At 70.5% G+C, this 57,671-nt stretch carries 47 protein-coding genes and 1 tRNA gene (2 of these 48 cut by a window edge); 32 read left to right on the top strand and 16 right to left on the bottom strand.

What is annotated here, in order from left to right; translation table 11 throughout:
- A protein-coding gene (locus tag SLV14N_RS06450) for a trans-acting enoyl reductase family protein (RefSeq protein WP_208680148.1) crosses the window boundary here: on the bottom strand, window positions 1-526 show its 5' portion. 662 nt of this gene lie to the left of the window's left edge; the window shows 526 of its 1,188 coding nt (coding positions 1-526); the start codon lies at window positions 524-526; its stop codon lies off the left edge, out of view.
- 387 nt (window positions 527-913) lie between these two features.
- On the opposite strand from SLV14N_RS06450, the gene SLV14N_RS06445 reads away from it, so the two are divergent.
- From SLV14N_RS06445 to SLV14N_RS06420, 6 genes are all read left to right on the top strand, one after another.
- Window positions 914-2,428: a sialate:H+ symport family MFS transporter gene (locus SLV14N_RS06445; RefSeq protein WP_208687739.1), complete on the top strand. Its 1,515-nt coding sequence runs from the start codon at window positions 914-916 to the stop codon at window positions 2,426-2,428.
- Between the two features lie 433 nt (window positions 2,429-2,861).
- Window positions 2,862-3,254, top strand: coding sequence for an MmcQ/YjbR family DNA-binding protein (locus tag SLV14N_RS06440; protein WP_018090584.1), 393 nt, complete (start codon window positions 2,862-2,864; stop codon window positions 3,252-3,254).
- A gap of 179 nt (window positions 3,255-3,433) precedes the next feature.
- Entirely contained in the window at window positions 3,434-4,636 is a 1,203-nt protein-coding gene (locus SLV14N_RS06435) for a CaiB/BaiF CoA-transferase family protein (RefSeq protein WP_259670154.1), read from the top strand.
- A 296-nt stretch (window positions 4,637-4,932) separates the two neighbouring features.
- On the top strand, window positions 4,933-6,075 hold the full coding sequence (locus tag SLV14N_RS06430; protein ID WP_208687737.1) for an acyl-CoA dehydrogenase family protein: 1,143 nt from the start codon (window positions 4,933-4,935) through the stop codon (window positions 6,073-6,075).
- A gap of 66 nt (window positions 6,076-6,141) precedes the next feature.
- Window positions 6,142-7,356 carry an acetyl-CoA C-acetyltransferase gene (locus SLV14N_RS06425; protein ID WP_208680147.1) on the top strand — a complete coding sequence of 405 codons (1,215 nt, stop codon included), beginning with the start codon at window positions 6,142-6,144 and terminating at the stop codon, window positions 7,354-7,356.
- Between the two features lie 34 nt (window positions 7,357-7,390).
- Window positions 7,391-9,595 carry a 3-hydroxyacyl-CoA dehydrogenase NAD-binding domain-containing protein gene (locus SLV14N_RS06420; RefSeq protein ID WP_208680146.1) on the top strand — a complete coding sequence of 735 codons (2,205 nt, stop codon included), beginning with the start codon at window positions 7,391-7,393 and terminating at the stop codon, window positions 9,593-9,595.
- 37 nt (window positions 9,596-9,632) lie between these two features.
- Here SLV14N_RS06420 and SLV14N_RS06415 read toward each other — a convergent pair whose 3' ends face one another.
- A complete protein-coding gene (locus SLV14N_RS06415; RefSeq protein WP_208680145.1) occupies window positions 9,633-10,391 on the bottom strand; it encodes a MerR family transcriptional regulator in 759 nt (252 codons plus the stop codon).
- A 463-nt stretch (window positions 10,392-10,854) separates the two neighbouring features.
- Here SLV14N_RS06415 and SLV14N_RS06410 point away from each other — a divergent pair, with 463 nt between their 5' ends.
- The 3 genes from SLV14N_RS06410 to SLV14N_RS06400 all read left to right on the top strand — a co-directional run bounded on the left by SLV14N_RS06410 (window position 10,855) and on the right by SLV14N_RS06400 (window position 14,606).
- A complete protein-coding gene (locus SLV14N_RS06410; RefSeq protein WP_208680143.1) occupies window positions 10,855-12,315 on the top strand; it encodes an amino acid permease in 1,461 nt (486 codons plus the stop codon).
- A gap of 456 nt (window positions 12,316-12,771) precedes the next feature.
- A complete protein-coding gene (locus tag SLV14N_RS06405) occupies window positions 12,772-13,992 on the top strand; it encodes a sensor histidine kinase (RefSeq protein ID WP_263268529.1) in 1,221 nt (406 codons plus the stop codon).
- Window positions 13,956-14,606 (top strand): response regulator transcription factor, encoded by a 651-nt coding sequence (locus tag SLV14N_RS06400; protein WP_208680142.1) that lies wholly within the window; start codon window positions 13,956-13,958, stop codon window positions 14,604-14,606. The genes SLV14N_RS06405 and SLV14N_RS06400 overlap by 37 nt, the downstream gene beginning before the upstream one ends.
- 186 nt (window positions 14,607-14,792) lie before the next feature.
- Here the strand turns inward: SLV14N_RS06400 and SLV14N_RS06395 are convergent, their stop codons facing one another.
- Window positions 14,793-15,758, bottom strand: coding sequence for a YafY family protein (locus tag SLV14N_RS06395; RefSeq protein ID WP_123101865.1), 966 nt, complete (start codon window positions 15,756-15,758; stop codon window positions 14,793-14,795).
- A gap of 96 nt (window positions 15,759-15,854) precedes the next feature.
- Here SLV14N_RS06395 and SLV14N_RS06390 point away from each other — a divergent pair, with 96 nt between their 5' ends.
- The 3 genes from SLV14N_RS06390 (at window position 15,855) to SLV14N_RS06380 (ending at window position 18,734) form a co-directional block, all read left to right on the top strand.
- Entirely contained in the window at window positions 15,855-16,220 is a 366-nt protein-coding gene (locus SLV14N_RS06390; protein WP_046929261.1) for a VOC family protein, read from the top strand.
- 287 nt (window positions 16,221-16,507) lie between these two features.
- Window positions 16,508-17,704, top strand: coding sequence for an IS110 family transposase (locus SLV14N_RS06385; RefSeq protein ID WP_263268522.1), 1,197 nt, complete (start codon window positions 16,508-16,510; stop codon window positions 17,702-17,704).
- Between the two features lie 43 nt (window positions 17,705-17,747).
- Window positions 17,748-18,734, top strand: a complete 987-nt coding sequence (locus SLV14N_RS06380; RefSeq protein WP_208680141.1) for an IS481 family transposase — start codon at window positions 17,748-17,750, stop codon at window positions 18,732-18,734.
- Here the strand turns inward: SLV14N_RS06380 and sph are convergent.
- The 3 genes from sph to SLV14N_RS06365 all read right to left on the bottom strand — a co-directional run bounded on the left by sph (window position 18,731) and on the right by SLV14N_RS06365 (window position 21,779).
- A complete protein-coding gene (gene sph, locus SLV14N_RS06375; protein ID WP_263268521.1) occupies window positions 18,731-19,711 on the bottom strand; it encodes a sphingomyelin phosphodiesterase in 981 nt (326 codons plus the stop codon). The two genes, SLV14N_RS06380 and sph, sit on opposite strands and share 4 nt — an antisense overlap.
- A 126-nt stretch (window positions 19,712-19,837) precedes the next feature.
- Window positions 19,838-21,526, bottom strand: coding sequence for a hypothetical protein (locus SLV14N_RS06370; RefSeq protein ID WP_263268520.1), 1,689 nt, complete (start codon window positions 21,524-21,526; stop codon window positions 19,838-19,840).
- A 34-nt stretch (window positions 21,527-21,560) separates the two neighbouring features.
- The gene (locus tag SLV14N_RS06365) at window positions 21,561-21,779 is read right to left on the bottom strand and encodes a hypothetical protein (protein ID WP_208680139.1); all 219 of its coding nucleotides are present in this window, start codon (window positions 21,777-21,779) and stop codon (window positions 21,561-21,563) included.
- A 535-nt stretch (window positions 21,780-22,314) separates the two neighbouring features.
- On the opposite strand from SLV14N_RS06365, the gene SLV14N_RS06360 reads away from it, so the two are divergent.
- Window positions 22,315-23,166: an oxygenase MpaB family protein gene (locus SLV14N_RS06360; protein WP_208680138.1), complete on the top strand. Its 852-nt coding sequence runs from the start codon at window positions 22,315-22,317 to the stop codon at window positions 23,164-23,166.
- A gap of 66 nt (window positions 23,167-23,232) precedes the next feature.
- Here SLV14N_RS06360 and SLV14N_RS06355 read toward each other — a convergent pair whose 3' ends face one another.
- A complete protein-coding gene (locus SLV14N_RS06355) occupies window positions 23,233-24,720 on the bottom strand; it encodes a M1 family metallopeptidase (protein WP_263268518.1) in 1,488 nt (495 codons plus the stop codon).
- A gap of 369 nt (window positions 24,721-25,089) precedes the next feature.
- Between SLV14N_RS06355 and SLV14N_RS06350 the strand changes: the two genes are divergently transcribed.
- The 3 genes from SLV14N_RS06350 (at window position 25,090) to SLV14N_RS06340 (ending at window position 30,211) form a co-directional block, all read left to right on the top strand.
- On the top strand, window positions 25,090-27,006 hold the full coding sequence (locus tag SLV14N_RS06350) for a Xaa-Pro dipeptidyl-peptidase (RefSeq protein ID WP_263273039.1): 1,917 nt from the start codon (window positions 25,090-25,092) through the stop codon (window positions 27,004-27,006).
- 91 nt (window positions 27,007-27,097) lie between these two features.
- The gene (locus tag SLV14N_RS06345; protein WP_263268517.1) at window positions 27,098-28,441 is read left to right on the top strand and encodes a M14 family metallocarboxypeptidase; all 1,344 of its coding nucleotides are present in this window, start codon (window positions 27,098-27,100) and stop codon (window positions 28,439-28,441) included.
- A 78-nt stretch (window positions 28,442-28,519) separates the two neighbouring features.
- A complete protein-coding gene (locus SLV14N_RS06340; RefSeq protein ID WP_263268516.1) occupies window positions 28,520-30,211 on the top strand; it encodes a BCCT family transporter in 1,692 nt (563 codons plus the stop codon).
- A 122-nt stretch (window positions 30,212-30,333) separates the two neighbouring features.
- Here the strand turns inward: SLV14N_RS06340 and SLV14N_RS06335 are convergent, their stop codons facing one another.
- Together SLV14N_RS06335 and SLV14N_RS06330 are read right to left on the bottom strand one after the other, a co-directional pair.
- Entirely contained in the window at window positions 30,334-31,227 is an 894-nt protein-coding gene (locus SLV14N_RS06335) for a D-alanyl-D-alanine carboxypeptidase family protein (RefSeq protein ID WP_263268515.1), read from the bottom strand.
- Window positions 31,228-31,511: 284 nt separating this feature from the next.
- On the bottom strand, window positions 31,512-32,552 hold the full coding sequence (locus SLV14N_RS06330; protein ID WP_263268513.1) for an FAD-dependent oxidoreductase: 1,041 nt from the start codon (window positions 32,550-32,552) through the stop codon (window positions 31,512-31,514).
- A gap of 234 nt (window positions 32,553-32,786) precedes the next feature.
- Between SLV14N_RS06330 and SLV14N_RS06325 the strand changes: the two genes are divergently transcribed.
- Together SLV14N_RS06325 and SLV14N_RS06320 are read left to right on the top strand one after the other, a co-directional pair.
- Window positions 32,787-33,350, top strand: a complete 564-nt coding sequence (locus SLV14N_RS06325; RefSeq protein WP_263268511.1) for a TrmH family RNA methyltransferase — start codon at window positions 32,787-32,789, stop codon at window positions 33,348-33,350.
- A 244-nt stretch (window positions 33,351-33,594) separates the two neighbouring features.
- Window positions 33,595-35,598 (top strand): FUSC family protein, encoded by a 2,004-nt coding sequence (locus tag SLV14N_RS06320; RefSeq protein ID WP_208680131.1) that lies wholly within the window; start codon window positions 33,595-33,597, stop codon window positions 35,596-35,598.
- A 100-nt stretch (window positions 35,599-35,698) separates the two neighbouring features.
- Here the strand turns inward: SLV14N_RS06320 and SLV14N_RS06315 are convergent, their stop codons facing one another.
- Window positions 35,699-36,367 (bottom strand): type III effector protein, encoded by a 669-nt coding sequence (locus tag SLV14N_RS06315; RefSeq protein WP_208680130.1) that lies wholly within the window; start codon window positions 36,365-36,367, stop codon window positions 35,699-35,701.
- Window positions 36,368-36,539: 172 nt separating this feature from the next.
- On the opposite strand from SLV14N_RS06315, the gene SLV14N_RS06310 reads away from it, so the two are divergent.
- On the top strand, window positions 36,540-36,974 hold the full coding sequence (locus SLV14N_RS06310) for an Hsp20/alpha crystallin family protein (protein ID WP_208680129.1): 435 nt from the start codon (window positions 36,540-36,542) through the stop codon (window positions 36,972-36,974).
- A 97-nt stretch (window positions 36,975-37,071) separates the two neighbouring features.
- Complete coding sequence (locus SLV14N_RS06305; protein ID WP_208687733.1) at window positions 37,072-37,461, top strand: DUF2267 domain-containing protein; 390 nt, start codon at window positions 37,072-37,074, stop codon at window positions 37,459-37,461.
- A gap of 201 nt (window positions 37,462-37,662) precedes the next feature.
- Here the strand turns inward: SLV14N_RS06305 and SLV14N_RS06300 are convergent, their stop codons facing one another.
- The 4 genes from SLV14N_RS06300 to SLV14N_RS06285 all read right to left on the bottom strand — a co-directional run bounded on the left by SLV14N_RS06300 (window position 37,663) and on the right by SLV14N_RS06285 (window position 44,681).
- Window positions 37,663-39,561, bottom strand: a complete 1,899-nt coding sequence (locus tag SLV14N_RS06300) for an AAA family ATPase (RefSeq protein ID WP_263268508.1) — start codon at window positions 39,559-39,561, stop codon at window positions 37,663-37,665.
- Window positions 39,558-40,964, bottom strand: a complete 1,407-nt coding sequence (locus tag SLV14N_RS06295; protein WP_263268506.1) for a hypothetical protein — start codon at window positions 40,962-40,964, stop codon at window positions 39,558-39,560. The genes SLV14N_RS06300 and SLV14N_RS06295 overlap by 4 nt, the downstream gene beginning before the upstream one ends.
- 144 nt (window positions 40,965-41,108) lie before the next feature.
- Entirely contained in the window at window positions 41,109-43,568 is a 2,460-nt protein-coding gene (locus SLV14N_RS06290) for a Tex family protein (protein ID WP_263268504.1), read from the bottom strand.
- Window positions 43,569-43,811: 243 nt separating this feature from the next.
- Window positions 43,812-44,681: a hypothetical protein gene (locus SLV14N_RS06285; RefSeq protein WP_208680125.1), complete on the bottom strand. Its 870-nt coding sequence runs from the start codon at window positions 44,679-44,681 to the stop codon at window positions 43,812-43,814.
- A gap of 144 nt (window positions 44,682-44,825) precedes the next feature.
- Here SLV14N_RS06285 and SLV14N_RS06280 point away from each other — a divergent pair, with 144 nt between their 5' ends.
- Both SLV14N_RS06280 and SLV14N_RS06275 read left to right on the top strand, forming a co-directional pair.
- A complete protein-coding gene (locus tag SLV14N_RS06280; RefSeq protein ID WP_263268501.1) occupies window positions 44,826-45,797 on the top strand; it encodes a GlxA family transcriptional regulator in 972 nt (323 codons plus the stop codon).
- Window positions 45,798-45,858: 61 nt separating this feature from the next.
- The gene (locus SLV14N_RS06275) at window positions 45,859-46,503 is read left to right on the top strand and encodes a DJ-1/PfpI family protein (protein WP_263268499.1); all 645 of its coding nucleotides are present in this window, start codon (window positions 45,859-45,861) and stop codon (window positions 46,501-46,503) included.
- Between the two features lie 36 nt (window positions 46,504-46,539).
- On the opposite strand, the gene SLV14N_RS06270 is transcribed toward SLV14N_RS06275, so the two are convergent.
- Window positions 46,540-47,310 (bottom strand): enoyl-CoA hydratase/isomerase family protein, encoded by a 771-nt coding sequence (locus SLV14N_RS06270; protein ID WP_208680122.1) that lies wholly within the window; start codon window positions 47,308-47,310, stop codon window positions 46,540-46,542.
- A 54-nt stretch (window positions 47,311-47,364) separates the two neighbouring features.
- Between SLV14N_RS06270 and SLV14N_RS06265 the strand changes: the two genes are divergently transcribed.
- The 3 genes from SLV14N_RS06265 (at window position 47,365) to SLV14N_RS06255 (ending at window position 49,892) form a co-directional block, all read left to right on the top strand.
- Window positions 47,365-49,008, top strand: a complete 1,644-nt coding sequence (locus tag SLV14N_RS06265) for an ABC-F family ATP-binding cassette domain-containing protein (RefSeq protein ID WP_263268497.1) — start codon at window positions 47,365-47,367, stop codon at window positions 49,006-49,008.
- 86 nt (window positions 49,009-49,094) lie between these two features.
- Window positions 49,095-49,168: transfer RNA gene (locus SLV14N_RS06260), tRNA-Met, on the top strand.
- A 232-nt stretch (window positions 49,169-49,400) separates the two neighbouring features.
- Complete coding sequence (locus SLV14N_RS06255) at window positions 49,401-49,892, top strand: ATP-binding protein (RefSeq protein ID WP_208680120.1); 492 nt, start codon at window positions 49,401-49,403, stop codon at window positions 49,890-49,892.
- On the opposite strand, the gene idi is transcribed toward SLV14N_RS06255, so the two are convergent.
- Window positions 49,867-50,478, bottom strand: a complete 612-nt coding sequence (gene idi / locus SLV14N_RS06250; RefSeq protein WP_093645504.1) for an isopentenyl-diphosphate Delta-isomerase — start codon at window positions 50,476-50,478, stop codon at window positions 49,867-49,869. The two genes, SLV14N_RS06255 and idi, sit on opposite strands and share 26 nt — an antisense overlap.
- Window positions 50,479-51,025: 547 nt before the next feature.
- Between idi and SLV14N_RS06245 the strand changes: the two genes are divergently transcribed.
- The 7 genes from SLV14N_RS06245 to SLV14N_RS06215 all read left to right on the top strand — a co-directional run.
- Window positions 51,026-52,840 carry a CDP-alcohol phosphatidyltransferase family protein gene (locus SLV14N_RS06245; protein WP_263273037.1) on the top strand — a complete coding sequence of 605 codons (1,815 nt, stop codon included), beginning with the start codon at window positions 51,026-51,028 and terminating at the stop codon, window positions 52,838-52,840.
- Window positions 52,837-53,574, top strand: coding sequence for a sugar phosphate nucleotidyltransferase (locus SLV14N_RS06240; protein WP_208680119.1), 738 nt, complete (start codon window positions 52,837-52,839; stop codon window positions 53,572-53,574). Before SLV14N_RS06245 ends, SLV14N_RS06240 begins: the two co-directional genes overlap by 4 nt.
- A complete protein-coding gene (locus tag SLV14N_RS06235; RefSeq protein WP_018090623.1) occupies window positions 53,562-54,623 on the top strand; it encodes an iron-containing alcohol dehydrogenase family protein in 1,062 nt (353 codons plus the stop codon). Before SLV14N_RS06240 ends, SLV14N_RS06235 begins: the two co-directional genes overlap by 13 nt.
- Window positions 54,601-55,380: a CDP-alcohol phosphatidyltransferase family protein gene (locus tag SLV14N_RS06230; RefSeq protein WP_051104169.1), complete on the top strand. Its 780-nt coding sequence runs from the start codon at window positions 54,601-54,603 to the stop codon at window positions 55,378-55,380. Before SLV14N_RS06235 ends, SLV14N_RS06230 begins: the two co-directional genes overlap by 23 nt.
- 14 nt (window positions 55,381-55,394) lie before the next feature.
- Complete coding sequence (locus tag SLV14N_RS06225; RefSeq protein ID WP_018090625.1) at window positions 55,395-56,267, top strand: glycosyltransferase family 2 protein; 873 nt, start codon at window positions 55,395-55,397, stop codon at window positions 56,265-56,267.
- Between the two features lie 78 nt (window positions 56,268-56,345).
- Complete coding sequence (locus SLV14N_RS06220; RefSeq protein WP_263268491.1) at window positions 56,346-57,275, top strand: ABC transporter permease; 930 nt, start codon at window positions 56,346-56,348, stop codon at window positions 57,273-57,275.
- Window positions 57,268-57,671, top strand: partial view of an ABC transporter ATP-binding protein gene (locus SLV14N_RS06215; RefSeq protein WP_263268489.1) — the 5' portion only. It continues 400 nt past the right edge of the window; the window shows 404 of its 804 coding nt (coding positions 1-404); its start codon is at window positions 57,268-57,270; its stop codon lies beyond the right edge, outside the window. Before SLV14N_RS06220 ends, SLV14N_RS06215 begins: the two co-directional genes overlap by 8 nt.

The raw sequence follows: 57,671 nt of genomic DNA, 5'->3' as shown, positions 1-57,671 counted from the left end.
AGCCATCGATGCGTACGGGGACGTCTTCGGGGAGGAGCCCCACCGTGTAGCGGACCCCCAGGTCGTACGGGACGGAGTCGAACCCGCAGGCGTGCACGAGGCGTGCGCCGGAGGCGCGGGCCGTCGCATCGTGCCGCACGTACATCCGGTCGATGAACTCCGTCTCACCGCTCAGATCGACATAGTCGGTGCCCGCCGCGGCGCAGGCCGCCACCAGGGGCTCGCCGTGGAGCAGATACGGGCCGACGGTCGTCACCAGTACCCGGGTCTCGGCGGCGAGGTCGCGCAGTGAGCCCGGATCGCTGCTGTCGGCCCGCAGCAGCGGCAGGTCGGCACAGGCCGGGTCGGACTTCGCCAGCCGGTCGCGCAGCTGCTCCAGTTTGGCGGTGCTGCGCCCGGCCAGTGCCCAACGGCAGCCCTTGGGGACATGTGCGGCCAGGTAGGCGGCGGTGAGGGCGCCGGTGAAACCGGTCGCGCCGTAGAGGACGAGGTCATAGGCCCGTCCGGAGGTGTCCTGCCGTGGCATCGCGCATCCTCTCGATCGCTCACTGGCCCTGGAGTCCGGACCCTGGGGAGTCGTCGTTGCCCCGTCAATGTCCGCTCCTGGCGGCCCTCTTGGCCGCACGGTGGGTGCTACGGAGTCTGGCATGCAGTCTTGACAGGTTGTCGAAGCGGGGCCAGATTCACGGATGGCACGATGACGTAGGACGTCCAATGTCTGGCTCTGCCGGTCGTCGCTCGTCCCGGCGCTCTCCCGGACCGGACCGTACGGCAGAAAGCCGGACGCCATGCCCCTTGGTCTGCCCGTTCCCGCACCACTCACCGATGCCGGCGACCAGGCGGCGACGAGCCGCCGCTCACTCCCGGACCGAACCGTCCGCCGACTGCCGGAGGAGGCCGGGTTGCTGTGACGATGTCCCCCACGCACACCGCTGACCGGGCGCGGAGATGGTGGCAGGAGGTCACGCCGCCGCAGTGGAAGGCGATGTTCGCCGCCTGGATCGGCTACCTCCTCGACGGTTTCGACTTTGTCCTGATCACCCTGGTGCTGACCGAAATCGCCGAGGACTTCCGGCTGAGTACCGCCACCGCCGCCTCGCTGATTTCCGGCGCCTTCATCACCCGATGGCTGGGCGGCGCCGTCCTGGGCGCGCTGGGCGACCGCTACGGCCGCAAGGCCGCCATGATCAGCAGCATCCTGCTCTACTCGCTCGGCACCTTCGCCTGCGGATTCGCCTGGGACTACACCAGCCTGTTCGTCGCGCGGCTGGTGATCGGCCTGGGGATGGCGGGGGAGTACAGCGCCGGCGTGACGTATGTGCTGGAGAGCTGGCCCACCCGGTGGCGCAACCGTGCCTCCGGATTCCTGATCTCCGGCTATGCGGGCGGCACGGTCCTCGCGGCCGAGCTCTACAAGTGGGTGGTGCCCCATTGGGGCTGGCGCTGGATGTTCTGGATCGGTGTGCTGCCCGTTCTGGTCGCCCTCTGGATGCGCAGGGCGCTGCCGGAGGCCGGGGACTGGCAGAAGGAGATCGGCGCCGCCACCGCCCGTTCGGCAGCGGCGCGTCCGAACCCCTTCCGGCCGTTGTTCACCGGCCGGATCCGCTCCGGGGTCAACACGGCCCTCGCGGTGGCCGCCTCGGTGGCGCTGTTCTGCGTCTTCACACCCGTCGGGTCGGGATATGTGACCTGGCTGTCCGTCGTCGCGGCGCTGTGCCTGACCGCCTTCGCCGCCCAGCTCGGTGGCCGTCGCGGCTGGCTGCTGTACGTGTCCCTGATGGCGACGGTGTTCTGCGCCTTCCTCTACAGCTGGCCGATTCAGGCCCTGCTGCCCACCTACCTCAAGACCGACCTCGGATACACGCCCGGCCAGGTCACCGACGTGATGTTCTACGCGGGCTTCGGCACCATGGCGGGCTGCTGGCTGGCGGGCTTCGTCGGCGACCGGCTCGGTACCCGTCGCGCCTACGCCTGCACGCTGCTCGCGTCGCTCGTCTTCGTCTTCCCGGTCTTCGCGGTGCAGGACAGCCTGCCGGCGCTCGGTGTGCTGGTCTTCGTGCTCCTCGCGCTCAGCCAGGGCATCTCCGGCATCCTGCCGAAGTACCTCGCCGGTCACTTCCCGACCGCCACCCGGGCCGCCTCTGTGGGCTTCATCTACAACGTCGGGGCCCTGGGCGGGGCCGTGGCGCCCGTCCTCGGTGCCCATCTGGCCGAAGGCATGTCCCTGGGCCGGTCACTCGCCGTGCTCACCTTCGGGCTGACGCTCGTCGTCATGCTCCTGGTGGGCGGCAATGTCCCCCAGCGGCTGGGGCGTCTGGTGGACCGTCAGGCACCCGACGATCACCTGGTGCCGGCGGCCGGGGGCGCGGGGGCCCCGCCCGCCACGTCCGGCTCCGCTTCCGGGACGGCGACGCCCGACTCGGCATAGCGGCGCCCCGGGCGGCCGGGAGCCGGGCCGTTGCCCGCCCTGCGCCGTCCGCCGTGCGCCGTCCGCCGTGCGCCGTCCGCCGTGCGCCGTCCGCCCTGCGCCGTCCGCGGTGCGCTGCGGGCTGCGGGCTGCGGGCAGTGAGGACACCAGCGGTGCTGTCGCCTGTCGCCTGTCGCCTGTCGCCTGTCGTCGGCGCGGCGCAACGGCGCAGCCCCTGGCCGCCGCGGAACTTGAACAGGGTCGCGGCGAGTTGCCGTCGTCCAGGCCCGGACAGGGCCGGACAGGGCGTCAGGTGTCCCTCGGGCGGCCCGCCGTCCGGCGCTCCGCGGGCCGTTGTCAGTGGTCGCCGTTAGCGTGGAATGCGTGGGTCGGCCCGCGCGGGACGAGGGTGCGGCCGGGCGGCATCGCAGGCGGTGCCGGAGGGGGAACGGACATGGAGGAGCGCATGGCGAAGGCGGCCGGGCCGGCGGCGGTGCGGGAGCGGGTGCGGGCGTTCGCGCTCGGGCTTCCCGGGGCCGTGGAGGAGTTTCCCTGGGGCGAGAGCGTCATCAAGGTCAACAAGAAGGTCTTCGTCTTCCTCGGCGTCGACGACGGCAGCCATCCGTTCGGGGTCACGCTGAAACTCAAGGACCCGGAGGCGCATGCCCATGCGCTGACCTCGCCCGGCGCCCGGCCGGCGGGCTACGGCCTGGGCAAGTCCGGATGGGTGCAGGTTCCCCTGGAGGAGCCGGACGCTCCGCCGGCCGAGCTGCTCTGCGACTGGGCGGAAGAGTCCTATCGCGTCATAGCCCCCAAGAAGCTCATCGCCGAGCTTGACGGGGCATAGCGGCGCAGCGGCGGCAGGCGCGCGAAGGGCCCGTGACGGCGAGGGCGGTTGAGCCTCGTCGGCGCGGGCCTTTTCCGTGGTGGCCACTTGGTACGGGGGTCTTGTGGAAAGTGGAACACGTTCTTAACATCACGAGTGTTACATCAGAAGTGTCACAGTGCGGAAAGGCATGGGGCGCGATGGCAGAGCCAGGCAACGGCCCACTGAGCGGGGTGCGGGTGGTCGAACTCGCGGGCATCGGCCCCGGCCCCTTCGCGGCCATGCTCCTGGCCGACCTCGGCGCCGATGTCGTCCGTGTCGACCGGCCCGGAGGTGCGGGACTGGGCATCGATCCGGCCTACGACATCACCAACCGCAACAAGCGCTCCGTGCTGGTGGACCTGAAGAGCCCCGACGGGGTGGCGCAGGTGCTTGAGCTGGTCGAGCGCGCCGATGTGCTGGTGGAGGGGTACCGCCCCGGTGTGGCCGAGCGGCTGGGGGTGGGCCCCGAGGAGTGCCTGGCGCGCAACCCCCGGCTGGTTTACGGGCGGATGACGGGCTGGGGGCAGGAGGGCCCGCTCGCCGACACCGCCGGACACGACATCGGCTACATCGCCATCACGGGCGCGCTCGGCATGATCGGCCCGCCCGACGGCCCGCCCGCCGTCCCCGCCAACCTCGTCGGTGACTACGCCGGCGGCTCCCTCTACCTCGTCATCGGTGTCCTCGCCGCCCTCCAGCACGCCCGCACCGAGGGCGGAAAGGGCCAGGTCGTGGACGCCGCCATCGTCGACGGCACGGCTCATCTGACGGCGATGATCCACGGCATGCTGGCGGCCGGCGGCTGGCAGGACCGGCGCGGCGCCAATCTGCTCGACGGCGGGACGCCGTTCTACGGGGCCTACGAAACCGCCGACGGCGGCCATATGGCGGTCGGTGCGCTGGAGAAGCGGTTCTACGGCGAGTTCATCCGCCTGCTGGGCATCGAAGAGGAGGCCCCCAGCCGCGACGACCTCGCCGCGTGGGGTGAGCTGCGTACCGTCATCGCCGCCCGCTTCAAGACCCGTACCCGCGAGGAGTGGACGGCCGTTTTCCAGGAGTCCGACGCCTGTGTGGCGCCCGTGCTCTCCCTGCGCGAGGCCCCGGGGCATCCGCATCTCGCCGCCCGCGGCACCTTCGTCGAGCACGGCGGGATCACCCAGCCCGCGCCCGCGCCACGCTTCTCGCACACCCCCGGCGCGGTGCGCAGACCACCGGCGCGGCCTGGCGCGGACACCGAAGAGATCGCCCGCGACTGGCAGGCCCCGGGCCTCCTCGCCCCGTCGCCGGCCACCGCGTCGTCGGCCGCGCCCGCCCGGCCCGCCGGCCCGAGCCGCACCGAGCAGAAGGACACCGCCGGCTGATGGAAGGCGCCCCCACGCTCCGGTACGCGGCCGGCCCGGGCCAGGCCGCAGACGGGGCTGCCGCCCTCGCAGCGGCCGGCCTCGGCGGACTCCGGGCCCGCAGCGGCCGGGCGGGACGCATTCCGCGACCGGAAGCCGCTCTGCGGGCGCGCGGGTATGTCCGCGACCGGATCGGGGGCTTCCGGGAGGCGGACGGGACGAGGCTGCACAACCGCCCCGTAGGGCCGGAGCCCGCCGAGTTCACCGAGACCGTCAAGCACTGGCTCCGAGGAGGGCCCGCAGACATGACCGCGCAGATGAAGCGCCAGATCTTCACCGAGGACCACGAGGCCTTCCGAGGGGTCGTGCGGACCTTCCTCGCCAAGGAAGTGACACCCCATTACGAGCAGTGGGAGAAGGACGGCATCGTCAGCCGGGACGCCTGGCGGGCGGCCGGCAAGCAGGGGCTGCTGGGGCCGGCGGTGCCGGAGGAGTACGGCGGGGGCGGGCAGCAGGACTTCCGCTACAGCGCGGTGCTGGCCGAGGAGTTCACCCGGGCCGGCGCCGCCGGGCTCGCCGTGGGCCTGCACAACGACATCATCGGCCCCTATCTGACGACCCTCGGCACCGAGGAGCAGAAGCGCCGCTGGCTGCCCGGCTTCTGCAGTGGCGAGATCATCACCGCCATCGCCATGACGGAGCCCGGCGCCGGCTCCGACCTGCAGGGCATCCGTACCCACGCCGAGGAGGCCGGCGACCACTGGATCCTCAACGGTTCCAAGACCTTCATCTCCAACGGCATCCTCGCCGACCTGGTCATCGTCGTGGCGAAGACGACACCGGAGGGCGGGGCGCACGGGCTGAGCCTGCTGGTCGTCGAGCGCGGTATGGAGGGCTTCGAGCGGGGCCGCAACCTCGACAAGATCGGCCAGAAGTCCCAGGACACCGCCGAGCTGTTCTTCCACGACGTACGCGTCCCCAAGGAGAACCTGCTCGGCGAGCTGAACGGCGCCTTCGGCCATCTGATGACCCACCTCGCCCAGGAGCGGATGGGCATCGCCGTCGCCGGTATCGCCGGCGCCGAACATTTGCTGGAGATCACCAGCCAGTACGTCAAGGAGCGCGAGGCGTTCGGCCGGCCGCTGGCCAAGCTCCAGCACATCCGCTTCGAGATAGCCGAGATGGCCACCGAATGTGCCGTCACCCGCGCGTTCCTCGACCGCTGTATCGCCGACCACTCCGCCGGCGAACTGGACGCGGTGCATGCCTCGATGGCCAAGTGGTGGGCCACCGAGCTGCACAAGCGGGTCGCCGACCGCTGTCTGCAACTCCACGGCGGCTACGGCTATATGGCGGAATACCGCGTGGCCAGGGCCTTTACCGACGGCCGTATCCAGACGATCTACGGAGGGACCACCGAGATCATGAAGGAGATCATCGGCCGCTCCCTGCTCGGCTGACCCCGGACCGCCCCCGGTCCCCACCCGCTGCCCCTGCCTCCACCCTCATGCGAAAGGCTTGTTGACTTGAGTACCGAAGCGTACGTATACGACGCGATCCGCACCCCGCGCGGCCGCGGCAAGGCCAATGGCGCACTGCACGGCACCAAGCCGATCGACCTGGTCGTCGGCCTGATCCACGAGGTACGCCGCCGCTTCCCCGGCCTCGACCCGGCCGCTGTCGACGACATCGTGCTCGGCGTCGTCGGCCCGGTCGGCGACCAGGGCTCCGACATCGCCCGGATCGCGGCGATCGCCGCCGGGCTGCCCGACACCGTCGCCGGCGTACAGGAGAACCGCTTCTGTGCCTCGGGCCTGGAGGCCGTCAACATGGCTGCCGCCAAGGTGCGTTCGGGCTGGGAGGACCTGGTCCTGGCGGGCGGTGTGGAATCCATGTCGCGGGTCCCGATGGCCTCGGACGGCGGCGCCTGGTTCGCCGACCCGATGACCAACTTCGACACCGGCTTCGTCCCGCAGGGCATCGGCGCCGACCTGATCGCCACCATCGAGGGCTACACCCGGCGCGATGTCGACGAATTCGCCGCGCTCTCCCAGGAGCGCGCCGCCGAGGCATGGAAGGACGGCCGCTTCGAGCGCTCCGTCGTCCCGGTACGGGACCGCAACGGCCTCGTCGTCCTCGACCACGACGAGCACATGCGGCCCGGCACCACCGCCGACTCCCTGGGCGGCCTCAAGCCGTCCTTCGCCACCATCGGCGACGCGGGCGGCTTCGACGCGGTCGCCCTGCAGAAGTACCACTGGGTCGAGAAGATCGACCATGTCCACCACGCCGGCAACTCCTCCGGCATCGTGGACGGTGCGGCGCTCGTCGCCATCGGCTCCAAGGAGGTCGGTGAGCGCTACGGCCTGACCCCGCGGGCCCGCATCCTCTCCGCCGCGGTCTCCGGCTCCGAGCCCACGATCATGCTCACCGGCCCCGCCCCCGCCAGCCGTAAGGCCCTCGCCAAGGCCGGGCTGACCATCGACGACATCGACCTCGTCGAGATCAACGAAGCCTTCGCGGCCGTCGTGCTGCGCTTCGTCAAGGACATGGGCCTGAGCCTGGACAAGGTCAATGTCAACGGCGGCGCCATCGCGCTGGGACACCCTCTCGGCGCCACCGGCGCGATGATCCTCGGCACCCTGATCGACGAGCTGGAGCGGCAGGACAAGCGCTACGGCCTGGCCACCCTCTGCGTCGGCGGCGGTATGGGCATCGCCACCGTCGTCGAGCGCCTCTGACCGCCCGTCCCATCCCCCTTACGGAGAAGCCACAGTGAGCGAGTCCCCTGCGTCGTCGACCATCCGCTGGGAACAGGACGAGACCGGCATCGTCACCCTGGTCCTGGACGACCCCGACCAGTCCGCCAACACCATGAACAACGCCTTCAAGGCCTCCCTGACCGCGGTCGCCGACCGTCTGGAGGCCGAGAAGGACGACGTCCGCGGCATCATCTTCACCTCCGCCAAGAAGACCTTCTTCGCCGGCGGCGACCTTCGCGATCTGATCGCCGTCACCCCTGAGAACGCCCAGCAGGCCTTCGAGTCGGGCAACGGCATCAAGCGCGATCTGCGCCGTATCGAGACCCTCGGCAAGCCAGTCGTCGCCGCGATCAACGGCGCGGCGCTGGGCGGCGGTTACGAGATCGCGCTGGCCTGCCACCACCGCATCGCCCTCGACACCCCCGGCACCAAGATCGGCCTGCCCGAGGTCACCCTCGGCCTGCTGCCCGCCGCCGGCGGCGTCACCCGTACGGTCCGGCTGCTCGGCATCGCCGACGCGCTGCTGAAGGTGCTGCTCCAGGGCACCCAGTACAACGCCACCCGCGCCAAGGACGCCGGGCTGATCCACGAGATCGCGGCCACCCCCGAGGAACTGCTCGCCAAGGCCCGCACCTTCATCGAGGAGCACCCCGAGTCCCAGCAGCCCTGGGACGTCAAGGGCTACCGCATCCCGGGCGGCACCCCGGCCCAGCCGAAGTTCGCGGCCAACCTCCCGGCGTTCCCCGCCAACCTCAAGAAGCAGCTCAACGGTGCGCCCTACCCCGCCCCGCGCAACATTCTCGCCGCCGCGGTGGAGGGCTCCCAGGTCGACTTCGAGACCGCGCAGACCATCGAGGCGCGCTACTTCGTCGAGCTGGTGACCGGCCAGATCTCCAAGAACATGATCCAGGCGTTCTTCTTCGATCTGCAGGCCGTCAACTCCGGCGCCAACCGCCCCAAGGGCATCGAGCCCCGCACGGTGAAGAAGGTCGCGGTCCTCGGCGCCGGCATGATGGGCGCGGGCATCGCCTACTCCTGTGCCAGGGCGGGAATGCAGGTCGTCCTCAAGGACGTCTCCCTGGAGGCGGCGCAGAAGGGCAAGGCGTATTCGGAGGGCCTGCTCGACAAGGCGCTCTCCCGTGGCCGTACGACCGAGCAGCAGCGCGATGAGCTGCTGGCGCGCATCACGCCCACGGCCGAGCCGACGGACCTCGCGGGCTGCGACGCCGTCATCGAGGCGGTCTTCGAGGACGTGGGCCTCAAGCACAAGGTCTTCAAGGAGATCCAGCACATCGTCGAGCCCGACGCGCTGCTGTGCTCCAACACCTCCACGCTGCCCATCACCCTGCTGGCCGAAGGCGTCGAGCGGGACCAGGACTTCATCGGGCTGCACTTCTTCTCGCCGGTCGACAAGATGCCGCTGGTGGAGATCATCAAGGGCGAGCGGACCGGTGACGAGGCTCTGGCCCGCGCCTTCGACCTGGTGCGCCAGATCAAGAAGACCCCGATCGTCGTCAATGACTCCCGTGGCTTCTTCACCTCCCGCGTCATCGGCCACTTCATCAACGAAGGTGTGGCGATGATCGGCGAGGGCCTCGACCCGGTCTCGGTCGAGCAGGCCGCCGCCCAGGCCGGCTACCCGGCCAAGGTGCTGTCCCTGATGGACGAGCTGACCCTCACCCTTCCGCGCAAGATCCGCGAGGAGACCAAGCGGGCGGTCGAGGAGGCCGGCGGCAGCTGGCAGCCGCACCCGGCCGACGCGGTCATCGACCGGATGGTCGACGAGTTCGGCCGGCCCGGCCGCAGTGGTGGCGGGGGCTTCTACGAGTACGGGGAGGACGGTAAGCGCACCGGTCTGTGGCCGGGGCTGCGCGAGCACTTCACCACGAAGGACGCCGTCGTTCCGTTCATCGACATGCAGGAGCGGATGCTCTTCTCCGAGGCGCTGGACACCGTCCGCTGCTTCGAGGAGGGCGTGCTCACCTCCGTCGCGGACGCCAACATCGGCTCCATCCTGGGCATCGGCTTCCCGGGCTGGACCGGCGGCGTGATCCAGTACATCAACGGCTACCAGGGTGGGCCGGGGCGGGAGGAGTTCGTCGGGCTGCCCGGCTTCGTGGCCCGCGCCCGTGAGCTGCAGGAAGCCTACGGAGACCGGTTCGCGCCGTCCGCGCTGCTGGTCGAAAAGGCCGAGAAGGGCGAGAAGTTCAGCGACTGACCGGTCATGGGGGGCGGGCTCCGGCGGCCCGCCCCCGTCACCCCTCGGGGGTGCGGCTCTCCTGGCTCCGGTCGCCCTCCATGCCGAACGACTCCCGCAGCTCCTGCTTCATCGACCGCTGGAAGGCGGTCACCAGTGCCTGCACCACCATCGGCTGCATATGGGCCGAGAGCGACTTCATCCGCGCCATCTCGTCCTCGTCCGGCCCGCCACCCCGGTTCGGCTCCCACACCTCGTCCTTGAAGAGCCGGCTCAGCTCCCGCGCCGCCGAGCGGGTGTGCTCGATGACCACGCTGCGCGCCGCGAGGATGGTCTCCAGCGAGATCGGGACGTCCAGCAGCCGGGTGCCCAGGTGCAGCAGTCCCGGGTCGACGCGGAAGACCCGGGGATCCTCGGTCCGTACGAGCACACTCATGGCCGCCAGCCGGTCCAGATCCTCGTCGGTCAGCGCCCTGCCGACCCGCCGCTCCAGCTGGTCCCGGGTGGCGTCCTCGGCCTTGTCCGGGATCCAACTCGCCACCAGCGCCCGGTGGATGGCCAGATCCTGAGCGCTCAGATCGGGCGGCAGCTGCTCCAGATAGCGTTCGATCGCGGACAGCGTCAGGCCCTGGTGCTGGAGCTCCTCGATGAGGGCGAGCCGCGAGAGGTGGTCCGGTCCGTAGCGGCCGACCCGGCGGGGACCGATCTCCGGCGGCGGCAGCAGACCGCGTGTGCTGTAGAAGCGGATCGTGCGGACCGTGACGCCGGCGCGGGCGGCCAGTTCGTCGACCGTCAGGTCAGTGGCGGGCTCCATCATGTTCAACAGTATTGCTGTCTCACCACTCGTGTGAAACCTCCTGGGCCGAGGTCCGTCACCGGGGCGCCGAGCTGTACGACCCCGCCGCGTTCGAGGAACGCCTGGCGGCTGGTGCCGGGCCGGGCATCGCGGGAGCCGGCGCATATCCCAATGTGCGGGCCGAGGCGGAGGGGGTGTCACGGAAGCAAAGAAACGTCTCTACCGATCCGAACAGGTCAAGAAATCCTCCTTGCCAGGCGAGGAGTGGAGTCCGGAATCGGGTGAACTGACGCCCTCCTTGAAATTGCAGTGCCGGGAAATTCACCAGAAATACGGACAAATCTTGGATGGCCTGTACACGCTGTGATCTTGCCCACAGACGAGGGAGCGCTCTTCAGGGAAGGTGTGCCGTCGGCCGTCCGCGCGATCCGCGGACTTCTAGGCCATGGCTTCAGCGCCTGCCCGAAAGCGAGATGCACCACCAGTGAGCACAGAGACCGTCACCGAGACAGCCCATGGGTCACCTGACGGGGGGCGCGGCACGCAACAGGATGCGGGCGACGCGGGCTATAGCAAGGGCCTCAAGGGCCGGCATGTGAACATGATCGCCATCGGTGGAGCGATCGGTACCGGCCTCTTCCTGGGCGCCGGTGGCCGACTGCACTCCGCCGGACCCGCGCTGGCCATCGCCTACGCGGTCTGCGGTCTCTTCGCCTTCTTCGTCGTCCGTGCCCTGGGCGAGCTGGTGCTGCACCGTCCGTCGTCCGGATCCTTCGTCTCCTACGCCCGTGAGTTCCTGGGGGAGAAGGGCGCCTACATCGCCGGCTGGATGTATGTCGTCAACTGGTCGACGACCGGTATCGCCGACATCACCGCGATCGCCCTCTACACCCACTACTGGAGCCTGTTCACCGATATCCCGCAGTGGGTTATGGCGCTCATCGCGCTCGCGGTCGTGCTGACCGTGAACCTGATCTCGGTGAAGATCTTCGGTGAGCTGGAGTTCTGGTTCGCGATCATCAAGGTCGCGGCGCTGGTGATCTTCATGTTCATCGGCATCTTCCTGCTGGCCACCCAGCACCCGGTCGGCGGCCACACACCAGGGCTGGATCTGCTCACCGACCACGGCGGGCTCTTCCCGACCGGTCTGCTGCCCGTGGTGATCGTGCTCCAGGGCGTGGTCTTCGCCTACTCCGCGGTCGAGCTGGTCGGTGTGACCGCTGGTGAGACCGACCAGCCGGAGAAGGTCGTGCCGAAGGCCGTCAACTCCATCATGTGGCGAGTGGGCGTCTTCTACGTCGGCTCGGTGATCCTGCTCGCGATGCTGCTGCCGTGGAACAAGTACGTCGGCGGCGAGAGCCCCTTCGTCACGGTGCTGTCCAACGTCGGTGTGCCGGCGGCGGGCGATGTGATGAACCTCGTGGTGCTGACCGCGGCGATGTCCAGCCTGAACTCCGGGCTCTACTCGACCGGCCGCATTCTGCGCTCCATGTCGATGGCGGGCTCCGCGCCCAAGTTCGCCGGCCTGATGAACCGCAACCAGGTGCCGTACGGCGGCATCATGCTCACCTCCGCGGTGTGTGTGCTGGGTGTCGGGCTCAACTACGTCATGCCGGGCGAGGCATTCGAGATCGTGCTGAACATCGCGGCGCTGGGCATCATCAGCACCTGGTGCACGATCATGGTCTGCCACATGGTGTTCGTGCGCCGGTCGAAGGAAGGCCTGGTCGAGCGCCCGCGCTTCCGGCTCCCCGGCACGCCGGTCACGGACATCGCCACCATCGCCTTCCTGCTCGGTGTCATCGTCCTGATGTGGTTCGACGACGGTGTCGGCCGCCAGACCGTGATGCTGATCCCGGTCCTCGCCATCGCGCTGGTCGGCGGCTGGTTCGCGGTGCGCGGCCGGGTCAGCCGGATCGCCGCGGAACGCGAGCTGTCCAAGTAGTCACGCACCAGCGACGCCTGCGTCATCAAGGGCGGTCGCGGAGGCCGGAAGGCCTTCGCGACCGCCCTTTCGCGTCGGCGGTTCCGGGCGCGGGCGGCGGGCCCCGGGCCGCCCGCACCGGTGCGGCATACCGGTGACGGTCTACGACCGCTGAAACCGCCGTCCGCCGTCCGCCCACCGCTCAGCCGCCGCTCAGCGGGGCGGTGACCGGATGGCCACCACCGAAGCCCGCCAGGGGTGTATCTGGGTACACCCCTGCACGGCATCCAGACGCAATGGCGACGGACCCGCCGGACGGCATCGTCGGTGCCATGCGAAGGAAAACTGTCGACATCAGGGCGATGGCCTTGTTCCTCACCGCTGCCTCTCTGGCGGCCGGGGCGCTGGGTGCGCTCCAGCCCGCGACCCGGATACCCGGTGAGGTCATTCAGCTGACACAGTTCGGACCCGCGCTCGGTGTCGGGCTGGCCGCGCTGCTGTGGCCGGGGCGGGTACGGGAAGTCGCTGGTGGTACTCGCCCTGCTGCTGGTGCCCATGGGCGTGGGCTTCCGGCTGCTGCCGCCCGCCGCACGGGCCCTGCGCGTACTGTCCGATCGCTCCCGTTCACGCGCCGACCGGTGGACCGGCGTCCGTATCGGCCCACCGGATCCGCTGCCCGTGGACCGCGCCCTCAACGCCCGCAAGAGATCGGGCGCGATCATCGCTGACGAGGGGTTCTGGCGCGACCTGGCGTGGGCCTGGCTGGGTCCGGTGGTCGGCGGGCTCCTTGTCGCCGTACCCCTCGCCCTGGTCGAGTACGGGGCGTTCGGCGCGCTGGTGCAGCCGTTCATCTGGCGGCTCATCGACGACGGCAACTGGTACGCGTTCGTCCCCGTGCACAGCACCGCGACGATGTGTGCCGCGCTGGTGCTGGGCCTCGTCTTCATGGCCGTCGGGCTGCTGGCCGCCCCCGCCATGCTCCGGCTGCATGCCCGGGTGAGCCGGCCGCTGCTTTCCGCGCCGCGCAGCAGCCGGCTCGCCCAACGGGTCGAGCGGCTCACCGACACCCGTGCCAGGGCCCTGGATGCTCAGGCCGCCGAACTGCGGCGCATCGAGCGGAACCTGCACGACGGGGCACAGGCTCGGCTGGTCGCCCTGGGGATGACGCTGGACCGTGCCACCCGCCTCATGGAGACGGACCCGGCGGCGGCGCGCGAGCTCCTGCTGGACGTCCGGCGCACGTCCGAAGGGGCCTTGCAGGACCTGCGCGAACTGGTGCACGGCATCCATCCGCCGGTCCTCGCCGACCGGGGCCTGGGCGACGCCGTCCGGTCGCTGGCGCTCGACAGCTTCCTCGACGTCCACGTCGAGACCCGGCTGCCGGGCAAGCTCCCGGCACCGGTCGAGTCCGCCGCCTACTTCGCGGTGAGCGAGGCGCTGGCGAACGCGGCGAAGCACTCCGGGGCCCGAGAGGTCGGCGTCGCCCTGACCTACGAGAACGGCTCGCTGCGTGCCACCGTCACCGACGACGGTCACGGCGGCGCCGACCCCTCACGGGGCACCGGACTGGCCGGTGTGCGACAGCGGTTGGATACCTTCGACGGCACCCTCGACCTGCACAGTCCGCAGGGCGGACCGACCACCGTGACAATGGAGATTCCGTGCGCGTTGTCCTCGCCGAAGACCTCTTCCTCCTGAGAGACGGGCTGATACGCACCCTCCAGGAACACGACTGCGAGGTGATCGCGGTCGACAACGGCCCGTCTCTGCTGCGCGCGCTCCTCGCAGAGGGGGACTCGGCACCGGATGCCGCCGTGGTCGATGTGCGGCTGCCGCCGACCTTCACCGACGAGGGCCTGCAGGCCGCACTCGAAGCCCGTCGCCGGCGGCCCGGCCTGCCCGTCCTCATCCTCTCCCAGTACGTCGAGCAGCTGTACGCGCACGAGCTGCTGGCCGGCGGCGAGGGCGCCGTCGGATATCTGCTCAAGGACCGGGTCACCCACACCGAGCAGTTCATCGACGCGGTCCGCCGGGTGGCTGCCGGAGGCACAGTGATGGATCCTCAGGTCATCTCCAAGCTGCTGTTGCGCAGCGACGCCCGGGGCCAGATCGGCACCCTGACACAGCGCGAACGGGACGTCCTGGAGCTGATGGCCGAGGGCAGGTCCAACGCCGCCATCGCCGGCGGCCTGCACATCAGCGAGAGCGCCGTCGCCAAGCACACCGCGAGCATTTTCACCAAGCTCCGGATCGACCCGTCGGCGGACGACAACCGCAGGGTGCTGGCCGTTCTGGCCTATCTCAAGCGCTGAGGCGCTCCGGCGCGGAGCCTGGCGCCCTCGCCGGGGCACCCGCACCGGACAGCGCGCCGAGCCGCAGAAGGAACTCGACGCGCTGCCGGACGACGAACGGCCCGGCGCCTGCCCCCGTGCGGCCGCAAGGTCAACTAGCTGTACTGACCGGGCACGTTGATTGAGGACAGGGGACCTGATCGGCAATCACGATGCGGGGGTTGAGTGACTGTCAGCCAGGTCCCTGGCGAGCTGACTGATGCGTGCGCGGGCCGTCTCAGGGGCGAGCACCTCGATGTGGTCGCCGAACTGAAGAAGCTGACGCACCGACTCGATGTCGGGGTAGCGCACGACGACGACGCACGAGCCTTTTTCCGCGTCGGAGACATGGTGGATGCGGGTGCCGAGGATGCGCCGCGCCAGGTCGAGACCCTTTTCCGGCAGGCGGATGGTCACGCTCACGCGATCTTGCTCCTCAGTGCGTTTCTTCAACACGGCCCATCTGGTGCGGAGGGTTTCGCCTGGTTGGAGCACGGCTGGTGCGTCTAGCTGTTCGAAGGCCGACAGTCGTTCCAGAGCGAGCAGCCGGCTGTCGCCCTGGTCATCGGCGACGAGATACCAGCGACCTGATTTCGCCACGATCCCGTACGGGTCGACCACCCGTGTCGAGGCCTGGCTCTCGGCGCTGCGCCGGTACAGAATTCGAAGGCGTCGCCGGTGTCGCAGGGTCGAGGCCAGATCCGATACTTCGACCGCTGCCTCGGGGGCAGCAAACCACGCGGTGCTGTCGACAAGCACAAGGTCAGCCAGCCGCAGCGGGCTCGGCGACTCAGGTGCTGCAGCCTGGCGGGCGGCGATCTTGCGCTCGGCCGACTCCCACACCGCAGTTAGGCCCATTCGCTCACGTAGTGCGCTGTCCAAGCCGGCCACGGATAGGGCCTCCAGTTCTGGTGGTTCCAGATGGGATGCGCTGAGCCGTGCACTGGGGAGCAGGACGATCCCGCCGTTCCGCCCACGTTCGGCATAGACGGGCACGCCCGCTGTCGATAGCGCCTCGACGTCCCGCAGCACAGTCCGCCGGGACACCTCAAGACGCGCGGCGAGCTCCGTGGTAGTGAGCCGCTGACGGGTCTGCAGGAGCAGCAGGAGATGCAGGAGTCTTGAAGCCTTCATGCTTACCCATGTTCCCAGAAAAGGTGACAGGTTCCGTCGCGATTGGGTGATCCACTGGGTGCTGGACCGAGAAATCAACGAGTTGAGGAGCACTCCATGCCCGCACCGAACCTGTTCCTGATCGGCGTCCGCGACGCCGAGGCCGCCACCGCCTTCTACAGCGACCTGTTCGAGATCGAACCGACCTTCACCAGTCCCCACTACGTAGCCTTCGAAGCTGCCCCCGGTGTCCTGTTCGCACTGTGGACGGGCTACAGCGAGCACGCGGTCCCGAGCCTCCCTCGTACGACAGAGATCGGACTCATGGTGCCGGGGCCATCGCAGGCAATTGACGAGATCTTCACGAGGTGGGCCTCGAAGGGGGTCCACGTTGTGCAGGAGCCGCATGATGCTGTCTTCGGCCGCACGTTCGTGATTACGGACCCTGACGGCAACCTCATCCGAGTCTCCCCGGTCGACTGACCTGCACTATCCCTCCCCGCATATCTCCAAGCTGAAGGGCCGGCCACACACCATGGCCGGCCCTACTTTCTTGTCTTGGGTTCGAACTGGTCACTCGTAAGATCAGCGGGACCCGGGGGCTCTGGGTATGGCTGGCATGGCGGCGCCGTGAGATGGCCGGAAAGGCTTGGCCGCCCGGAGCCCTGCGACGACTCGACCGCCAATTGGGAGATGCGACTCGATCGCTGTGTAGGGCAACGTCGGCGAGGTCGTCTGCTGGGCTGTGAACGTGCGATGAGTTGGCGGAGGTGACTGTGCCCCGAATATGGGCCGGAATGGACATCGGCAAGGAACACCACCACTGCGTGGTGCTCAACGCGAACGGTGAACGTCTGCTGTCCCGCCGGGTCCTGAACGACGAGACGGCCTTGCTGGAACTGATCGGCGACGTCCTGGCCCTCGACACCGATGTGCTGTGGGCCGTCGACCTCAACCACGGCGGAGCGGCCCTGCTGATCGGGCTGTTGCTCAGCCACGACCAGCCGATGGCCTACCTCACCGGCCTGGCCGTGCACCGCGCCTCGGCTTCCTACCGGGGCGAGGGCAAGACCGACGCCAAGGACGCCTTCGTCATCGCCGACCAGGCCCGCATGCGCCGCGACCTGGGCCTGCTGCGCCCCGGTGACGAGATTGCCGTGGACCTGCACACACTCACCACCCGCCGCACCGACCTGATGTGCGACCGCACTCGCCAGATCAACCGGCTGCGGGCCCAACTGCTGGAAATCTTCCCGGCGTTGGAACGCAATCTGGAGCTGACCAACAAGGGGCCCGTCGTTCTGCTGACGGGCTACCAGACCCCGGCGGCAATCCGCCGGGCAGGCGCGAAGCGCATCGAGACGTGGCTGCGCAACCGCAAGGTCCGCAGTGCCGCCGCACTCGCCAGGACAGCGGTGGAGGCCGCCGAGTGCCAGCACACGTCCCTGCCCGGCGAGAAGCTGGCCGCCGCCATGGTGGTCCGCCTCGCGAAGGGGGTGATGGCCCTCGATGAGGAGATCGCGGAAGTCGATGCGCTGATCGAGGCCCGGTTTCGCGAGCACCCGCACGCCGAGGTGATCCTCAGCCTGCCCGGCATGGGCAAGCAGATGGGGGCGGTGTTCATCGCCGCCACCGGCGGCGACATGGACGCGTTCGGCAGTGCCGACCGGCTTGCCGGCTACGCCGGCCTGGCACCGGCCCCGCGTGACTCCGGCCGCGTCAGCGGGAACCTCCGCAGACCCCGCCGTTTCCACCGCGGACTGCTCAACGCGATGTATCTCTCCGCGCTGTCGAGCCTGAAGAGTTGTCCGGCCTCGAAGGCGTACTACGCGCGCAAACGGGCTGAAGGGAAAGGGCACAAGCAGGCGCTGCTGGCACTCGCGCGCCGTCGCGTCAATGTTCTGTGGGCCATGATCCGTGACGGAGCGTGCTACCAAGCCGCACCACCTGTTACAGCAGCGGCTTGACATCAGCATTGGGAAGCCTTTCAGCCTGTCTAGGAGCTCAGAAATGTCGCATTCGAACGCGGCCCTCACCCCGCGCCACCGGCTGAAAGTCGCTCGACTCGTCGCTGACGACGGCTGGCCAATCAGCGAAGTCGCGGCCCGCTTCCAGGTGTCCTGGCCGACCGTGAAGCGCTGGGTCGATCGCTACCTCGCAGGCGAGTCCATGCAGGACCGATCCTCACGACCGCGGAGCTCTCCGGCCAAGACACCCAAGACCGTGACGAAGAGGTGCGTCAGCCTGCGACTACGTCTGCGGGAAGGGCCGGTCCAGCTCGCTGCGAGACTCAATATCGCCCCGTCGACAGTGCATCGAATCCTGCGATCGGCCCGCCTGAACCGACTCGCCTACGTCGACCGTGAGACCGGTGAGCCCGTCCGCCGGTATGAGCACGACCATCCGGGATCACTGGTGCACGTGGACGTGAAGAAGCTCGGGAACATCCCCGACGGTGGCGGCTGGCGCTACGTCGGCCGCCACCAAGGCGAGAAGCACCGCGCCGCGACGCAGAGCAAGTCACGCAACGCCTACGGCGGCCCGAAGGCCGGATACGCATTCGTGCACACCGTCATCGACGACCACTCCCGCGTCGCCTACACCGAGGTCCACGACGACGAAACAGCCGTCACCGCCGTCGGCTTCCTGCACCGGGCTGTCGACTGGTTCGCTGACCGTGGCGTCACCATTGAGAGGGTCCTGTCGGACAACGGCGGCGCGTACCGCTCGTACCTGTGGCGCGACAACTGCGAAGCGCTTTCGATCACCTCGAAGTTCACGCGCCCTTACCGCCCGCAGACGAACGGGAAGGTCGAGCGCTTCCACCGCACCATGGCCGATGGCTGGGCCTACGCCTGCTGCTACACCAGCGAGCAAGAACGACGCGACGCACTGGCCGGTTGGCTCCACCAGTACAACCACCACCGGCCCCACACTGCGTGCGGCAACCAGCCGCCATTCTCACGATTGATCAACGTGCCCGGTCAGTACAACTAGCCGACGGTGCCCACGACAGGGTAATGATCCGAGAGATTGGTGTACGTGTAGTCCTTGCCCCAGCTGGAGACCGTCCAGGGCGCCGACTCCTCCTTGACCACGGTGTTCTGCCATCCAGAGGGACGGGCGTGGCCGTTGCGGTACAGGATGTAGTCCAGGTCCTCGCGGGGGTCGTCCGGGTAGCGGTACTTCGCGATGGAGTTGTCCTGGGTGTCGAAGGAGTACGGGTGGCCGGTACGGCTGTCCGCGGGCGCCAGGTCGGCGTTGCTGAGCAGCGCGTCGTACTCGGCGCTGTGCGAGTCGACGTTCAGATCGCCCGCAACGATGACCTCTTCGTCCGCCGGGATGTACTTGGCATCCAGGAACGCGTCCATCTCCTTGAGCTGCTTGGCGCGGTCGTCGGCCGCCTCGCCCGCCTTGCAGCCGGAGTCGGTGGACTGGGCGTGGGTGCCGACCACATGCACCTTGGTGCCGTTGACGTCCAACACCGCATAGACGAACCCCTTGTTGGAGAGGTAGTCCGCACCGCAGGCGTCCTTGTAGACGTACTGCTCCTTGCGCAGGATCGGCCACTTGCTCAGCAGTGTCACCCCGCCGTCCTCCGGGGTCGCGGCGGAGTAGGCACCGCCGGTGGCGTCCCAGCCGCTGCGGCTCCGGCCCATCACCGGGGTCTGGTGCGGATACTGCGCCGCGGCCCGGGACTTCAGGGTCTCGGAGGAGGAGTTGTCGAACGCTTCCTGGAGCACGACGACGTCCTGGCCCTGGAAGAAGTCCGCGTCCGTGATCGCCTGGGCGCGGTGGTCCTGCCCCCAGTTGGGATAGAGGTTCTTGCTCATGAGGAAGACGTTGTAGCTGAGCACCTTCAGACGGGGGGCGGCGGCGGCCGACGCGGTGGGGGCCGCGGCCGCCACCGTGACCGCGGCGAGGGCCGTGGCGAGGGCGGCGATCCGGGGTATGCGCAGCGCTGAGTGCGACACTGAATCTCCCTGTGGGGGTGGGGGTGTGAACCAGCGTCGCTTATCCAAGCAGTTGGGGTTACTTCCAGGTAGCCGTCCGGGGGGTACGAGATGGACGGGCCGAGGCTCTTGCCGTAGCGCCTCGGGTCAGGGGCCGGACCGCGGGCCCGCGAGCGCCGCGCCGCAGGCCGTGTGTACGGCGGCCAGCGCGGTGACGGCGCTTTGGGTCCAGGACAGCAACGCCCGTTCGCGGCTTGATGGTTCGTCGCAGGCCGGCCGGCCGAACGCGCCGCAGGAGCTCTGCTGGGAGAGAAGAAAGGAGACGGCGTCGCGGGTGATGCGGTGCCCGGCCCGCCCGGCGCGGGCCGAGTCCCGGACGAATCCGGCGATATGCCCCAGGCGATAGTCCTTCCAGGCGCCGGGCAGCTCGGTGACGGCCGTCTCCGGCGCCGGGTGCAAAGCCTCGGCCCCACCGGTCAGAGCGGTCGCACGCTGCGGGGCGAGCAGCCCCAGACCGACGAGGCGCCGGACGTTGTGCGTCGCCTGTGGCGGCACCCGGTCCAGGAGTTCGACGGCGGCGGCGGTGGACTTGAGGAACAGGTCGAGCGAGGCGCAGGTGATCCCGTGGGTCCGCAGGCCGTACGCGAACTCACCGACGACCTCCATCCCGTGTCCCTGCCACACTTCCGCGTCCGCGTCCGCGAGACGTTCGGAGAAATCGAGGAGCAGGGGGCGGGCGAGCTCGGGTTCCCCCAGGGCCCCGGCCGCATGCGCGACGGCCGCTGCGGCGGGCAGCGACGCGGCGGGTGCGTGGCGGCGGCTGGTGTCCGCCAGCCACACCACTGCCCGCCGCAGCGGCTGCTCCACGACCGGGCGGGGCTTGGGCGCGGACGGCCGAGGCCTCCGTACCACCCTGGGGCTGCGGTCCAGCAGCGCGGCCAGGGCGGTGACGATGGTGGTGTGATAGCCGGTGGCCCAGTGCCGGTACTCCTCGTCGCCGTCGGCGAGCCCGGGGTGGACCACACCGGGCGGTCCGTTGACCCGCCCGTCGGCCTCTTGCACGGCCGCGAGGAACTCCCATGCCCGGCGGCCTTCCTCGGAGTCCCGCACCCCGAGGCACAGCAGACAGCACAGAAGTTCCCCCACCAGGTCGGCATTCTGCCGGCCGAGGGTGAGGACGAGGAGCGCTTCGAGCAGCTCCACCGCAGCACCCGGATTGAAGTCCCGTGGCCAGCGGGGCTCGCGGAGACCGAAATCCGTGGCGTAGAAGAGCGTGTGGGTGAGGGCGTAGATGTCGCGGTCGGTGAGCTTGACGACATTCGGGCGGTTGCAGAGCAGGGTGAACGGCAGGACATCGTCCACGGCCGGCAGCGTGTGCGGGACATCGCACAGCTCCAGGGTGTGCAGCAGATCGAGCTGCCGGTACGGAATCCGCTCGAAGACCGCCGCATATCCTCCGGCCGCGGCCTGAGTGATCAGTTGCCGGAACTCCGGGTCCTCGCGGCCGCAGAGCCGGAGCGCCGCATAGGTCCCCGCATACAGGAGGAGGGCGGCTTCGTCCCGGGCGATCAGTTCCCGGTAGGAGGGGCGGGCCGCGATCTCCTCGACCTGTTCGAGGAGGGCGGAGTAGTCGCCGTCCAGGGGTTCCGGGTCGAGGCGCGCCCGCAGCCCCACGAGGAATGCGGTTTCGATGAGGGCCTTGCGGGCGAACAGCACCCGGCCCGGGGCCGCTTCGGTCGGGTCGATCAGAGTGCGGCGCGCAGCGAGCCAGGCGACTGCCCGGGTCTCCACCGCGCGCCTTTGTGACGAACCGTCACCGGGCTGCGTCGTGTTCATGAAATGCCTCCCGGCGATCGGCATGGTCGATGGCTCAGTTGCCTGCGTCGGAGTCGTCGTCCGCGACCTGGTTGGCGACTACGAGCACGTACCGCTCCCAGGCGAGTACGTAGCCGGCCACATCGTCGAGTTGGCTGACCTGGTCGACGACTCGCTGCAGCGGAACGGTGAGGTCGACGAGTCCGCTGGTGCGCAGAAAGTCGAGTGCCTTACGGGCATCGACCGGCGGCGGACAGGGCGGAGGACAGGACATGAGTTGCTCCTTTTGGGTGGTTCGGAAGGACAGTGCGAGTGTCGCGTTCCGTAACGTCCATGTCACTATCCGCGCCTGGTGGGAAAAGTGGGGATTTGATTGCACCAGCTCAGGGGTTTATCTCGCGGCAAAACCACTCTTGAAGGTGAATGTCGTCTATGGGGTCAAGGTGGTTTTGGTGTGGCGATGTCGCACAGTCGGGTGTCGAGTGGCGACGTACACTTCGCCGCCCGCCTGGCGGGCCGGAAGCGGGGAGCCGTCACGCGGGGCGCATCGGGTGACGGGCGAGCCGCCGCCGGTGCTCGTCCGCCGCTGCCCGCCGGCGGTGTCCGTCCGTGGTGCCGAACCCCTTGTACCCGTCCGCGTTCAACTCGCGTGTCCGCGCAGCCGCCTTGGGTATCCTCCGGACCCAGTGGGGCAATGCCGCAGAGGCGTTGAGGAGTCGACTCACCCGCAGTGGTCCCCGGTGTGCGCGTGTCGCGTGGGGGACCTCGGTCCGTCGATCGCGGAGAGTCACCGTATGATGATTAATACCATGAATGCGGTAAAAAATGACCCAAAACCCCCGCCGGTCGGAGGTGTGCTCTGGTCGCTGGCCGGGGACATCCGCATGCTGCTGACCCTGCCGGCCGCGCTGGCCATGCAGGTCGCCCACCCGGCGGTGGGCGCCGGTGTGGACGACCACTCCGTCTTCCGTACGGACCCCTGGGGGCGTGGCGAGCGGTCGCTGGCCTCGCTGCAGCTGTGGGTGTACGGAGGGGAGGCCGCGGCCGCGGAGGGGCGTCGGCTGCGAGCGCTGCACCGGACCATCCAGGGGACCGACGCACACGGCCGCTCCTACCATGCGCTCACCCCCGCCTACTACGCCTGGGTGCACGCCACCGGCTACCCCGTCTTCCGGCACGCGCAGCAGTACCTCGGCCGCCCCTTCACCGAGGCGCAGGAGCGAGCACTGTACGCGGAGTGGCTGCAGGTCGGCCGGGTCCTGGGGATCCATGACCGCGATATGCCGCAGACCATCGAGGAGTTCTGGCCCTACTACCAGAAGGTCCTCGACAACGAGCTCGAAGAGACCGCCGTGGTCAGGGAGTTGCTGGCGACCGACCCGCCGCTGCCGGCGCCCGACCGCGGCCCGCGATGGCTGCGGCTGCTCCTGCGGCTGTCCTGGCCGTGGCTGCGCCCCCGGTTCGCCCGCGTCCGGCGCTTCGTCACGATCGGGCTGATGCCGCCGGACGCCCGGCAGGCCATCGGCCTGGAGTGGACGGACGCCCAGGAGCGCCGGCTGCGACGTCTCGGGCGGGTCGTCCGCGCCGTGGTGCCGGTGCTCCCGGAGCGGCTGCGGTTCATGCCGATCGCGCGCCGGGCCCGGCAGGCGGCGCGCGGCTGACGACGCGGCGCGCGTACGGAGCCGGAGGTGCCCCGGCTCCGTACCGTTCAGCGCCCGCTCACCGGCTCAGTGCCCGTGCACGTCGTGCGTGGCCGCGATCCGCTTCCACGACTTGGGCTCGGCGACCGGTGCCTGCCGGGCGCCGAGGGCCTGCTTGGCCGTGCCCGCCGTGGGCTTGGACGGCTGGAAGAGCCAGGTGTCGAAGAAGCCTGCCAGCTCCTTGCCGGACTTCTTCTCGGCGAACTTCACGAAGTCGGCCACCGAGGCGTTGCCGTACTTGTTCTCCGTCTGCCAGGACTTGAGGATGCCGAAGAAGGCCTTGTCGCCGACCTTGTTGCGGAGCGCCTGGAGGGTCAGCGCGCCACGGTCGTAGACGGCGCCGTCGAACTGGTTCTCCGCGCCCGGGTCGCCCGGCTTGACCTTCCAGAACGGGTCATCGGCGGGGTGCTGGGAGTAGACCCAGTCCGCCAGCTCCTGGGCGGTGCCCTCGCCCTCCTTCTCCGACCACAGCCACTGGCTGTAGGCGGCGAAGCCCTCGTTGATCCAGATGTCCTTCCAGTCCTTGAGCGAGACGTTGTCGCCGTACCACTGGTGGGCCAGCTCATGCACCACGACCGAGACGTTCGTGCCGCGGTCGAAGACCTTCTTTCCGTAGAAGGGGCGGGTCTGGGTCTCCAGCGCGTACCCGGCCGGGACGTTCGGGACGTAGCCGCCTACCGCGTTGAACGGGTAGGGGCCGAAGACGCTCTCCAGCCACTCGGTGATCTCGGTGGTGCGCTCGATGCTCGCCTTCGCCGAGCCCTCGTGCGAACCGAGGTCCTTGCTCACGGCGTTGATGACCGGCAGGCCGTTCGCGGTCTTGTCGGTGGTGATGTCGAACTTGCCGACGGCCAGCGTCGTCAGATACGTCGCCTGCGGCTTGTCCGAGCGCCAGTTGTAGCGCGTCCAGCCCAGCTTGGAGGACTGCGAGGCCAGTACACCGTTGCTCAGTGCCTGGGTGCCGTCCGGGACCGCCACCGAGATGTCGTAGGTCGCCTTGTCGGTGGGGTGGTCGTTGCTCGGGTACCACCACACGGCGGCGTCCGGTTCCTGCGCCACCACACCGCCGTCCGGCGTACGGGCCCAGGCGCTGTAGCCGTCTATCTTCAGCTCGGAGGGCTTGCCCGCGTAGCGGACCACGACACTGATCTGCTTGCCCTTCTCCAGCGGCGTGGCCGGAGTGACCTCCAGCTCGTGCTTGCCGGAGGTGGTGAAGGAAGCCTTCTTGCCGTTGATCCGGATCTCGCTGACCTTGAGGCCGAAGTCCAGGTTGAAGCGGGAGAGGTCCTGGGTGGTGGTGGCCAGCAGGGTGGCCGTGCCCTCCAGCAGGTCCGTCTTCGGCTGGTACTTGAGCCGCAGATCGTAGTGGGAAACGTCGTATCCGCCGTTTCCGCTCTCGGGGTAGTAGGTGTCGCCCACACCCGGAGCGCCCGGTGTGAAGTCGGCCGCGGAGGCTGGGATCGCCAGCAGCAGGCTGAGGGCGGCCGCGCCGGGTACGAGGAGTCTGTGACGCACGAGTCCTCCAACTCGTAGGGGGGATGGCTCTGTTCAGACCCTATGTACTGCGTCGGGTCGGCGTCATGTACATGGCCCGATCTGACACATGACCGACATGAACCACCATCCGTCCCTCGGGTCCGCCGTGCTGCGCCGGCCCCCTCCGTCACGGTCCGCGGCGGACGACACCGCGCGGCAGACTCCGGTCCGCCCGCCAGGCGAAACCGGGCCGCCCGCGGGGCGAAAAGCGACCCATGGACCTGTTTTCGGCCCCCGGCGGGGCCATAGTGCCCGGACACGCTCTTACGCAGGGGAGTTGAGCCGCGCTACCGTCCGCCCGTGACGAATCCTGCGCGGATCCCCCGCATCCCCTTCACAGCGCTCGTGATGGCAGCCGTCGCCGCCCTGCTGTCCGCCCTGATCGGGCCGGCATCCGCGCACGCGGCGCCCGGTGAGAGCAGACCCGTCTACTCCTACGACCGCGCGATACGCGAATCGGTCTGGGTGGACACACGGCTGGACGGCGACGCGGACGGGAGAACCGACCGCGTCGCCGTCGACATCGTCAGGCCCGCCGAACCCGCCCAACAGGGCCGGCGGATCCCCGTGATCATGGACGCCAGTCCTTACTACTCCTGCTGCGGGCGCGGTAACGAGAGCCAGAAGAAGACCTACGACGACCGGGGCCGGCCGGTCGGGTTCCCGCTCTTCTACGACAACTACTTCGTGCCGCGCGGCTATGCGACGGTCCTGGTCGACCTCGCGGGCACCAACCGCTCGGACGGCTGCGTCGACGTCGGCGGCCGCTCCGACATCCGCTCCGCCAGGGCCGTCGTCGACTGGCTCGGCGGCAGGGGGCGCGCCTACACCGCCCGTACGGGAGGCGAACCCGTGACGGCCGGCTGGTCCAACGGCAGCACCGGAATGATCGGCAAGAGCTGGGACGCCACCATCGCCAACGGTGTCGCGGCCACCGGCGTCAAGGGGCTGAGGACCATCGTCCCGATCGCCGGCATCTCCTCCTGGTACGACTACTACTTCGCCAAGGGCGCCCCGCTCTACGACTCGGGCCCCGACTCCCTCGCCGACGTGGTCGACAGCCCCGAGGCGCGCAAGCGCTGCGCCGCCGTGCAGAAGAAGCTCGCCGACGGCGCGCCCCGTACCGGCGACTGGACCGGTCTGTGGAGCGAGCGCGACTACGTCCGCAACGCGGGCAAGGTCCGCGCCAGCGTCCTCATGGTGCACGGCATGCAGGACCTCAACGTCCGGACCCGGCACGCCGGGCAGTGGTGGGACGCGCTCGCCCGGCACGGCGTCGAGCGCAAGATCTGGCTCTCCCAGACCGGGCATGTCGACCCCTTCGACTTCCGGCGGGGCGCGTGGGTCAAGACCCTCCACCACTGGTTCGACCACTATTTGCTGGGCTACGACAACGGCATCGAGCGCACCCCGATGGCCGATATCGAGCGCTCGCCCGGCACGTGGTCCACCGACCCGAAGTGGCCCGCTCCCGGCGCCACGCCCACCACGCTGCGGCCGCGCGGCGGCACCGCGCCCGGTGTCGGCGTCCTGGGGACCCGTAAGGCGCCGCACGGCGCGACCGAGACCTTCACCGACGACCCGAAGCTGAGCGAGGCCGACTGGGCGGCCCGGATCGATACCCCGACCGCCGCCAAGGCCGGGTTCCGCACCGGGCCGCTGCGCGCGCCGCTGCGGCTGTCCGGCTCCGGCACGGTGACCGTGACCGTCACCCCGAGCACCTCGACCGCCCATCTCTCCGCCGTCCTGGTCGACCTCGGACCCGACACCATCCGCAACTACGCGGCGGACGGCGAGGGCATCACCACCCTCGACAGGCGTACCTGCTGGGGCGCCGGAACCACGGGCGACACCGGCTGTTTCAAGGAGACCGCCGCCGACACCCAGAAGGTCGCCCACACCGTCTTCAGCCGCGGCTGGGCCGACCTCGGCAACTACGCCGACCCCCACAAGGGCCGCCCGCTCACCCCCGGCAAGCCCTACACCCTCACCCTGGACCTGGCCGCGAGCGATCATGTCGTGCCCGCCGGGCACCGGCTCGCGCTCATCGTGGCCGGCACCGACGCCGGTCTGATCGACCCACCCGCGTCCACCCCGAAGCTCACCCTCGACCTGTCCCGCACCTCCGCGGAACTGCCGCTGACCGGCGGCGCCCCGGCCTTCGTACGGGCCACCGCGGGCGCACCGGGGCATCCGGACGCCGCGGCACCGCTGGACGGCATCGCCCCGCCGCCCTCGATCAGCCGGCTGCCGGCCGTGGGATGACCGCCCGGGGCCGCCCCACCGCGGGCGGCCCCACCCGGCCGGGACCACCCCCACTCCACCTCCACCGCTCACCCAAGGGAGGCTCCTCCTCGTGATACCCCGCCCCCGCCGCCTCGTCGTGGTTCCGCTGGCATTCGGGCTGACGGCCACCCTCGGCGCGACCCCGCCGGCCGCTCCCGCCACCCCGACCGCAACCCACGCTCCCCGTACGGGATTCGAGACCAGCCAGGGCGCCCGCTGGACCGGCCAGACCGAGGAACAGGAATTCCTCCGGGCCGTCGACCGGGGCTCGGTGCGCGTACGGATCGACCGGATCGGCACCACCGGGCAGGGCCGCCCGGTGCAGCTCGTCCGGATCGGCGGGTCCGCCCCCGAGAGCCCGGCGGAGGTCCGCCGCGGCAACTCCGTCCTGCTGATCTGCTCCCAGCACGGGGACGAACCCTCCGGGCGCGAGGCCTGTCTGACCACGGTCCGCGATCTTGCCTACGCCAAGGACGCGGCCACCCGGCGCTTCCTGGAACGCACCAGCGTGCTGGTCGTACCGACCGCCAACCCCGACGGCCGGGCCGCGGACACCCGGGGCAACGCCGACGGTACGGACATCAACCGTGACCACATCGCCCTCCAGACCGCCGAGGGCCGAGCGATGGCCGAGGTCATCCGCGACTACCGCCCCGACACCATCTACGACCTGCACGAGTACGGCCCCACGGTCCCGTACTACATGAAGGACGTACTGTCACTGTGGCCGCGCAACCTCAACACCGCGGACGGGGTGCACCGCGAAGCGGGCGCGCTCTTCCAGGACTTCGTGCGGCCCGCCGTCCACCGGGCGGGCTTCTCCACCGGTGTCTACGGCATCTGGACCGACCCGGAGACCGGTGATCCCGTCAAGCAGGTCGCCGGCGACGGCCAGGAGCGGATCCTGCGCAACACCGCGGGTGTCAAGGGCTCGGTCGGACTGCTCGTCGAGACCCGGGTCGATGCGCTCACCGACGCCGAGAAGGCCGACCCCGCGTTCAACAACCGGCGCCGGGTGGACTCCCAGCTGGCCGCCTTGGACGGCGCCTTCACCTTCTTCGACCGGCACCGGTCACGGATCGAGGCGGCCACCACCGCCGCCCGGCTCGCGGGCTATGCCGATCACGGTCCGGTCTACCTCGGCGGCGCGGATAACGAACCGGCCACCGACGCACAGATCCTGGCCCATCCGCCTTGCGCCTATCGTCTCGACGAGAGACAGTTTGCCCAGGTCAGGGAAGAACTGGTGCGGCACGGAGTGGTGTGGCGTCGGGACCGTGACGGCGTCGTCGTGCCGCTGCGCCAGCCGCTGCGGAAGCTCATTCCGCTGCTGTTGGACCAGAGGGCCGGTTATCACCTTACGGTCGCGACGCCCCTCAACGTCTGCCGTCGTGTGATAGGGGGTAACGGGTAAGGAAAATATGGCCCATTGAAAGGTTGACACGTGTCGGACACAGACAGAAAGTCCGGAGATGGGGGTGGCACGTCATCTGTGACGGATCTCCCCGACGGCCCTCAGGAGAACGGGCCCCCACAGACCGACCGTGTGGTCTTCGGTGTGACCGCGCTGCTCACCCTCGCCTTCATCGGCTGGGGAGCGTCTTCCACCGACTCCCTCAAGAATGCGTCGACCTCGATGCTGAACTGGGTGATCGACAACCTCGGCTGGGCGTTCGTCCTCTCCGCCTCCGCATTTGTGATCTTTGCGATCTGGCTTGCGGTGAGCAAATACGGACGGATCACGCTGGGCAAGGAGGGCGAGGAGCCCGAATTCCGCACCGTGTCCTGGGTCGCGATGATGTTCAGCGCGGGCATGGGCATCGGCCTGATGTTCTACGGCGTCAGTGAGCCGCTGGGGCACTTCACCACCCCGCCGCCGGGCACCGATCCCCAGGACGCCGCCCAGGCGATGGACACGGCGATGGCCACAACGCTGTTCCACTGGACGCTGCACCCGTGGGCGATCTACGCCGTGGTGGGTCTGGCCATTGCTTACAGTTGCTTCCGGCGGGGGAGGCGGCAGACGATAAGCGCGGTGTTCACGCCACTGATCGGCTCCCGGCGGGCGAACGGCTGGGGCGGCCGGGTCATCGACATCCTGGCCATCTTCGCCACCCTCTTCGGCTCCGCGGCCTCGCTGGGGCTCGGTGCGCTGCAGATCGGCAGCGGCATCAAGGTGCTGGGCTGGATGGACAGCGTCAGCACCACCCTGCTGGTCGGCGTCATCACCGTGCTGACCATCGCCTTCATCCTGTCCGCGGTCTCCGGCATCGCCAAGGGCGTCCAGATGCTGTCCAACATCAATATGGTGCTGGCGCTGATTCTGGCGGTCTTCGTGTTCGTCGTCGGACCGACGATTCTCATCCTCAATCTGCTGCCGACCTCCCTCGGCTCGTTCATCGGCGAACTGCCGCAGCTTGCGGGACGTACGGAAGCCGGCAGCGGCGACGATGTGGGCGGCTGGCTGCGCAGCTGGACCGTCTTCTACTGGGCGTGGTGGATCTCCTGGACGCCCTTCGTGGGCATGTTCATCGCCCGGATCAGCCGCGGCCGGACGATCCGGCAGTTCATCGGCGGGGTCATCCTCGTGCCGAGCGTGGTCAGCCTGGTGTGGTTCGCGGTGTTCGGCGGCTCGGCCATGAAGCTGCAGGAGTCCAAGCAGCTCAGCGGGTCGAGCACTCCCGAAGGCCAGCTCTTCGATGTGCTGCACCAGTACCCGCTCGCCACGGTGACCAGCGTTCTGGTCATGATTCTGGTCGGCATCTTCTTCGTGTCCGGTGCCGATGCCGCGTCCATCGTCATGGGCACGCTCTCGCAGAAGGGGACCTTCGAGCCGACCCGGCTCGTGGTGATCTTCTGGGGAGTGGTGACCGGTGCGGTCGCCGCGATCATGCTGCTGATCGGTGGCGGATCGGGCGATGCCCTGACCGGACTGCAGAATCTGACGATTCTGGTCGCGGTGCCCTTCATGGTCGTGATGATCGCCATGTGCTGGGCACTGATGCGCGATCTGCGCAGCGATCCGCTGATCGTGCGTGGACAGAAGGGCGAGGAAGCCGTCGAGCTGGCCGTGATCGCGGGCCATGAGCAGTACGACGGTGACTTCGAGTTCCAGATCGGACCCGGCGGCAACGGTGACGGTACCGGTGAGGACAGCGGTGCCGGAGTCAAGAGCGACGGCTAGACCGATTCCGGTGCGTCACCGTGCGGACCGGGTGCGTTGCCGGACCGGCGCCGCACGATGACGAAGGGGCCTGCTCGCGGCCGGAAGGTCGCGAGCAGGCCCCACGCCTGTTCCGGATCGGGTTACTTCTTGAAGCCGTAGTCCATCAGCTTCTTCGCGTCAGCGGTGCGGTTCTCCACCGAGGAGGAGGCGAGAACCGTGCCGACGACCGTCTTGCCGCCCCGGGTGGCGGCGAAGACCAGGCAGTACTTGGCCTCCGGGCCGGAGCCCGTCTTGATGCCGAGGGTGCCCGAGTAGCTGCCGAGCAGCGCGTTGGTGTTGGTCCACGACATGTAGCGGTAGCCACCGCTCTTCGTCGTGACCTTCTGCTTGGTCGACTTCGTCTTCACGACCGTACGGAACGTGGAGTACTTCATCGCGTTCGAGGCGAGCTTGGTCAGATCGCGCGGAGTCGAGTAGTTCGCGCCCTTCCCGATGCCGTCGAACGAGTCGAAGTGCGTGTTCGTCAGGCCGAGCGACTTGGCCGTGGAGTTCATCTTGCCGATGAACGACTTGACCCGCGCGTCCCGGGTGGAGCCGCTGCCGAACTTGTCGGCCAGCGCGTACGCCGCGTCGCAGCCGGACGGGAGCATCAGCCCGTACAGCAGCTGGCGGACGGTGACCTTGTCGCCGACGATCAGCCGGGCCGACGAGGCCCAGTCGTTGTCGACGATGTAGTCGCTGTACGCCTTCTGGACCGTCACCTTGGAATCAAGGTTGAGGTTCGGCTGTGCCAGCACCACCCGTGCCGTCATGATCTTGGTGGTGGAGCCGGTGGAGCGCCGGGTGTCCGCGGCCTTGGTGAAGAGGGACTTCCCCGTGCCGTTGTTCATCACGTAGCCGCCCTTGGCGGCGATCGTGGGGGTCTTGAGCGTGGCGGCCTGCGCCGGAGCGGTGAATGCCCCGGCCGTCAGGACGGCTCCCGCGGTGACAGCGACCGCGGATACGCGACGAATGCCCTTAATGCCGTTTTTCAAAATGGATACTCCAAATACCCCTGCAGTGCGGCCATATAGGAATGGCGCTTGCTCATGAGACGCATGAGACGGACGAATGGATGCACGCTCCAGGCGGCAAATTCCGCTTGTTCGCACGCCGCTGGACCGATCGGGCGGGTTTCGGGCCTGGCATCGGTGCATTCCCCCGGGTGGACACACATGTGACTACGGAGAGAACGGTCAGGAGCGGACGGAGATACGGATACGCGGCGAATTCGCTGCCGGGGACGGCAACGCCGTGGCGGAGGCGGGCACCTCCGTAATTACCGGCGCACCGGTCCGCGCTCCTCCTGGACCGCCCGCACCATCCGCAGTACCTCGTCCGCGCACCCCCATGCCACGGTCACGCCCCCACCGCCGTGCCCGTAGTTGTGGACGCACGGCACACCGCCGGACAGCCGCTCCGCCGCCAGCCGCACCGCCGGGCGGGCCGGACGCAGCCCCACCTTGTGCGCCAGGATCCGGGCCCGCGCCAGTTCCGGGAAGCGCCGCGCACAGCGGGCCACGATGGCCTCCGCCACCGCCGGATCGGGCTCCCGGGACCAGGCGTTCTCCTGTGCCGTGCCTCCCAGCACCAGGCCGTACGGCTGCGGCAGCAGATACGTGGTGTCCGTCGCCCCGGCGTCGGCGGACACGTACCACTCCTCGATGCCGGGGTTCTCCACGATCACCAACTGCCCCTGGACCGGGTGGACTTCCGGATCGGGGACGAGAGTGCGCGCGCCGAGTCCCGAGCAGTTCACGACCACGTCCGCCGCCGCTCCGGCCGCCTCCAGCGAGGCGACCTCGCGCCGCTCCACCGCCCCGCCCGAGGCCGTCAAGCGCCGTTCCAGATAACGGAGATGGGCCGGCATGTCCACCAGGGGAGTACGGGCCCGCCACCCCGACGCGTGGCCCTCGGGGAGCTCCTCCGTCCTCGCCCGCCGCAACCCGGGCACCGCGTCATACCAGGCGGCCAGACCGTCCTCGGCGCCGTGGCCCGCCTTCCCGGAGGCGCCCCGGCCGGCGCCCGTCGTGGCCGTCATCGTGCCCGTCACCATCCGGGCGCCCGTCTCCTCCGGCCGCTCCGCGAGCGCGGCCAGCACCTGGAAGGAGCGTACGGACCACTCCACCGCCCGCTCGTACGGCTGGATGCGGTACGGCCAGCAGAGCCCGCCCGCCACCGCCGAGGTCGTGCCGTCGGCCGCGTCCCGGCTCAGTACCCGTACCCGGTGCCCGTCCTCGGCCAGTGCGATCGCCGACGTCAGCCCGATCACGCCGCCGCCGACCACCCGTATGTCCAGGCTCTCCGTATTGCTCGTCATGCCGGGACGCTAACCGGTGGGGCGGGGCGCGGAAAAGGGGAGGACACCGGGGGAGCGGAGCCCTAGCCTGGTGCGGCCGCGCCCGGACCGGGGCGGCTTCGGAACAGAACCGGGCCGGGTGACGGTCCGGACGACGATGGCCCGGGCGCGCCGCCAAGCGCCCTGGACGATGCAGATGCTGCCGCAGTTCCTCACTGCCGCCATGAATGTCCGGAGGGCCGCCTCCGCAGTGCGATGAGCGGCCGTGCGCGGCGCCGGGGCCCCGCCCCCGCTCCGCCGGCCGCGCCCGCCTTCCGTACCCGTACCCCCGGTGAACTCCGCCGCGCCCGGCGGCCGCGGGCCCACGCCTGCTGGGACCACCTCTACGCCGCACCGCTGTGGCCGCTGCACGGCGCCAACCTCGGCACCCTGCTGCGCACCTGCGACGCGGTCGGCGCCTGTCTGACCGTGCCGCGGTTCCCCTGGGTGCCCGAGGCGCTGGAGCGCGGCAATACGCTCCGCAGGCCCGCCTGTGTGCACTGGACCGGTGATCCGGTGGGCTGGCTGGAGGGGCAGCGCGAACGGGGGCTGCGCGTGGTGGGGGTGGAACTCGCCGACGAGGCGGTACGGCTGGCGGACCTGAAGGCCGCGCGCGGGCCGACGGTGATGGTCCTCGGGCACGAGCAGCACGGGATTCCGCCCGAGGCGCTGGATCTGCTGGACGAGGTGGTGGAGATCCCGATGGTCGGCACCGGCGCCAGCCTGAACGTGGCGGTGGCGGGGTCACTGGTGCTGTACCGGCTTGCCGGGTTGTGCTGAGCCGGGGGCCGGTTGACGGGACGGAGTGCCGGTGCCGGGCGCCGTCCGCCGGACGGGCGGAGCGGGGAAGGGCGTCGGGTGCGGAGCCGGGTCGGCTGCCTGCCATTCGTTCGTGATCTTGTGGTAACCCCGCGGCAGTGGTGTGGCCTCTCCCGGACCTTAGGCTGGTAGCAGCACCGTCGGCCGATGACGCCCCTCGGATTCCGCTGGCCGCCCGTCCGTACGCCGTCGTCTGAGGAGGCCCATGCTCCGCGCGCCGCGCGCCGTGCCCGCCTGGCTCGCTCACCCCTTCCGCTGGCAGCGGCTGCCCGTACCCTGGGCGGCCGTTGCCCGCGGTGCGCTGTGTGCGGGGCCGCTGCTGGGCGCGGGCATCGCGACCGGCCACCCGGCGCCCGGAGTCCTGGCCGGGCTCGGCTCGATGCTGGCCGGGGTCAACGACCGCCCCGGCACCCGGCGTACCGGCATCGTCCATATCGGACTGCCCGCCCTCGCCTCGGCGCTCGGCATGCTGATCGGCGCCTCGCTGCGGGCGGCCGACGCGGGCTGGTGGATCGTCCCGGCGCTGTTCGCCGTCGGCTTCGTCTCCGGTGCGGGCAGCGTGGCCGGGCCGGTGCGCTCCAACGCCGGGATGCAGATGCTGGCCACCACCATCCTGGGCGCCGGGATGCCGCTGCCCGGCGCGCCCTGGGCGAAGGCCCTCTATGTGCTGGCCGGCTGCCTGTGGCTGCTTCTGCTGCGGCTCGCCCTGCGCTCGCCCCGCCCCGCGGGCGGTGCGCTCAGCGGCGAGCGGGCCGCGGTCGCCACGGTCTTCGACGCGCTCGCCGACGCCCTCAGTGCGGTCGGCGGCCCCGGTGCCGAGCCCGCCAGACGCCGGCTCACCGCCGCACTGGACCGCGCCGACGAGGCCCTGCGGCTGCGCCGCCTCACGAGCCGGCTGCTGCGCGGGCCCGCCCGTACGGAAGAACGTCTGCTCGCCGAGCGGTTCGCCGCGGCCACCGCGCTGTGCGAGGCCAGCGTGGCGCTGCTGTGGGAGGCCCGCCCGTTGCCGTCCCGGGTCGCGGAGAGCCCCCGTAGGTTCGCCGATGCGCTGCGCACCGGGCGGCCGCCGGGCCGGCTGTCCGCCCCGGAGACCAGCACGGCCGCGCGCGGCGCCTTCGACCAGGCCTTGCTGGACGCCGCGGTCGCCTTCGCCCGGCGGGAGCCGGAGGCGCCGCAGCGGGCGGAGCAGGCACCGTCCGGCCACCCCGCCTGGGCGGCCCGGCCCGCGGCCGTGATCCGCGGGGCGCTGGGTGCCGTCGGCGGGCGGACACGGCGCGGGCGCGGCCTGTTCGGGCCCGCCGGGCGGGACTACGGCCTGCGGGTCGCCGTCTGCATCGCCGCGAGCGCCGCCGTGGCCCTGCTGCTCCGCGCCGACCACTGGTACTGGCTTCCGGCGACCGTCACCTTCCTCGTCAAACCGGACCTGGGACCGCTCTTCTCCCGTACGGTCAACCGCTTCGCCGGGACCGTCGCGGGCGTGCTGGTCTTCGCCGGGGCGGGCCTGCTGCTGACCGGTTCGTGGTGGCCCGCGCTGATGGCGGGCGCGGGCGGGGCGCTGCTGCCGTTCGCCACCCGTCACTTCGCCCTGCAGACCGTCGCGATCACCCTCATGGTGCTGTCGTTCGTGCATGTCAGCGGCGATCCGCAGGCCGCCGCCGAGCGGATCGTGGACACCTCCATCGCCTGCGGCATCGTCCTCGTCGTCGGACATCTGCCGCGGCTCGCCGACCCACGCCGCCGGGTCGGGCACCGCGTCACCTCGGCGCTGCGCAGCACCGAGCAGTTCCTGCGGTACGTCCTCGAGTCGGAACCGGGCGCGGACCCCACCCGTCGGCTGGCGCTGCGCCGTGCCGCCTACCGGGCGCTGGGGGAGGCCAGGGCGGCGGCGGAGACCGCCGCGGCCGAACTCCTCGCCGCCCGCGACCGCAACCCCGACTGGCTGACCGTCGTCACCGCGGCCGAACGCATCGTGGACGCCGCGACCGCCTGTGCGGTACGCCTCGACCATGGCGCGCACCGCCCGGCCAGGGCCGAGGCCGAGGGGCTGTGCCAGGCGCTGTCGGCGATGGCCGACGCCCTGGAGGACCCGCACCGGCCGCCCGAGCGCGGCCTGTCCGGCCCGGACCTCCCGCCGGTTCCGGACTGCGCCACGCTCACGGATGTGGCCGTGGAGCTGGAGCGGATCCGGGGGTACGCGGGGACGGGCTGAGCCGAGGGACGCGGTGGGCGCGAGCGCCCCACGTCGGAAGGCGGCGCGGGCGCGGTCCGGTCCCGGAGCCTGAGGTGCGCGCCGTGCCGTCCGCCCGGTGTCAGCCGGTGGTCCGGCGCTGGTCGTCGCTGTCCCGGCGCAGCTGGTCGGTGTGGTGGGTGATGCCGTCGATGCGGGCGACGAGGTCGGGGTGGCCGTGCTCCAGGTGCGGGCGGGTGTCGGTCAGCGGGCCGACGAGCTGAGCGGCGTCGTCGTCGCCGAGGGCGAGGCTCAGGCGGCTGACCGAGGGATGGGCGCCGGCGGGGAGGTCGGTGAGCGCGGTGATCTGGCCGGCGAGCCGGCGCAGATCGGCGGCGTGGAGCCGGGCCCAGGCGGTGACGGAGCGGTCGGCGGCGCGGCGGTCGCGGGTGGCTTTCACCCGCTGCTCGCCGGTGGTGCCGGCGGCGCCGGGGCGCAGCCGCAGATAGCGGCGTTCGGCGGCCTGACGGCTGGTCACACCGAGGGGTTCGGCGAGGTCGGCCCAGCTCGCGCCCGCGTCACGGGCCGTTTCGATCAGGCCGGGCTCCCAGCCGGCGAGTTGCAGGCGCACCTCGCGCAGCAGGAGAAGAGCGGCCAGCGCCTGCTCGGGGCCGGTCGCGTCAGGGACGGGCGGCTCGCCGGTTCCCGTGCCGTGGGCGGCACGCAGGGCTTCGTGGATCGAATCCAGCGCGGCCGCGGTGGCGAGGAAGGAAGCGGGCGCGGGGTCCTCGGGCCGGTCGGCTGCGGACACGGGATCTCCCTTCGTCAGAGGTCGTCAGTGTGGGGCGGCCGGATGCCTGGAGAGCATGTCAGCTATTGGATGACATCTTGCTTGTCATCGTTCGGATGACATGTTACAACGGGAGACAGGTGAAGCGCATTGGCCAGGCAGTAGTGCCTGAACCAACTGGAGGTGTTTCGCGATGTTGATGCGCACTGACCCGTTCCGCGAGCTCGACCGGCTCACCCAGCAGCTCATGGGCACGTCCGGCACCTGGTCGAAGCCGTCCCCGATGCCGATGGACGCGTTCCGCGAGGGCGACGAGTATGTGATCGCCCTGGACCTCCCCGGCGTCTCCACGGACGCGATCGACATCGACGTCGAGCGGAACATGCTGACCGTCAAGGCCGAGCGCCGGCCGGTCGCCAAGGCCGACAACGCACAGATGGAGCTCTCCGAGCGGCCGCTGGGTGTCTTCTCCCGCCAGCTGATGCTGGCCGACACGCTGGACACGGAGCACATCAAGGCCGACTACGACGCGGGCGTCCTGACCCTGCGGATCCCGATCGCCGAGCGTGCCAAGCCCCGCAAGATCGCCATTGGCGGGGACACTGCGCAGAAGCAGATCCGCGGCTGAGCGGGACCGCGCCCGCATCGGGCGGAGGACGGGAAAGCGATCTCCCCGCCGGTCCCGTCCTCCGCGCTCCGAAGAGAGGGAGGCAGCTGTGGCGCCTATGCGATGGGAGGCGTTCCTGGCACAGGTCCAGGAGCGCGGCGAGTACGACTCACCACCGGAAGCGGAACGGGCGGCCCGCGTCGTCCTGGCACTGCTGGGTGCGCATCTGGTCGGCGAGGAACGGGCCGAGCTGGCCGCCGATTTGCCGGAGACCTTCGCCCTGATCCTGCTCAACCCGCTCCAGGCCGCCGAGCCGCTGGACCCCGAACGGTTCGTCCGCGCCACGGCGGCCTGGATTGAGGGCGCCACCGAGGAGACCGCGAAGTGGGATGTCGGCGCCGTACTCAGCGTCGTCGCCGACGCCGCCGGTGAAGACCTCATGCAGCGCGTCCTGCTCCAACTGCCCCCGGGTTTCGACCTCCTCTTCGGCCATCCCCGGTCGGCATGACCACCTGGTGACTGGTGAGGGCCGCCTCCCCGCCGACGGGGAGGCGGCCCTTGTGTCAGGGCACGTCCCCTCCACTCCGCCCCACCGGGCCGTCACGGAAGGGGGCTCCCGCGGCTCACCGAACCCATCGGCCGTCCTGCCGCGAAGGCAGCCGGCGAAGGCAGTCGGCGGCCGCACCGCCGACTGCCTCGCTCTACCGACTCAGCCGCGGGGTATCAGTGCGAAGACCTCGATCCAGAACCGCTGGGCCTCGCTCGATGCGCCCACCAGGTAGGTGGACCGCAGCTTCGGCGGGAGCAGGGCGACCAGCCGGGCCACCTCTGCTTGATGCTGCTTCAGCTGGGACAACTCGGCGTTGGCCAGGACCTGGTGGACCAGATCGCTGTCGTTCGAGCCCTCGCTGGACGCGCCTGCCGCCGTCCGCAGCCGCGCCTCCCAGGCGTCGACCTCCTGGGCCAGCTCCCGCAGACCGGTGACGGGGCGGTTGCTGAGCCGGTCGAGGAGGGCGGTCAGCGGCACCGGAGCGTATTCGCCGTCGCCGAGATAGACCGTGCCCATCTCCAGCGGCAGCCCGCGCTGGTGGAGTTTGATCAGCCGCTCGATGGTGCGCTTGGTGATCCAGGCCCGGCCGTCCTCGTCGATGTCGTGCTTCCACCACTCCAGGACCGTCTCGGCGACGGCACCGTACTTCGCGATCAGCCACTCGTTGGCCGGGATGTCGCCCGGTTCGATGGTCAGCGAGGCGGTGAAGCGGGTCGCCTGCGCAATGTTGTTCCGGGCGACCAGGAGCTTGCGGCCCAGGTGGTACGGGGGGTTCTGCACCGCGATCTGCGCCCGCAGATTCTCGATCCGGCGCCCGGCCAGCGACCACTCCTGAGTGATCTCCATCAGCTTGGCGAACGCCGCCTTGTCCTTGGGGCGGTTGTACTCGTCCCAGACGATCGCCTTCGGCTCCGGGCCCAGGAACGACCCGGACAGGAGATTGTCCAGTGAGCCGTCGGTGGTGGGGATCGGTGCGCAGAGGTCCTCGACATTGGTCACCGGCATCGAGAAATACAGCGGCTCGCGCCCGTCGAGGCCCGCACGGACGGTCTCGCGGACCAGCTCCGTCTTGCCGCACCCGGGCGGCCCCTGCAACAGCACCGACCAGCGGTTGCGCAGCGCCGCACGCACCACGGCGCGCACCGGATCGGGGATCGTGGCGGGATTGGCGGCGCCCACCGCCGCCGCGATCCGGTCCAGCACCTCGGTCGTACGGTCCTTGCCCGGCTTGCCGTTGTCCTTCTGCTCGGCCAGCCGCAGCCGCTCGCCATTGACCAGCGGCAGTCCCCAGCGCAGCGGGAAGCCCTCCCGGGCGTTGGCGAGGATGTGGTCGAGGGTGCGCGGGGAGAGCAGCTCACGCAAGGCCGGGGCGAGGGTGGCCCAGAGGGTGAAGACCTCGCGCAGATTCCAGTCGGGGTACTTCGCCGCGAGCTGGTGCCGCCAGGACGTGTCATTGGCGGTGATCCGGATCGTCACCATGCGGTCCAGGACGGCCAGATCGCTGCGCCGGGCCGCCGTTTCCGCCAGCGATTCATTGTCCGTCAGGAAGACGCCGATACAGCCCAGCTCCCGCAGGTCGTACTCGCCCAGCGTCCAGTTGCAGGCGATCTGCATCAGCTGCGACTGGATCGTCGCACCCGCCTGCAGTGAGTCGTCGATCAGCAGCACGAACGGCTTGCCGGGCCGCAGCTGGCTCATCACCAGCTGCCGCAGCACCAGTTCGCCGGTTCCGGCGTCGCGCACCGGCGCGTTGGCGAGCAGATCGTCCGGGGTGAGATTGGCGGCCGGCACGAAGACCAGCTCGGCATCGGGGTACGCCTTGGGCAGATGGGAGAAGAAGGTGGCCGTCTTGCCGACGCCGTGCTCGCCGAAGATCTGGCCGGTCTGACCCATGTCGATCATCGCGTCGATGAAGGACTCCAGCCGGGACACACCCGTCCAGCCCTCCGGGGGCTCGGGGTAGGTGGCGCTGGGCCGCCATCCCGCGGGGCGGGGCGGCGGGGTCTGCGCGCTCGCCGCGGTCACCATGGGCGCCGGGGTCGGCGTGGTCGTGCTCATCGGTCTCCTGTCGTCACACGGTGGCAGGCCATCGGCGGGGTGTGGTGGTCGGGCCAGTCGTCGCCGCCCGCCGTGATCAGCCAGATCCATTTGTCCGGCTCGGCGGGGGTGAGGTGCGGGGCATGGCCGTCGGTGAGCATCACCACGGCGTCAGGTATCTCCTCGAAGTGGCGGCCGTCGACCGTCGTGCGGCCCTCGACGTAGTCGGCCACCGCCTGGAAGCTTGTGCCCCCGCCGCCGTACACCTGCTCGCCGGGGCGGAACGGCATCACCACGCCGTCGAACGACAGCCAGTGGGCGGCCACCCCGTCGATCGCGCCCACCAGCTCCGTCAGCCAGCTGACCACCGAGTCGGGCATCGACCCCGAGGTGTCATACGCGATCACGAGGTTCTTCTCCCGCACCGGGCCGCGCCGTGACAGCATCGGATCGTGGCCCAGCGCGGCCAGCAGTGCACCGCGCTTCTTCGGATAGACCAGCCGCTCGCCCTCCCGCAGCTTGGACGCGAGGACATCGACCAGCCAGCGCTGCCACCAGTCGACCTTCCCCGTCCGCGGGGTCGCGCCGCGCAGTGCCCCCGCGCCCAGCCGCCCCCACACCCGGCTCGCATGCTCCGAGGTGCCGTCCGTACGGTCCATCAGATCGAGCAGCTCCCGCTCCGCGCCCGGGTGTCCGCGCCGCGCCGCCAGCAGGGAGTTGACCAGAGCGGAGGACACCGTCTCGTCGAGGGTCTGCTGATCGCCGTCCGCCGTCTCCGGGTCCGTCAGATGCACACAGGGCACCGCGGGGACGGGAGGCTGCCGCATGCGCTTGAGCTCGGAGAACACGGTCATGTCGGTCTCGACGAAGGCGTCGTAGCCGAACGGTTCGAGCCCCTGGGCCGTCAGATCGGCCGCATAGTCCCGATGGACCTCGCGCGGGTCGACACCCGTGGGCCGGCCGTCGAGCTGTGGCAGCTCCTTGCGGCCGAGCCGGACCAGCGCGACATGGTTGATGGCGACCTCGGCGGCGAGGGTGAAGACCGGGTCCGCGCGCAGCTCGGGGTCGGCGAACAGATGGCGGTGCACCAGATGCCGCGCCTCGTGGAAGAGGACGAACTTCACGCCCTCCAGGCCCAATTGGACGAAGAAGTCGGGGTTGTAGAGCAGCGGACAGCTGCCGTCCCCGGAGGCCACCACGGCCGCGGTCGGCACGGCCGTCGTCGGGATCTGGTGGTGGCACTTCGCATAGATCCAGGACGCCACCACGGAGTCCGTCAGCCCGAAATCAAGCAGCGCGGCTTCCTTCAGCCGCCGTGCCTCCGCGACCACTTCCGGCTCCGCCGGCCGCCAGCGCTCCAGCGCCCGCCGGTCGGTCAGGTCGACCACCGGCCGGTGCCCTGCCGTTGTCCTGTCGTACGCCACGTCCCGCCCCCGTTCTCCGCTGCCTCCTTTCGTATCAGGAGGCACTGACAACGGATCATGGCGGGAGGCGAACGAGGTGCGTGACGGCCGTGATCCGGCGGCAGCGGGACCGCTCCCGCTGCCGCCGGATCGCCGGCAACTGCCTCAGCGTCCGCCGCGGTCCTTGCCCAGGAGTCCGGCCCGCCGCAGGGCATCCGCCATCGCGTCGTTGGCCGGTCCGGCGTCGCGGCCGCCCCGGCGGTCCCCGCCGCGCGGGGCGCCGCCGCCCTGCCGCTGCCGCGGCGCGCCGCCCCGGCCGCCCTCGCGCGCTCCGCCGCCGTTGCCGCCGCGGCGCTCACCGCCGCCCCGGCGCTCGCCGCCACCGCGCCGCTCACCGCCGCCTGCCGACGCGCCCTTGCCGTGCTCGTCGTCCAACCGCAGCGTCAGCGAGATCCGCTTCCGCGGAATGTCGACATCGAGCACCTTGACCCGCACGATGTCGCCCGGCTTCACCACATCCCGGGGGTCCTTGACGAAGCTCTTCGACATCGCCGAGACATGGACCAGACCGTCCTGATGGACGCCCACATCCACGAACGCCCCGAAGGCGGCGACATTGGTCACCACGCCTTCCAGGAGCATCCCCGGCTGCAGATCGCCGATCTTCTCCACGCCCTCCTTGAAGGTCGCGGTCTTGAAGACCGGGCGCGGGTCGCGGCCCGGCTTCTCCAGCTCCTGCAGGATGTCGCTCACCGTCGGCAGACCGAAGGAGTCATCGACGAATTCCGCGGCCTTCAGGGACCGCAGCACCGTCGCGTTGCCGATCAGCGAACCGACCTCGGTGCCCGCCGACTTCACCATCCGGCGCACCACCGGGTACGCCTCGGGGTGCACGCTGGAGGCGTCCAGCGGGTCGTCGCCGCCCCGGATGCGCAGGAAGCCCGCGCACTGCTCGTACGCCTTCGGGCCGAGCCGCGCCACGTCCTTGAGGGCCTTGCGGGAGCGGAACGGGCCGTTGCTGTCCCGGTGCGCCACGATGTTCTCGGCGAGGCCGGAGCCGATGCCGGAGACCCGCGAAAGCAGCGGCGCCGACGCGGTGTTGACGTCCACCCCGACACCGTTCACACAGTCCTCGACCACCGCGTCCAGCGAACGCGACAGCTTCACCTCGGACAGATCGTGCTGGTACTGGCCCACGCCGATCGACTTCGGGTCGATCTTGACCAGCTCGGCCAGCGGGTCCTGCAGCCGGCGGGCGATGGACACCGCGCCGCGCAGCGACACATCCATCTCGGGCAGCTCCTGCGAGGCGAACGCGGAGGCGGAGTACACCGAGGCACCGGCCTCGGACACCATCACCTTCGTCAGCTTCAGCTCCGGCTGGGCGGCGATCAGATCGGCCGCCAGCTTGTCGGTCTCGCGGGACGCGGTGCCGTTGCCGATCGCGATCAGCTCGACGTCGTGCTCGCGGGCCAGCTTCGCCAGCGAGGCCAGCGAGGCGTCCCACTTCTGCTGCGGTACATGGGGGTAGATGGTCTCCGTGGCGGCCACCTTGCCGGTCGCCTCCACGACGGCGACCTTCACGCCCGTACGGAAACCGGGGTCCAGGCCCATCGTGGCGCGCGTACCGGCGGGCGCCGCCAGCAGCAGATCGCGCAGATTCGACGCGAAGACCCGTACCGCCTCGTCCTCGGCGGCCTGCCGCAGCCGCAGCCGCAGATCGATCCCGAGGTGAACCTGGACGCGGGTGCGCCAGGCCCAGCGGACGGTGTCCTGCAGCCACTTGTCGGCAGGGCGGCCCCGGTCGGCGATGCCGAAGCGGTGCGCGATGGACTGCTCGTAGGAGCTCGGCCCCTCGGTGGCCGCCGACGGGTCCTCCGGCTCCAGGGTGAGATCGAGGATCTCCTCCTTCTCGCCGCGGAACATCGCCAGCACCCGGTGCGAGGGCAGTTCGGTGAACGGCTCGGCGAAGTCGAAGTAGTCGGCGAACTTCGCGCCGTCCTCCTCCTTGCCCTCGCGCACCTTCGCCGCCACCCGCCCGCGCGACCACATCCGTTCGCGCAGCTCACCGATCAGATCCGCGTCCTCGCCGAACCGCTCGGTCAGGATGGCCCGCGCGCCCTCCAGGGCGGCGGCCGGATCGGCGACGCCCTTGCCGTCGTCCACGAACGCCGCGGCCGCCGCGGCCGGTTCCACCGACGGATCGCTCAGCAGCCCGTCGGCGAGCGGCTCCAGGCCCGCCTCCCGCGCGATCTGTGCCTTGGTGCGCCGCTTGGGCTTGAACGGGAGGTAGATGTCCTCCAGCCGCGCCTTGGATTCGGCGCCGCGGATCTGCGCCTCCAAGGCGGCGTCCAGCTTGCCCTGGGACCGTACGGACTCCAGGATCGCGGTCCGCCGCTCCTCCAGCTCCCGCAGATAGCGCAGCCGTTCCTCGAGCGAGCGCAGCTGCGCATCGTCGAGCATCTCGGTGGCTTCCTTGCGGTAGCGCGCGATGAACGGGACGGTCGAGCCACCGTCGAGCAGTTCGACCGCGGCCTTCACCTGCCGCTCCTTGACGCCGAGCTCCCCGGCGATCCTCGCTTCGATGGACCCGAGGGCCCCGATGGGCTCAGTGGATGCCGTCACGTTGATCCAGACCCGCCTTCCAGCGCTTGCTTGAGCCTGCATTGTGCCGGGTGGCGGGCCGGGCTGTCGCGCCGCCCAGCCGCCGGGGTGTCCTGAAGTGCCCTCGTGCGCCCGGAAGCCGGGAGGAGCGCGGCGGACACCCCTGGCGCCGGGGCGCGCGACGGCCTGCGCACACCCCGGCGCCCCGCAGGCATCACTCCCCGGGGGAGCCTTGCGCACCGGAACGTGTCACCACGCGCCGGATCACTTGCCGAACAGCGCCGCGGGGAACGCCCCGGCGTTCATGGCGGCGGTGGTGAAGCCGGTCGCCAGCTCGGTGAGCCGGGCCACGCCCTCGGCGCCCAGGTGCTCGTACGGGGCCCGGTCCAGCCGGTCGGTCTTCCGCTCCAGCTCCTTGCGCAGCAGGATTCCGGCCTCGGTCAGCTCGCCCCCGTCGTTCAGGAGCCCGCGCGAGCGCAGCCGCTCCTGCGCGTCCTGCCAGTCCTCCTCCGACCAGCCACGGGTCGCCAGGACGCCCTTGTGGCTCATGCCCCGGCCGCTGGCGGTGTGGGTGACCAGCGCCTCCAGCCCGTCCAGTTCGGCGTCCAGCAGCGCTATCAGATGGCCGTCGCCACGGTGTTCGCGCAGCAGCGTCGCGGCGTGCCAGTAGGCCAGGTGCGGGGCCTCCGGCACCGGCAGATCGGCGTGCGCGGCATACAGGGGCCGGGCCCGGCGGGTGCAGGCCTCGGCGGCGCGCAGCGCCAGCTTCGCCGCCTCCGCCATCTCGGGCGAGGCGACGGCCTCGGGGCCGAGGAGCCGGCGCAGCGTGGCGTCCGTGGCGCGCAGCCGGGCGTCCAGCACGTCCTGCGGCGTGGTGACCGTCCAGATGTGCGGGACGTGCTGGGCGATGAGCTCGTGCTTGAAGTTGTAGAAGGTGGCCGTGATGGTGCCGGGGCCCACGGCGCCCATGGCCGCGCCGCGGCAGGCGAAGTAGCCGGCGCTGCGGTTGTCGAGGCCGAGCTTCGCCATCTCCTCGGACAGCTCCGGCGCGAAGTAGTGCGTGGAGTGGAAGGGGTTGACGACGTTGTGGCAGGTGCGGCCGGCCTTCTCGGGCAGTGCACTGGAAGAGGTCATGAGGGCAGGGTACCGACCCGTCGGTATGGGGTGTTTCCAGGGGCCCCGGACATCGGCGGTCCCGGACGCCGGCACGTTCCGATGGCAGGAAAGGTGGGTTTTCCGTCATTGCCGCCATCGCCGCCGCTGGCCAGGATGGACGGCATGGAACAGCGCGATGTGCTCGTCGTTCTCTTCGACGGTGTGCAGGCCCTTGACGTCTGCGGACCGGTCGATGTCTTCAACGGTGCGGCCCAGGCGATGCCGGGCGCCTACCGGATCCGCACCGCCAGTCTTGACGGCGCCCCGGTCCGCACGACCAGCGGGCTGACGCTCGTTCCCGACCTCGCACTCACCGCCGCAGCGACGCCGCACACCCTGCTGGTCCCCGGCGGCCAGGGCACCCGTATCCCCGACCCCCGGCTGATCGACTGGCTGCGCGACCACGCCCCCCGCGCCCGCCGGAAGGTCTCGGTGTGCAGCGGAGCGCTGCTGCTGGCCGAGGCCGGGCTGCTGGACGGACGCCGGGCGACCACCCACTGGATGCTCTGCGGCACCCTCGCCGAGCGCTTCCCCGAGGTCCGGGTCGAACCCGAACCGATCTATGTACGGGACGGCGACCTGGCCACCTCCGCGGGCGTGACCGCCGGTATCGACCTGGCGCTGGCCCTGGTGGAGGAGGACCTCGGCCGGGATCTCGCGCTGACCATCGCCCGGCACCTGGTCGTCTTTCTGCGGCGGCCGGGCAACCAGACCCAGTTCAGTGCCCAGCTCGCCGCCCAGACGGCACAGCGCCGGCCGCTGCGCGACGTCCAGCAGTGGATCACCGAGCACCCGGAGGCGGACCTCTCCGTCGACGCCCTCGCGGAGCGCGCGAGGCTCTCCCCGCGGCACTTCGCCCGGGCGTTCCGCGAGGAGACCGGCATGACACCGGGTCGCTATGTCGACCGGGTCCGGCTGGAGGCCGCCCGCCGGTGCCTGGAGGACACCGCCGACGGCATCGAGCAGGTGGCGCGCCGCTGCGGCTACGGCACCCCCGAGGCGATGCGCCGCGCCTTCCTCCGCGTCCTGGGCGGCTCCCCGGCCGAATACCGCCGCCGCTTCCAGCCCGCCGGACCACCCGTACCCACAGCCTGAACCGCGCCGGCCGCCACGTACCCACGGCGCCGGCACCACCCACCGACGACAGGAACCGGACATGCAGCTCGCGATCCTTCTCTACGACCGCTTCACCACGCTGGACGCCATCGGCCCCTACGAAACCCTCAGCCGGCTGCCGGGAGCGGAGGCGGTGTTCGTCGGCGAGCGCACCGGCCCGTACCGCAGCGACCTCGGGTCGCTCGGGCTGGTCGCCGACGCCACGCTCGCCGAGGTCACCGAGCCGGACATCCTCGTCGTACCGGGCGGCCCGGGGCAGCTCGCGCACATGACGGACGGCCCGCTGCAGGAGTGGATCCGCGCCGTGGACGCCCACACCACCTGGACCACCTCGGTGTGCACCGGCTCGCTGATCCTGGGCGCCGCCGGTCTGCTCGAGGGGCGCCGGGCGACCTCCCACTGGCTGGCCCTGGACCAGCTGCCCGGCCTCGGCGCCGAGCCGACCGGCGAGCGGGTCGTCTTCGACGGCAAGTACGTCACGGCGGCCGGCGTCTCGGCCGGTATCGACATGGGGCTGACGCTGGCCGGACGGATCGCCGGGGACACCGCGGCGCAGACGATCCAGCTCGGCATCGAGTACGACCCCCTGCCGCCCTACGACGCGGGCTCCCCGGACAAGGCCCCGGCCGAGGTCGTCGCGGCGCTGCGGGGGCTCAGCCGGTTCGTGCTGACGGGCGAGGAGTAGGGGCGGACCGGCCGCCGCCACCCCTGGCCCGCGGCCTCAGCCCGTGGGCCAGGTGAAGCGCGGCGCCCTGCGCTCCAGGAAGGCGGCGGCACCCTCCGCGGTGTCGCCGCTCGCGCGCGCCTGCGCGGCCCAGTACGCGCCGCGCTCCTCGGCCTCGGCAGGCGGAACGTCCCAGGTCCCGTTGGCCAGCTCCTTCGCCGCGGTCTGGGTCAGCAGCGACCGGCTCGCGAGAACGGCGGAGAACTCCGCCACCCGCTTGCCCAGCTCCCCCTCGGCCAGCACCTCGTCCACCAGGCCCGTCCGCAGAGCCCGCGCACAGTCGATCAACTCCCCGGAGAACAGCAGGTACTTGGCGGCGGAGAGCCCGACCAGCCGGACCAGCCGCCGGGTGGCGGACGCCGGATAGGCCACCGCGAGCTTGGCCGGTGTCACCCCGAACATCGCGCCCTCCTCCGCGAACCGCAGATCACAGGCGGCCGCCAACTGGGCGCCGCCCCCCACGCAGTAGCCGCGTATCGCCGCCAGCGTCGGCCCGGGGAACGCCGCCAGCGCCTCCTCGGCCGCCACCGCCAGGCCCTGCGACTCGGCGGCCCCCTCGCGCAGCGCCCCGATGTCGGCGCCCGCGCAGAAGGTCCCGCCCTCGCCGGTCAGCACCAGCGACCGGACGGCGCGATCGCCCGCCAGCCGCTCCAGCAGCGGCGGCAGATCCCGCCACATCCGCACCGTCATCGCATTCCGCTTGCCGGTATTGCTGATGGTGACGGTCGCTGTGCCGTCGCTGACATGTGTCTTCAGACCGGGTTCCATGCCCCGGATATTAGAGCGACCGCCGGGGCCCGGCCGGATACGATCGGCGGTCTGATGTCAGCAACTCTCGTCGCCAAAGACCTCGCCGCCGGCCACGGCGAGCGCGTCCTGTTCTCCGGCCTCGATCTGGTCGTCGCCCCCGGGGATGTGATCGGCCTCGTCGGCGCCAACGGGGCGGGCAAGTCCACGCTGCTGCGCCTGCTGGCCGGCCTGGACACCCCGGAGGAGGGCTCGCTCGCCCTCAGCCCGCCCACCGCCACCGTCGGCCATCTCCCCCAGGAGCCCGACCGCCGTCCCGGAGAGACCGTACGCGCCTTCCTCGCCCGTCGCACCGGCGTCACCGACGCCCAGCTCGCCCTGGACACCGCCACCCAGGCGCTGGTCGAGGAGCGGCCCGGCGCGGACGACGCCTACGCCACCGCGCTGGAGCGCTGGCTGTCACTGGGCGCCGCCGACCTCGACGAACGCGCCGAGGAGACCGCCGCCCAGCTCGGCCTGACCATCGGCCTCGACCAGCCGATGACCACGCTCTCCGGCGGCCAGGCCGCCCGCGCCTCGCTCGCCTCCCTGCTGCTGTCCCGGTACGACATCTTCCTGCTGGACGAGCCGACCAACGACCTCGACCTGGACGGCCTCGGCCGGCTGGAATCCTTCGTCACCGGGCTGCGCGCCGGCACCGTCCTGGTCAGCCACGACCGTGAGTTCCTGACCCGCACGGTTACCCGCGTCGTCGAACTCGACCTGGCCCAGCAGCAGGTCAACACCTACGGCGGCGGCTACACCTCCTACCTGGAGGAGCGTGAGCGGGCCCGGCGCCATGCGCGGGAGCAGTACGAGGAGTACGCCGACACCAAGGCCGCTCTGGAGACCCGCGCGCACACCCAGCGCAACTGGATGGAGAAGGGCGTCAAGAACGCCCGCCGCAAGGCCCCGGACAACGACAAGATCGGCCGCAAGGCCCGGGTGGAGTCCACCGAGAAGCAGGCCGCCAAGGCCAAGCAGACCCAGCGCCTGATCGAGCGTCTCGATGTCGTCGAGGAGCCGCGCAAGGAGTGGGAGCTGCGGATGGAGATCGCCGCCGCGCCCCGGGCCGGCGCGGTCGTGGCCACCCTGCGCGGTGCCGGGGTCCGGCGCGGCGACTTCCGCTTCGGCCCGGTGGACCTGCAGATCGACTGGGCGGACCGGGTCGCCATCACGGGCCCCAACGGCTCCGGCAAGTCCACTCTGCTCGCCGCCCTCCTCGGCCGGCTCCCGCTGGACGCCGGCCAGGCGGCGCTCGGCCCCGGGGTGGTGGTCGGCGAGGTCGACCAGGCACGCGGGCTGTTCTTCGGCGACGATCCGCTGATGGACGCCTTCCGGGCCTCCGTACCGGATCTGTCGCCCGCCGATGTGCGCACCCTGCTCGCGAAGTTCGGGCTGAAGGCGGCGCATGTGCTGCGCCCGGCGCGCACGCTTTCGCCGGGGGAGCGGACCCGGGCCGCGCTGGCCCTCCTCCAGGGCCGTGGGGTCAACCTCCTCGTCCTGGACGAGCCGACCAACCATCTCGATCTGCCCGCCATCGAACAGCTGGAGTCCGCGCTCGCCTCTTATCCGGGAACTCTGCTGCTGGTCACACACGACCGCCGGATGCTCGACGCGGTGCACACCACCCGCCGTATCGAGGTCGACGGCGGACGGATCGCCGACCGGGCGGTGTGAGGACACCGGGACCGGCGGCCCGCGCCACCCGTGGCGATTATCGATTTGGCCCTGGGGCCGCCGACCCGTACTGTGGTGTTCACCGACGCGGGGTGGAGCAGCTCGGTAGCTCGCTGGGCTCATAACCCAGAGGTCGCAGGTTCAAATCCTGTCCCCGCTACTGAAGACAGAACGGCAGGTCCGGTGCTCAGGCATCGGGCCTGCTTTCTGCGTGGCCCGCGGACCGTACGGCGGTCCCTGCGCGGCAGTCCGCGAACGCGGCACAAAGGGAACAGGTCCGGTCTCCGGGCCGCGCCAACCACTCGGAATCGGCCATAAGACGTCGATAGGTGCTGACTTATGTTCAGCGGGCCGGTCCGGACCAATGCATTCCCAACACTCTTCCTGTGAGGATGCCTTCCGGACCCCCTGCAGAACCCCCCGAAGAGCTGACCTCCCCGCTCGCGTACGAAGGTGTCTGGCGGTTCACCGCCCCGGCACTGGAGGCCTCGGTGCCGCAGGCACGGCACGCGGTCCGGGATCTGCTCGCCGAACAGTGTGTGCCCGTCGCCGCCGCGATCATGGACGGCCTGCTGCTCATCGTCTCCGAACTCGTCACCAACGCCGTCCGGCACGCCGCCCTGCTCTCGCCCCAGATCGCCGTACAGGTCACCCTCGGGGCGAACTGGCTACGGGTCGCGGTCGAGGACGACCACCCCTACCGCCCCAAGGCACTGGAGGCGGACCAGGGTGATCTCGGCGGCCGCGGACTGTGGCTGGTCAAGACGCTCACCGCGGAGGTGGGCGGCAAATGCGGGGTCGAGCACACGAGGAACGGCGGCAAGGCCATCTGGGCCGAGCTGCCGCTCACCCCGCCGGTTACCAGCCCGCCGCTCCTCCTGTGAGCTCGCGCACCGCCGGCCGCGCCGCATCCAGCACGGTCATGAACCATGCGGAGAACGGTGCCTCGGCATGCCGCTCGGCCAGCTCCTCCGGCGTCACGAAGGCGGTCTCGCCGATCTCCTCGGGGTCGGGCGCCGGCTCGGCCCGCACCAGCCCGACGAACAGGTGGTTGTACTCCTGCTCCACGAGGCCGGACGCCGGGTCGGGGTGGTTGTAGCGGACCGTACCGGCCTCGGCCAGCAGCGAGGGCGCCAGGCCCAGCTCCTCCGCGGTCCGGCGGGCGGCGGCCGCGAACGGCGCCTCGCCGGGGTACGGATGTCCGCAGCAGGTGTTGGACCACACACCGGGGGAGTGGTACTTCCCCAACGCCCGGCGCTGCAGCAGCAGCCGGCCCTTCTCGTCGAAGAGGAAGACCGAGAAGGCCCGGTGCAGCTGCCCGGGGGGCTGGTGGGCCGCGAGCTTCTCCGCGGTGCCGATCGTCGTACCGTCCTCGTCGACCAGCTCCAGCATGATCGGTTCGGCGGTGCCGTCCGGTGTGCTCACCGCCGGGTCCCCGGCGGTCTGTCCGTTGGCAGGTGTGATCGGCATGCCCATCCTTGTCGTCGGTCTTCGACGCCAAGTCTGCCCTAGCCGGGTCCGCATCACCGGCACAGTGGGTGCGCGGCGCCACATGCCAGCGCGCCGGTCAGCGAGCGCGCCCGCCGTGAGATGGTCCACACCCGCCGTCGCGCGCTCCGTCCCCGACGCGGCGGGTGCCGCGCGGCGCGGTGCCGGAACCCGTGGCCGGCGACCGCCCCCGGACCTGGGATGGCTCTCACCACACCGTCCCCGGCACAACCCGCCCGCCCCGTGACCAGCCCTCTCATAACCGGCACCGGATCGGGTCCTGGGCTCCCCGGCCAGTTGTTCATGCGCCGTCCGATCCACCATGATGATCGCGGCAGGCGCAGCCGTCGGTCACTCGATCGTGCGGTGAATGCGCGGTGAACGGCCGCATCCGGCGATCCGATAGCCTCTGCCGACGTGCCACCCGGCCCTCCCAGGGGCGAGGTGTGCCACGCCCGCTGCCCGGGTAGTTCGTATCGAATGCGGACCGACCGGCGCTGCCTTGTCAGCATCCAAGGAGTGAGTTCGTCTGTCGACCGCCATCCTCACCGGTCCGCCGGTCGCCGGGTCGCCGCTCGAAGCCGACCTGCGCACGCTGGGTTTTGACGTCCGCACGGCGAACGATCCCGCGGTCGCCGCCGAGCTGATCAACGCGGTGCCCGCCCAGGAGCGGGTCGCCGTCGTCGACCCCCGCTTCGTCGGCCATCTGCACGCCCTGCGGCTGGCGCTGACCGACCCCCGCTTCCCGGCCGCGGCGGTGCCCGGCGCGCTCACCGTGCAGCCCGCGGCCCGCGCCGCGCTGGCCCGCGCGGTCGGCAGGATCCCGGTCGGCGCCGGCACCGCTCACCTCACGGACGTCCTCACCGACACCCTCACCGAGTCCCTGGACCGCGACGAGGCCGGTCTGCACCGCGTCGAGCTGGGCAGCCTGGTCGCCACCGTCGCGCTCACCCCGGCGCAGCGCGAGGACGCACGGGAGGCCGTCGCCGCCGTCGACGACGAGGCCGTACGGCTGCGCACCGCCGTGAAGTCCCGCGACGGGTTCTTCACGACGTACGGCATCAGCCCGTACTCCCGCTACCTCGCCCGCTGGTGCGCGCGGCGCGGGCTCACCCCCAACCAGGTCACCACCGCGTCGCTGCTCACCGCGCTGATCGCGGCCGGCTGCGCGGCCACCGGAACCCGTGGCGGCTTCGTCGCCGCCGGCTTCCTGCTGCTGTTCTCCTTCGTCCTGGACTGCACCGACGGGCAGCTCGCCCGCTACTCCCTGCAGTACTCGACGATGGGCGCCTGGCTCGACGCCACCTTCGACCGGGCCAAGGAGTACGCGTACTACGCGGGCCTCGCCCTGGGCGCGGCCCGCGGCGGGGACGACGTCTGGGCGCTGGCGCTCGGCGCAATGGTCCTGATGACCTGCCGCCATGTCGTCGACTTCTCCTTCAACGAGGCGAACCACGACGCCACCGCCAACACCAGCCCCACCGCCGCCCTCTCCGGCAAGCTCGACAGCGTCGGCTGGACGGTCTGGGTGCGCCGGATGATCGTGCTGCCGATCGGCGAACGCTGGGCCATGATCGCGGTGCTCACCGCGCTGACCACCCCGCGCATCGTCTTCTACGCCCTGCTCATCGGCTGTGCGCTGGCCGCCTGCTACACCACGGCAGGCCGGGTGCTGCGTTCGCTATCGCCGGGGGGACCCCCAGCCCGGCGCACCGACCGCGCCGCCCAGGCGCTGGCCGACCTCGCCGACTCCGGGCCGCTCGCCGAGCTGATCGCCCGCAGCGCCCGGGGCCGCGGCCGGACCGGGTCCTTCCTGGCACCCGTCATGGCATTTCTCTCAGCCGCCGTGCTGCTGGTCTGGGTGCTCGCCGAGGACGACCCCACGTCCTGGCTCACCGTCGGCGTCGCCGTCTGCTCCGCGCTGCTGGCCGGAGCGGCCGTCGCCCGGCCGCTCAAGGGCGCCCTCGACTGGCTGGTTCCGCCCTTCTTCCGGGCCGGTGAGTACGTCACCATCCTGGTGCTGGCCGCCCGCGTGGACGTCCCCGGAGCGCTGCCCGCGGCGTTCGGGCTGGTCGCGGCGGTCGCCTACCATCACTACGACACGGTCTACCGCATCCGTGGTGGCACCGGAGCACCGCCGCGGTGGCTGGTCCGGGCGACCGGCGGACATGAGGGACGGATCCTTGTGATCACCGTCCTCGCCGCCGCGCTGTCCCCCTCAGGTTTCACAATCGCGCTGACGGCCCTTGCTGTGGCCCTGGCGCTGCTGGTGCTCATCGAGAGCATCCGCTTCTGGGTGTCCTCCCAAGCACCCGCCGTACACGATGAAGGAGAACCCGCATGATCGGCCTCGTGCTGGCTGCCGGCGCCGGACGGCGTCTGCGCCCCTACACCGACACCCTGCCCAAGGCTCTGGTGCCGGTCGACGGGGACACGACCATCCTCGACCTGACCCTCGGTAACTTCGCCGAGATCGGCCTGACCGAGGTCGCGATCATCGTCGGCTACCGCAAGGAAGCCGTCTACGAGCGCAAGGACGCCCTGGAGCAGAAGTACGGCCTCAAGCTCACCCTCATCGACAACGACAAGGCCGAGGAGTGGAACAACGCCTACTCCCTGTGGTGCGGCCGTGACGCCATCAAGCACGATGTGATCCTCGCCAACGGCGACACCGTGCACCCGGTCTCCGTCGAGAAGACCCTGCTCGCCGCCCGCGGCAACGGTCAGAAGATCATCCTCGCGCTGGACACCGTCAAGCAGCTCGCCGACGAGGAGATGAAGGTCATCGTGGACCCCGCCAAGGGCGTCCAGAAGATCACCAAGCTGATGGACCCGGCCGAGGCGACCGGTGAGTACATCGGCGTCACCCTCATCGAGGGTTCGGCGGCCGAGGAGCTGGCCGACGCCCTGAAGACCACCTTCGAGCGGGACCCCGACCTCTACTACGAGGACGGCTACCAGGAGCTCGTCAACCGCGGCTTCAAGGTGGACGTGGCCCCGATCGGCGACGTCAAGTGGGTCGAGATCGACAACCACGACGACCTGGCGAAGGGCCGTGACATCGCATGCCAGTACTGACCCGCCTCATCCCGTCCCCGGTCGTCGTTGACATCAACGCCGGCGCCCTGGACGACCTGGCGGGCCTGCTGGCCGATCAGCGCATCTCCGCGTCCGGCAAGCTCGCCATCGCGATCAGCGGCGGCTCGGGGGCGCGGCTGCGCGAGCGGCTGGCCCCCGCGCTGCCCGGCGCCGAGTGGTACGAGGTCGGCGGCGGCACCCTGGACGATGCGATCAAGCTTGCCGACGCCATGAAGAAGGGGCACTACGACGCGGTCGTGGGCCTGGGCGGCGGCAAGATCATCGATTGTGCCAAGTTCGCCGCAGCGCGGATCGGCCTGCCGCTGGTCGCCGTCGCGACGAACCTGTCGCACGACGGCCTGTGCTCGCCGGTCGCCACTCTGGACAACGACGCGGGCCGCGGCTCCTACGGTGTGCCGAACCCGATCGCCGTGGTGATCGACCTCGACATCATCCGCGAGGCCCCGGTCCGGTTCGTCCGCTCCGGCATCGGCGACGCGATCTCCAACATCTCCGCGGTCGCGGACTGGGAGCTCGCCCACCGGGAGACCGGAGAGACGATCGACGGACTGGCCGCCGCCATGGCACGCCAGGCCGGCGAGGCCGTGCTCCGGCACCCGGGCGGCGTCGGCGACGACTCCTTCCTCCAGGTGCTCGCCGAGGGTCTGGTCCTCACCGGCATCTCGATGTCGGTGGCCGGCGACAGCCGCCCGGCGTCCGGCGCCTGCCACGAGATCAACCATGCGCTCGACATCCTCTTCCCCAAGCGCGCGGCGAGCCACGGCGAGCAGTGCGGCCTCGGCGCCGCCTTCGCCACGCATCTGCGCGGGGACAAGGAGACCCGGGACCTGATGGTCGAGGTGCTGCGCCGGCACGGTCTGCCGGTCACGCCGGGCGAGATCGGCTTCACCGACGAGGAGTTCGTCCAGGCCGTCGAGTACGCACCCAAGACCCGCCCGGGGCGCTACACCATCCTGGAGCACCTCGACCTGTCCACCGACCAGATCAGGGACGCTTACGCCGACTATGCACAAGCCGTCAGTAGCTGAACTCCGCCCGGTCGTGCACCCCGAGGGTGTCAAGGACCGGCGCAGCGGTGAGCACTGGGGCGGTCGCCTCTACATGCGCGAGATCTCCTTGCGCATCGACCGGCACCTGGTGAACACGAAGGTCACGCCCAACCAGCTGACCTACCTGATGACCGTCTTCGGCGTCCTCGCCGCCCCGGCGCTGCTGGTGCCGGGGATCGCGGGCGCCGTGCTCGGCGTGCTGATGGTCCAGCTGTACCTGCTGCTCGACTGTGTCGACGGCGAGGTCGCCCGCTGGAAGAAGCAGTTCTCGCTCGGCGGCGTGTACCTGGACCGGGTCGGCGCCTACCTGTGCGACGCCGCGGTCCTGGTCGGCTTCGGCCTGCGCGCCGCCGACCTGTGGGGCTCCGGCCGGATCGACTGGCTGTGGGCCTTCCTCGGCACCCTCGCCGCCCTCGGCGCCATCCTGATCAAGGCCGAGACCGACCTCGTCGGCGTGGCCCGGCACCAGGGCGGGCTGCCGCCGGTCAAGGAGGCGGCCTCCGAGCCGCGGTCCTCCGGGATGGCGCTGGCCCGTAAGGCGGCCGGGGCGCTGAAGTTCCACCGGCTCATCCTCGGGATCGAGGCGTCCCTGCTGATCCTGGTTCTGGCGGTCCTGGACACGATCCGGGGCGACCTGTTCTTCTCACGTCTCGGCGTCGCCGTGCTCGCCGGCATCGCGCTCGTCCAGACCCTGCTCCACCTCGTGTCCATCCTCGCCTCAAGCAGGCTCAAGTGACGGGGGCGTCCCGAATGCGACTCGGTGCGGTTGTCCTGACCATGGGCAACCGCCCCGAGGAGCTGCGCGCGCTGCTGGACTCGGTCGCCAAGCAGAACGGCGACCCGATCGAGATCGTCGTGGTCGGCAACGGTTCGCCGCTGCCCGAGCTCCCCGACGGCGTACGGACCGTCGAGCTGCCGGAGAACGTCGGCATCCCGGCCGGCCGCAATGTCGGCATCGAGGCCTTCGGGCCCGGCGGCAGTGACGTCGACGGTCTGCTTTTCCTCGACGACGACGGACTCCTGGCCAGGGAGGACACCGCCGAGCTGTGCCGCGAGGCCTTCGCCGCTGACCCCGAGCTGGGCATCATCAGCTTCCGGATCGCGGACCCGGACACCGGCGAGACCCAGCGTCGGCACGTCCCGCGGCTGCGCGCCTCGGACCCGATGCGGTCGTCGCGGGTCACCACGTTCCTCGGTGGTGCGAACGCGGTCCGTACACATGTCTTCGAGGAGGTCGGCGGGCTGCCCGACGACTTCTTCTACGCCCATGAGGAGACCGATCTGGCCTGGCGGGCACTGGATGCGGGCTGGCAGATCGACTACCGGTCGGACATGGTCCTCTTCCACCCGACGACGGCACCGGCCCGGCATGCGGTCTACCACCGGATGGTGGCCCGTAACCGTGTGTGGCTGGCCCGCCGCAACCTGCCCGCCCCGCTGGTTCCGGTCTATCTCGGTGTCTGGCTCCTGCTCACCCTCGCCCGCCGGCCGTCGCGACCGGCACTGCGGGCCTGGCTGGGTGGCTTCAAGGAGGGCTGGGTCACGCCGTGCGGTCCCAGGCGCCCCATGAAGTGGGCTACCGTTTGGCGACTGACCCGACTGGGCCGCCCTCCCGTCATCTGACAAGCTCGTATCTGAGAGCATCAGGCGCGAACCGGGGCGTGGCCCCGGCAGCGCACCTTGAGGACGAAAGTGTCAACTGTGAGCGAGACCACGCACGACAGTGCGGTCGCCATGAGTGCCCCGCCATCTTCCGACGAAGGACTCACTCCTGCTCAGCGGGCCCAGAAGTACGGGCTCTCGCAGAGCGGGGCCCGTCCCGGTCTTCCGGCGTACGTCCGGCAGCTGTGGGACCGGCGGCACTTCATCTCCGCTTTTGCCAGCGCCAAGATGACGGCGCAGTACAGCCAGGCCAAGCTGGGCCAGGTGTGGCAGGTGGCGACGCCACTGCTGAACGCGCTCGTCTACTACTTGATCTTCGGTCTGCTGATCGGTACCCGGAACGGCGTCCCCGACTTCGTCCCGTTCCTGGTGACCGGTGTCTTCATCTTCACCTTCACCCAGAGCTCGGTGATGGCCGGTACGAAGTCGATCTCGGGCAACCTGGGCCTGGTGCGCGCGCTGCACTTCCCGCGAGCCTGCCTGCCGATCTCGTTCTGCCTGATGCAGCTGCAGCAGCTGGTGTTCTCGATGGGTGTGCTGCTGGTCATCCTGCTGGGCTTCGGGCAGCTGCCGACCTGGTCGTGGCTGCTGGTCATCCCGGCGCTGGCGCTGCAGTTCATGTTCAACACCGGTCTGGCGATGGTGATGGCCCGGCTGGGTTCCAAGACCCCGGACCTGGCGCAGCTGATGCCGTTCATCATGCGGACGTGGATGTATGCGTCCGGCGTGATGTTCAGCATCGACCTGATCCTCAAGGACAAGCAGGTCCCCGCGTTCGTGGAGTGGCTGCTCAACGCCAACCCGGCGGCCATCTACATCGACCTGATGCGCTTCGCGCTGATCGACAGCTTCACCGCGAACAAGCTGCCCCCGCATGTGTGGGCGTACGCCGGGGGCTGGGCGCTGCTGATGGGCGTCGTGGGCTTTGTGTATTTCTGGAAGGCTGAGGAGCGGTACGGACGTGGCTGAGCAGAACAACGGCGTCCAGCCGACCGAGGCGGCCGAGGCGCGGATTCCCACCGTGATCGCGGACGATCTGCACATCGTCTACCGGGTGTACGGCACGGGCGCGGGCAAGGGCAGTGCCACCGCGGCGCTCAACCGCATCGTGCGCCGCAGGCCCTCCTCCGGGGTGCGTGAGGTGCATGCGGTCAAGGGGGTCTCCTTCACCGCTTACCGGGGTGAGTCGATCGGGCTGATCGGTTCCAACGGTTCGGGCAAGTCGACGCTGCTCAAGGCGGTTGCCGGGCTGCTGCCCGCGGAGCGCGGCAAGGTCTACACGCACGGTCAGCCCTCGCTGCTGGGTGTCAACGCGGCCCTGATGAACGATCTGACCGGCGAGCGGAACGTGATTCTCGGTGGTCT

Source organism: Streptomyces sp. Je 1-4 4N24, from assembly GCF_026239515.1.
GTDB lineage: Bacteria > Actinomycetota > Actinomycetes > Streptomycetales > Streptomycetaceae > Streptomyces > Streptomyces nigrescens.
The sequence above is the reverse complement of the archived record's forward strand: the minus strand, read 5'-3'. Positions and strand labels throughout refer to the sequence as shown.

Excerpts from the sequence above, each read along its gene's own strand:
- SLV14N_RS06265 (WP_263268497.1), top strand. The coding sequence starts at position 47,365 with ATGTCAGCAACTCTCGTCGCCAAAGACCTCGCCGCCGGCCACGGCGAG.
- SLV14N_RS06365 (WP_208680139.1), bottom strand. The coding sequence starts at position 21,779 with ATGTCCTGTCCTCCGCCCTGTCCGCCGCCGGTCGATGCCCGTAAGGCA.
- SLV14N_RS06270 (WP_208680122.1), bottom strand. The coding sequence starts at position 47,310 with ATGGAACCCGGTCTGAAGACACATGTCAGCGACGGCACAGCGACCGTC.
- SLV14N_RS06445 (WP_208687739.1), top strand. The coding sequence starts at position 914 with ATGTCCCCCACGCACACCGCTGACCGGGCGCGGAGATGGTGGCAGGAG.
- SLV14N_RS06370 (WP_263268520.1), bottom strand. The coding sequence starts at position 21,526 with ATGAACACGACGCAGCCCGGTGACGGTTCGTCACAAAGGCGCGCGGTG.
- SLV14N_RS06360 (WP_208680138.1), top strand. The coding sequence starts at position 22,315 with ATGAATGCGGTAAAAAATGACCCAAAACCCCCGCCGGTCGGAGGTGTG.
- SLV14N_RS06305 (WP_208687733.1), top strand. The coding sequence starts at position 37,072 with ATGCGATGGGAGGCGTTCCTGGCACAGGTCCAGGAGCGCGGCGAGTAC.
- SLV14N_RS06235 (WP_018090623.1), top strand. The coding sequence starts at position 53,562 with ATGCCAGTACTGACCCGCCTCATCCCGTCCCCGGTCGTCGTTGACATC.
- SLV14N_RS06280 (WP_263268501.1), top strand. The coding sequence starts at position 44,826 with ATGGAACAGCGCGATGTGCTCGTCGTTCTCTTCGACGGTGTGCAGGCC.
- idi (WP_093645504.1), bottom strand. The coding sequence starts at position 50,478 with ATGCCGATCACACCTGCCAACGGACAGACCGCCGGGGACCCGGCGGTG.
- SLV14N_RS06440 (WP_018090584.1), top strand. The coding sequence starts at position 2,862 with ATGGAGGAGCGCATGGCGAAGGCGGCCGGGCCGGCGGCGGTGCGGGAG.
- SLV14N_RS06230 (WP_051104169.1), top strand. The coding sequence starts at position 54,601 with ATGCACAAGCCGTCAGTAGCTGAACTCCGCCCGGTCGTGCACCCCGAG.
- SLV14N_RS06300 (WP_263268508.1), bottom strand. The coding sequence starts at position 39,561 with ATGAGCACGACCACGCCGACCCCGGCGCCCATGGTGACCGCGGCGAGC.
- SLV14N_RS06330 (WP_263268513.1), bottom strand. The coding sequence starts at position 32,552 with ATGACGAGCAATACGGAGAGCCTGGACATACGGGTGGTCGGCGGCGGC.
- SLV14N_RS06310 (WP_208680129.1), top strand. The coding sequence starts at position 36,540 with ATGTTGATGCGCACTGACCCGTTCCGCGAGCTCGACCGGCTCACCCAG.
- SLV14N_RS06435 (WP_259670154.1), top strand. The coding sequence starts at position 3,434 with ATGGCAGAGCCAGGCAACGGCCCACTGAGCGGGGTGCGGGTGGTCGAA.
- SLV14N_RS06240 (WP_208680119.1), top strand. The coding sequence starts at position 52,837 with ATGATCGGCCTCGTGCTGGCTGCCGGCGCCGGACGGCGTCTGCGCCCC.
- SLV14N_RS06415 (WP_208680145.1), bottom strand. The coding sequence starts at position 10,391 with ATGATGGAGCCCGCCACTGACCTGACGGTCGACGAACTGGCCGCCCGC.
- SLV14N_RS06380 (WP_208680141.1), top strand. The coding sequence starts at position 17,748 with ATGTCGCATTCGAACGCGGCCCTCACCCCGCGCCACCGGCTGAAAGTC.
- SLV14N_RS06325 (WP_263268511.1), top strand. The coding sequence starts at position 32,787 with ATGAGCGGCCGTGCGCGGCGCCGGGGCCCCGCCCCCGCTCCGCCGGCC.
- SLV14N_RS06350 (WP_263273039.1), top strand. The coding sequence starts at position 25,090 with ATGGCAGCCGTCGCCGCCCTGCTGTCCGCCCTGATCGGGCCGGCATCC.
- SLV14N_RS06390 (WP_046929261.1), top strand. The coding sequence starts at position 15,855 with ATGCCCGCACCGAACCTGTTCCTGATCGGCGTCCGCGACGCCGAGGCC.
- SLV14N_RS06255 (WP_208680120.1), top strand. The coding sequence starts at position 49,401 with ATGCCTTCCGGACCCCCTGCAGAACCCCCCGAAGAGCTGACCTCCCCG.
- SLV14N_RS06275 (WP_263268499.1), top strand. The coding sequence starts at position 45,859 with ATGCAGCTCGCGATCCTTCTCTACGACCGCTTCACCACGCTGGACGCC.
- SLV14N_RS06430 (WP_208687737.1), top strand. The coding sequence starts at position 4,933 with ATGAAGCGCCAGATCTTCACCGAGGACCACGAGGCCTTCCGAGGGGTC.
- SLV14N_RS06225 (WP_018090625.1), top strand. The coding sequence starts at position 55,395 with ATGCGACTCGGTGCGGTTGTCCTGACCATGGGCAACCGCCCCGAGGAG.
- SLV14N_RS06320 (WP_208680131.1), top strand. The coding sequence starts at position 33,595 with ATGCTCCGCGCGCCGCGCGCCGTGCCCGCCTGGCTCGCTCACCCCTTC.
- SLV14N_RS06285 (WP_208680125.1), bottom strand. The coding sequence starts at position 44,681 with ATGACCTCTTCCAGTGCACTGCCCGAGAAGGCCGGCCGCACCTGCCAC.
- SLV14N_RS06395 (WP_123101865.1), bottom strand. The coding sequence starts at position 15,758 with ATGAAGGCTTCAAGACTCCTGCATCTCCTGCTGCTCCTGCAGACCCGT.